At 34.5% G+C, this 57671-nt stretch carries 62 protein-coding genes and 4 pseudogenes (1 of these 66 running past the window's edge); 27 read left to right on the top strand and 39 right to left on the bottom strand.

Annotated elements, in window-relative coordinates; all coding sequences use genetic code 11:
- From KUA55_RS16445 to KUA55_RS16425, 5 genes are all read left to right on the top strand, one after another.
- A protein-coding gene (locus tag KUA55_RS16445) for a leucine-rich repeat domain-containing protein (RefSeq protein WP_218327487.1) crosses the window boundary here: on the top strand, nt 1–2007 show its 3' portion. It extends 7497 nt beyond the left edge of the window; only the last 2007 of its 9504 coding nucleotides appear in the window; the start codon falls outside the window, past its left edge; it ends in the stop codon at nt 2005–2007.
- A gap of 13 nt (nt 2008–2020) precedes the next feature.
- The gene (locus KUA55_RS16440; RefSeq protein ID WP_218327486.1) at nt 2021–2248 is read left to right on the top strand and encodes a hypothetical protein; all 228 of its coding nucleotides are present in this window, start codon (nt 2021–2023) and stop codon (nt 2246–2248) included.
- Nucleotides 2249–2313: 65 nt separating this feature from the next.
- Nucleotides 2314–2955 (top strand): winged helix-turn-helix domain-containing protein, encoded by a 642-nt coding sequence (locus KUA55_RS16435; protein WP_218327485.1) that lies wholly within the window; start codon nt 2314–2316, stop codon nt 2953–2955.
- A gap of 368 nt (nt 2956–3323) precedes the next feature.
- Nucleotides 3324–7304, top strand: a complete 3981-nt coding sequence (locus tag KUA55_RS16430; protein ID WP_218327484.1) for a hypothetical protein — start codon at nt 3324–3326, stop codon at nt 7302–7304.
- Between the two features lie 528 nt (nt 7305–7832).
- Nucleotides 7833–10352, top strand: coding sequence for an FIVAR domain-containing protein (locus KUA55_RS16425; RefSeq protein WP_218327483.1), 2520 nt, complete (start codon nt 7833–7835; stop codon nt 10350–10352).
- Between the two features lie 621 nt (nt 10353–10973).
- On the opposite strand, the gene KUA55_RS18420 is transcribed toward KUA55_RS16425, so the two are convergent.
- The 4 genes from KUA55_RS18420 to KUA55_RS16405 all read right to left on the bottom strand — a co-directional run bounded on the left by KUA55_RS18420 (nt 10974) and on the right by KUA55_RS16405 (nt 13195).
- Nucleotides 10974–11048 (bottom strand): type I toxin-antitoxin system Fst family toxin, encoded by a 75-nt coding sequence (locus tag KUA55_RS18420; RefSeq protein ID WP_343214737.1) that lies wholly within the window; start codon nt 11046–11048, stop codon nt 10974–10976.
- 302 nt (nt 11049–11350) lie between these two features.
- Nucleotides 11351–11446, bottom strand: a complete 96-nt coding sequence (locus KUA55_RS16415) for a type I toxin-antitoxin system Fst family toxin (RefSeq protein WP_218327482.1) — start codon at nt 11444–11446, stop codon at nt 11351–11353.
- Between the two features lie 282 nt (nt 11447–11728).
- Nucleotides 11729–11824: a type I toxin-antitoxin system Fst family toxin gene (locus KUA55_RS16410; RefSeq protein ID WP_218327481.1), complete on the bottom strand. Its 96-nt coding sequence runs from the start codon at nt 11822–11824 to the stop codon at nt 11729–11731.
- A gap of 363 nt (nt 11825–12187) precedes the next feature.
- Entirely contained in the window at nt 12188–13195 is a 1008-nt protein-coding gene (locus tag KUA55_RS16405) for a LacI family DNA-binding transcriptional regulator (RefSeq protein ID WP_218327480.1), read from the bottom strand.
- A gap of 210 nt (nt 13196–13405) precedes the next feature.
- Between KUA55_RS16405 and rpe the strand changes: the two genes are divergently transcribed.
- The 6 genes from rpe to KUA55_RS16375 all read left to right on the top strand — a co-directional run bounded on the left by rpe (nt 13406) and on the right by KUA55_RS16375 (nt 18224).
- Complete coding sequence (gene rpe, locus KUA55_RS16400) at nt 13406–14056, top strand: ribulose-phosphate 3-epimerase (RefSeq protein ID WP_218327479.1); 651 nt, start codon at nt 13406–13408, stop codon at nt 14054–14056.
- A gap of 15 nt (nt 14057–14071) precedes the next feature.
- Nucleotides 14072–14503 carry a ribose 5-phosphate isomerase B gene (gene rpiB, locus KUA55_RS16395; RefSeq protein WP_218327478.1) on the top strand — a complete coding sequence of 144 codons (432 nt, stop codon included), beginning with the start codon at nt 14072–14074 and terminating at the stop codon, nt 14501–14503.
- A 95-nt stretch (nt 14504–14598) separates the two neighbouring features.
- On the top strand, nt 14599–15525 hold the full coding sequence (locus KUA55_RS16390; RefSeq protein ID WP_218327477.1) for a sugar phosphate isomerase/epimerase family protein: 927 nt from the start codon (nt 14599–14601) through the stop codon (nt 15523–15525).
- A gap of 21 nt (nt 15526–15546) precedes the next feature.
- Nucleotides 15547–16920, top strand: a complete 1374-nt coding sequence (locus tag KUA55_RS16385; protein ID WP_218327476.1) for a PTS transporter subunit EIIC — start codon at nt 15547–15549, stop codon at nt 16918–16920.
- 83 nt (nt 16921–17003) lie between these two features.
- The gene (locus KUA55_RS16380; protein WP_218327475.1) at nt 17004–17741 is read left to right on the top strand and encodes a DeoR/GlpR family DNA-binding transcription regulator; all 738 of its coding nucleotides are present in this window, start codon (nt 17004–17006) and stop codon (nt 17739–17741) included.
- 15 nt (nt 17742–17756) lie between these two features.
- Nucleotides 17757–18224, top strand: coding sequence for a PTS sugar transporter subunit IIA (locus tag KUA55_RS16375; protein WP_218327474.1), 468 nt, complete (start codon nt 17757–17759; stop codon nt 18222–18224).
- 57 nt (nt 18225–18281) lie between these two features.
- Here KUA55_RS16375 and KUA55_RS16370 read toward each other — a convergent pair whose 3' ends face one another.
- From KUA55_RS16370 to KUA55_RS18785, 6 genes and pseudogenes are all read right to left on the bottom strand, one after another.
- A complete protein-coding gene (locus KUA55_RS16370; protein WP_218327473.1) occupies nt 18282–20585 on the bottom strand; it encodes an HAD-IC family P-type ATPase in 2304 nt (767 codons plus the stop codon).
- A gap of 14 nt (nt 20586–20599) precedes the next feature.
- Nucleotides 20600–21193 carry a TVP38/TMEM64 family protein gene (locus KUA55_RS16365; protein ID WP_218327472.1) on the bottom strand — a complete coding sequence of 198 codons (594 nt, stop codon included), beginning with the start codon at nt 21191–21193 and terminating at the stop codon, nt 20600–20602.
- A 344-nt stretch (nt 21194–21537) separates the two neighbouring features.
- Nucleotides 21538–22116: an urea carboxylase-associated family protein gene (locus KUA55_RS16360; protein ID WP_218327471.1), complete on the bottom strand. Its 579-nt coding sequence runs from the start codon at nt 22114–22116 to the stop codon at nt 21538–21540.
- Nucleotides 22117–22157: 41 nt separating this feature from the next.
- Nucleotides 22158–22781: a LysE family translocator gene (locus KUA55_RS16355; RefSeq protein ID WP_218327470.1), complete on the bottom strand. Its 624-nt coding sequence runs from the start codon at nt 22779–22781 to the stop codon at nt 22158–22160.
- A complete protein-coding gene (locus KUA55_RS16350; RefSeq protein ID WP_218327469.1) occupies nt 22778–23218 on the bottom strand; it encodes an Lrp/AsnC family transcriptional regulator in 441 nt (146 codons plus the stop codon). Before KUA55_RS16350 ends, KUA55_RS16355 begins: the two co-directional genes overlap by 4 nt.
- Before the next feature lie 213 nt (nt 23219–23431).
- Nucleotides 23432–23533, bottom strand: a pseudogene (locus KUA55_RS18785) (aldo/keto reductase); the annotation flags it as partial.
- Between the two features lie 446 nt (nt 23534–23979).
- On the opposite strand from KUA55_RS18785, the gene KUA55_RS16345 reads away from it, so the two are divergent.
- Genes KUA55_RS16345 through KUA55_RS16330 form a run of 4 tightly spaced genes read left to right on the top strand, consistent with a single transcriptional unit; the run spans nt 23980 to nt 27599 of the window.
- Nucleotides 23980–26136, top strand: coding sequence for a hypothetical protein (locus KUA55_RS16345; RefSeq protein ID WP_218327468.1), 2157 nt, complete (start codon nt 23980–23982; stop codon nt 26134–26136).
- A 9-nt stretch (nt 26137–26145) separates the two neighbouring features.
- On the top strand, nt 26146–26691 hold the full coding sequence (locus tag KUA55_RS16340) for a hypothetical protein (protein WP_218327467.1): 546 nt from the start codon (nt 26146–26148) through the stop codon (nt 26689–26691).
- Nucleotides 26692–26719: 28 nt separating this feature from the next.
- Nucleotides 26720–27340, top strand: coding sequence for a hypothetical protein (locus KUA55_RS16335; protein ID WP_218327466.1), 621 nt, complete (start codon nt 26720–26722; stop codon nt 27338–27340).
- A gap of 28 nt (nt 27341–27368) precedes the next feature.
- Entirely contained in the window at nt 27369–27599 is a 231-nt protein-coding gene (locus KUA55_RS16330) for a hypothetical protein (RefSeq protein ID WP_218327465.1), read from the top strand.
- 392 nt (nt 27600–27991) lie between these two features.
- Here KUA55_RS16330 and KUA55_RS16325 read toward each other — a convergent pair whose 3' ends face one another.
- Nucleotides 27992–28174 (bottom strand): hypothetical protein, encoded by a 183-nt coding sequence (locus KUA55_RS16325; protein WP_218327464.1) that lies wholly within the window; start codon nt 28172–28174, stop codon nt 27992–27994.
- 295 nt (nt 28175–28469) lie between these two features.
- Here KUA55_RS16325 and KUA55_RS16320 point away from each other — a divergent pair, with 295 nt between their 5' ends.
- The gene (locus KUA55_RS16320) at nt 28470–28703 is read left to right on the top strand and encodes a hypothetical protein (RefSeq protein ID WP_218327463.1); all 234 of its coding nucleotides are present in this window, start codon (nt 28470–28472) and stop codon (nt 28701–28703) included.
- A 120-nt stretch (nt 28704–28823) separates the two neighbouring features.
- On the opposite strand, the gene KUA55_RS16315 is transcribed toward KUA55_RS16320, so the two are convergent.
- Entirely contained in the window at nt 28824–29717 is an 894-nt protein-coding gene (locus tag KUA55_RS16315; RefSeq protein ID WP_218327462.1) for a hypothetical protein, read from the bottom strand.
- A 152-nt stretch (nt 29718–29869) separates the two neighbouring features.
- Nucleotides 29870–30313 carry an AraC family transcriptional regulator gene (locus KUA55_RS16310; protein ID WP_218327461.1) on the bottom strand — a complete coding sequence of 148 codons (444 nt, stop codon included), beginning with the start codon at nt 30311–30313 and terminating at the stop codon, nt 29870–29872.
- A 231-nt stretch (nt 30314–30544) separates the two neighbouring features.
- Here KUA55_RS16310 and KUA55_RS16305 point away from each other — a divergent pair, with 231 nt between their 5' ends.
- Complete coding sequence (locus KUA55_RS16305) at nt 30545–32545, top strand: HelD family protein (RefSeq protein WP_343214735.1); 2001 nt, start codon at nt 30545–30547, stop codon at nt 32543–32545.
- Nucleotides 32532–33356 carry a helix-turn-helix transcriptional regulator gene (locus KUA55_RS16300; RefSeq protein WP_218327459.1) on the top strand — a complete coding sequence of 275 codons (825 nt, stop codon included), beginning with the start codon at nt 32532–32534 and terminating at the stop codon, nt 33354–33356. Before KUA55_RS16305 ends, KUA55_RS16300 begins: the two co-directional genes overlap by 14 nt.
- 389 nt (nt 33357–33745) lie before the next feature.
- Here the strand turns inward: KUA55_RS16300 and KUA55_RS16295 are convergent, their stop codons facing one another.
- From KUA55_RS16295 to KUA55_RS16265, 7 genes are all read right to left on the bottom strand, one after another.
- The gene (locus tag KUA55_RS16295; RefSeq protein WP_218327458.1) at nt 33746–34054 is read right to left on the bottom strand and encodes a carboxymuconolactone decarboxylase family protein; all 309 of its coding nucleotides are present in this window, start codon (nt 34052–34054) and stop codon (nt 33746–33748) included.
- A 591-nt stretch (nt 34055–34645) separates the two neighbouring features.
- A complete protein-coding gene (locus tag KUA55_RS16290) occupies nt 34646–34912 on the bottom strand; it encodes a hypothetical protein (protein ID WP_218327457.1) in 267 nt (88 codons plus the stop codon).
- A gap of 112 nt (nt 34913–35024) precedes the next feature.
- The gene (locus KUA55_RS16285; protein WP_218327456.1) at nt 35025–35393 is read right to left on the bottom strand and encodes a rhodanese-like domain-containing protein; all 369 of its coding nucleotides are present in this window, start codon (nt 35391–35393) and stop codon (nt 35025–35027) included.
- Nucleotides 35380–35922, bottom strand: a complete 543-nt coding sequence (locus KUA55_RS16280; protein WP_218327455.1) for a MarR family winged helix-turn-helix transcriptional regulator — start codon at nt 35920–35922, stop codon at nt 35380–35382. Before KUA55_RS16280 ends, KUA55_RS16285 begins: the two co-directional genes overlap by 14 nt.
- Nucleotides 35923–36143: 221 nt before the next feature.
- Nucleotides 36144–36467: a tRNA-binding protein gene (locus KUA55_RS16275; protein WP_218327454.1), complete on the bottom strand. Its 324-nt coding sequence runs from the start codon at nt 36465–36467 to the stop codon at nt 36144–36146.
- 157 nt (nt 36468–36624) lie between these two features.
- On the bottom strand, nt 36625–37050 hold the full coding sequence (locus KUA55_RS16270; RefSeq protein WP_218327453.1) for a hypothetical protein: 426 nt from the start codon (nt 37048–37050) through the stop codon (nt 36625–36627).
- A gap of 113 nt (nt 37051–37163) precedes the next feature.
- Nucleotides 37164–37442, bottom strand: coding sequence for a DUF3784 domain-containing protein (locus tag KUA55_RS16265; protein WP_246601577.1), 279 nt, complete (start codon nt 37440–37442; stop codon nt 37164–37166).
- Nucleotides 37443–38107: 665 nt separating this feature from the next.
- Here KUA55_RS16265 and KUA55_RS18780 point away from each other — a divergent pair.
- Together KUA55_RS18780 and KUA55_RS16260 are read left to right on the top strand one after the other, a co-directional pair.
- Nucleotides 38108–38185, top strand: a pseudogene (locus KUA55_RS18780) (DUF1642 domain-containing protein); the annotation flags it as partial.
- Nucleotides 38186–38416, top strand: a complete 231-nt coding sequence (locus KUA55_RS16260) for a hypothetical protein (RefSeq protein ID WP_218327451.1) — start codon at nt 38186–38188, stop codon at nt 38414–38416. It begins immediately after the preceding pseudogene.
- A 210-nt stretch (nt 38417–38626) separates the two neighbouring features.
- Here the strand turns inward: KUA55_RS16260 and KUA55_RS16255 are convergent, their stop codons facing one another.
- From KUA55_RS16255 to KUA55_RS16200, 12 genes are all read right to left on the bottom strand, one after another.
- The gene (locus KUA55_RS16255; RefSeq protein ID WP_218327450.1) at nt 38627–39172 is read right to left on the bottom strand and encodes a DUF6609 family protein; all 546 of its coding nucleotides are present in this window, start codon (nt 39170–39172) and stop codon (nt 38627–38629) included.
- Nucleotides 39173–39267: 95 nt separating this feature from the next.
- Nucleotides 39268–39747, bottom strand: a complete 480-nt coding sequence (locus tag KUA55_RS16250) for a MepB family protein (RefSeq protein ID WP_246601575.1) — start codon at nt 39745–39747, stop codon at nt 39268–39270.
- Between the two features lie 122 nt (nt 39748–39869).
- Nucleotides 39870–40523 (bottom strand): hypothetical protein, encoded by a 654-nt coding sequence (locus KUA55_RS16245; protein WP_218327448.1) that lies wholly within the window; start codon nt 40521–40523, stop codon nt 39870–39872.
- A gap of 142 nt (nt 40524–40665) precedes the next feature.
- Nucleotides 40666–41115, bottom strand: coding sequence for a GNAT family N-acetyltransferase (locus tag KUA55_RS16240; protein WP_218327447.1), 450 nt, complete (start codon nt 41113–41115; stop codon nt 40666–40668).
- 421 nt (nt 41116–41536) lie between these two features.
- Nucleotides 41537–41839, bottom strand: a complete 303-nt coding sequence (locus KUA55_RS16235; protein ID WP_218327504.1) for a transposase — start codon at nt 41837–41839, stop codon at nt 41537–41539.
- 557 nt (nt 41840–42396) lie between these two features.
- The gene (locus tag KUA55_RS16230) at nt 42397–42705 is read right to left on the bottom strand and encodes a YciI family protein (RefSeq protein WP_218327446.1); all 309 of its coding nucleotides are present in this window, start codon (nt 42703–42705) and stop codon (nt 42397–42399) included.
- A 224-nt stretch (nt 42706–42929) separates the two neighbouring features.
- Nucleotides 42930–43256, bottom strand: coding sequence for a hypothetical protein (locus KUA55_RS16225; protein ID WP_218327445.1), 327 nt, complete (start codon nt 43254–43256; stop codon nt 42930–42932).
- A gap of 492 nt (nt 43257–43748) precedes the next feature.
- A complete protein-coding gene (locus KUA55_RS16220) occupies nt 43749–44114 on the bottom strand; it encodes an ACT domain-containing protein (RefSeq protein WP_218327444.1) in 366 nt (121 codons plus the stop codon).
- A 324-nt stretch (nt 44115–44438) separates the two neighbouring features.
- Nucleotides 44439–44627 carry a hypothetical protein gene (locus tag KUA55_RS16215; RefSeq protein ID WP_218327443.1) on the bottom strand — a complete coding sequence of 63 codons (189 nt, stop codon included), beginning with the start codon at nt 44625–44627 and terminating at the stop codon, nt 44439–44441.
- A 130-nt stretch (nt 44628–44757) separates the two neighbouring features.
- On the bottom strand, nt 44758–44901 hold the full coding sequence (locus tag KUA55_RS16210; protein ID WP_218327442.1) for a hypothetical protein: 144 nt from the start codon (nt 44899–44901) through the stop codon (nt 44758–44760).
- A 162-nt stretch (nt 44902–45063) separates the two neighbouring features.
- Nucleotides 45064–45423: a DUF1304 domain-containing protein gene (locus KUA55_RS16205; protein WP_218327441.1), complete on the bottom strand. Its 360-nt coding sequence runs from the start codon at nt 45421–45423 to the stop codon at nt 45064–45066.
- 100 nt (nt 45424–45523) lie between these two features.
- A complete protein-coding gene (locus tag KUA55_RS16200; RefSeq protein WP_218327440.1) occupies nt 45524–46429 on the bottom strand; it encodes a LysR family transcriptional regulator in 906 nt (301 codons plus the stop codon).
- A gap of 118 nt (nt 46430–46547) precedes the next feature.
- Between KUA55_RS16200 and KUA55_RS16195 the strand changes: the two genes are divergently transcribed.
- From KUA55_RS16195 to KUA55_RS16185, 3 genes are read left to right on the top strand one after another with little or no spacing between them, the layout of a single operon-like run.
- Nucleotides 46548–47402, top strand: a complete 855-nt coding sequence (locus KUA55_RS16195; protein ID WP_343214736.1) for an aldo/keto reductase — start codon at nt 46548–46550, stop codon at nt 47400–47402.
- Between the two features lie 31 nt (nt 47403–47433).
- Nucleotides 47434–48441: an aldo/keto reductase gene (locus KUA55_RS16190; RefSeq protein WP_218327438.1), complete on the top strand. Its 1008-nt coding sequence runs from the start codon at nt 47434–47436 to the stop codon at nt 48439–48441.
- A 39-nt stretch (nt 48442–48480) separates the two neighbouring features.
- Nucleotides 48481–49404, top strand: coding sequence for an alpha/beta hydrolase (locus KUA55_RS16185; protein ID WP_218327437.1), 924 nt, complete (start codon nt 48481–48483; stop codon nt 49402–49404).
- 326 nt (nt 49405–49730) lie between these two features.
- Here the strand turns inward: KUA55_RS16185 and KUA55_RS16180 are convergent, their stop codons facing one another.
- From KUA55_RS16180 to KUA55_RS16170, 3 genes and pseudogenes are all read right to left on the bottom strand, one after another.
- Nucleotides 49731–50300, bottom strand: a complete 570-nt coding sequence (locus tag KUA55_RS16180; protein ID WP_218327436.1) for an NAD(P)H-dependent oxidoreductase — start codon at nt 50298–50300, stop codon at nt 49731–49733.
- Between the two features lie 150 nt (nt 50301–50450).
- A complete protein-coding gene (locus tag KUA55_RS16175) occupies nt 50451–50969 on the bottom strand; it encodes an HdeD family acid-resistance protein (RefSeq protein ID WP_218327435.1) in 519 nt (172 codons plus the stop codon).
- A gap of 89 nt (nt 50970–51058) precedes the next feature.
- Nucleotides 51059–51325, bottom strand: a pseudogene (locus tag KUA55_RS16170) (type II toxin-antitoxin system RelE family toxin).
- Between the two features lie 325 nt (nt 51326–51650).
- Between KUA55_RS16170 and KUA55_RS18415 the strand changes: the two are divergent.
- Genes KUA55_RS18415 through KUA55_RS16160 form a run of 3 tightly spaced genes read left to right on the top strand, consistent with a single transcriptional unit; the run spans nt 51651 to nt 52932 of the window.
- Nucleotides 51651–52199, top strand: coding sequence for a helix-turn-helix domain-containing protein (locus KUA55_RS18415; RefSeq protein WP_246601573.1), 549 nt, complete (start codon nt 51651–51653; stop codon nt 52197–52199).
- Nucleotides 52200–52213: 14 nt separating this feature from the next.
- Complete coding sequence (locus KUA55_RS18410) at nt 52214–52525, top strand: GyrI-like domain-containing protein (protein WP_246601576.1); 312 nt, start codon at nt 52214–52216, stop codon at nt 52523–52525.
- Nucleotides 52519–52932: a DUF3788 family protein gene (locus KUA55_RS16160; protein WP_218327434.1), complete on the top strand. Its 414-nt coding sequence runs from the start codon at nt 52519–52521 to the stop codon at nt 52930–52932. Before KUA55_RS18410 ends, KUA55_RS16160 begins: the two co-directional genes overlap by 7 nt.
- Before the next feature lie 314 nt (nt 52933–53246).
- Here KUA55_RS16160 and KUA55_RS16155 read toward each other — a convergent pair whose 3' ends face one another.
- Complete coding sequence (locus KUA55_RS16155) at nt 53247–53402, bottom strand: IS110 family transposase (RefSeq protein WP_218327433.1); 156 nt, start codon at nt 53400–53402, stop codon at nt 53247–53249.
- 387 nt (nt 53403–53789) lie between these two features.
- Here KUA55_RS16155 and KUA55_RS16150 point away from each other — a divergent pair, with 387 nt between their 5' ends.
- A complete protein-coding gene (locus tag KUA55_RS16150; RefSeq protein ID WP_218327432.1) occupies nt 53790–54257 on the top strand; it encodes a VOC family protein in 468 nt (155 codons plus the stop codon).
- Between the two features lie 433 nt (nt 54258–54690).
- On the opposite strand, the gene KUA55_RS16145 is transcribed toward KUA55_RS16150, so the two are convergent.
- The 3 genes and pseudogenes from KUA55_RS16145 to KUA55_RS16135 all read right to left on the bottom strand — a co-directional run.
- Complete coding sequence (locus KUA55_RS16145) at nt 54691–55440, bottom strand: alpha/beta fold hydrolase (protein WP_218327431.1); 750 nt, start codon at nt 55438–55440, stop codon at nt 54691–54693.
- Between the two features lie 743 nt (nt 55441–56183).
- Nucleotides 56184–56435 carry a hypothetical protein gene (locus KUA55_RS16140; protein ID WP_218327430.1) on the bottom strand — a complete coding sequence of 84 codons (252 nt, stop codon included), beginning with the start codon at nt 56433–56435 and terminating at the stop codon, nt 56184–56186.
- Between the two features lie 1050 nt (nt 56436–57485).
- A pseudogene (locus KUA55_RS16135) lies at nt 57486–57671 on the bottom strand (tRNA-binding protein); the annotation flags it as partial.

Raw genomic sequence — 57671 nt, 5'->3', positions numbered from 1 at the left:
GATGAGTATGCTGGGACAGCGCTTAGAGAGGGTCCGACAGACCTATATCCTACTGATTATGATCTTGATACCAATTTAGGTGACTTACTAAGTAAAGAGAAGAATCCTTGGAATAAAGCCAATGTGACGAATCTGGGAAATGCTTGGAGTGGTCTAAAAAAAGGTAAACACGAAATAACGGATCTGGATATGGAACAATTGACTTTGATTAATGGTGCTGGAGTTAGTTCAAACTATGGAAACCTTACTTCTTTGAAAGGCATTAACTACGCCATAAATTTGAAAAAATTGAATGTGGATCGTAATCAACTTACAGATGTAGATGTTACGAAAAACCTTGTGCTAGATGAAATTACTTTAATTTACAATCGATTAGAAACAATTGATGTGACTCAGAATAAAGCATTGTCGACGCTTTTGATGAGTGATAACAAAATCCAAGGGACGATTGATACTAGTCAAAATGAGAATTTAACCATCCTAAATGTCTATAATCAAACAGATGAAAAACTAGAAGACAAGAATAATCTGACATCACTTGATTTAGATAATAATAAGAAGTTGAAAGAACTGAATGTCGGGAATAACCCTAATCTCAAAAAGGTTACTTTAAATAATAAAGATAATTTTGATCATCTAGTCATCTATAACACAGGTCTGACCGAGTTAGATTTAAGTAATACGCCTAACTTGAAATATTTAAATGCAAGCAACAACCAAATTAGTGATATTAGTGGCTTCATTAATTTAACGAAATTAGCAACAATGAACGTCAGTAATCAAAAACTGACTACTTCTATTCCATTAATTGATGGGACCAAAAAAGCAGAAGTCGATCTGTTAAAAACAACTGCTGGAAGTATTTTGACTACCTCTAGAAATAGCACTAACTTGATTACGCCAGAAGCAGAATATGGTTCTGTTGGTGATAAAGCAGTGCTATCAAATGTAACAAGAAGTAGTCTAAGCGGAAAATCTTATAATTTTAGTTACAGCAATCTGCAAGAAGGTGCTACATCAGGTACGAAATCATTTAATGGTACAGTCACTTTTGATAAGGCCAGTGATACCAATCAAACTTTAGAAGCAGATAAGACGAAAGCTGAGATTGGAGAAACGGTCGGTTTTTCTTGGAATGTTTATAGTATCGGTGACATAGATATGAAGGATGTTCAAGCTAAACTGGATTTACCAGAAGGATTAGCAGTGGATGCAGAGAGTATTAAAGTCACAAATGGTACTGCTATTACGCCTCCGGCAGACTTTAATAATGAAATAAGTATCGGCGATATTGTTAAGGGAGCTTCGGCGACAATTACCTTTAACGCTACTGTCCAAGATACCGAAGTCTTAAAATGGTTAACGACGACTGGAACAGTGACATGGGCGGATACAACGGGTGATGCAACAAGATTCACTAGTACCGCCACTACAAAAGTCCAAGTCAAAGACGACCAACAAAGTTATACACCAAGTAATGAAGGTTTAGCGATTACTTCGGTGCCAGCTGGTTTCAATTTTGGTTATCGCTCAAGATCGGATAAAGAAGCTTTATATCCTTTGAGAGAATCTGATTATCAGTACAATACGAAAGTACCGCAAAATGGTTTCTATGTGCGGGTGCAAAATAATCAGTCAACGAACAGCGGCTGGTCATTATCAGCAAGTCTTTCAAACTTTAGTAATCAACAAGGGATCATGCCATTTGGTAATGGTACAAGTTTGAACTTTAGCAGTATGTCAATCAAAAATGTACTTCAGCCAGATACAGAAGACGAGATATTTAATGACTCTCCGACTGGTATACCTACTACTGTAGGTACAACTGAATTAGCTTCTGGAGGTTCGCCTCAGAGACTGACCTCGGCAGATCAGGCACAAGGAGCTGGTACTTGGCAACTTCAAATCCCATTTAATGGTGTTGAATTACAATTACCATCAAATGCCGGAAAGACTGGAGAAAAATACAATGCAACGGTGAGCTGGTCCTTGGACAATACGCCGTAGAAAGGATGAGAGTATGACAATCTCGATATGGATCGCAATCTTTGGTGGACTGGGAATGGTCAGTCTCATCAGTTTCATGTTTTTCTTTATTAAAGATAGTCGCTTGAGAGTGGAACAACAAAAAAATCCTCTCGCACTGTTAGTTGACGGTGGACTATTATGTGTAGCGTTGCTGGCAGTGATCGCGGCAGTCTTGTTGTATCTCAACTGGCAAGAACAATTAAATCAATTTATTAGTTAAAAAAAGGGCTGTGGGTCATCTACTCACAGCCCGTTACATAAAAAATGACAAGCGGGTGATTAGGAATGTGTAGGGTATTATTTTTAACTAAAAGTATCTCAGTAGAAATCGAATTAGAAGAAAAAATCAGACATCTGGGTCATGAAGTTTTATGCAGCACGACTCTTTTAAATACAATCAAAAAACATGCTTTACCAAAAAGTTTCCTCGAAACTTTCCAAATAGTAGTCCTGAGTGAAACGTTGACCAATCAAGAAACTAAGGTGATTTTGGAAGATATTGGCTTAAGCTCTTTAGGCATCATCCAATTAAAAGATGGCCCGTTAACAGAAGATGATCATCAAGAAAAAAAAGTGACCTATATGTCCCCAAGAGTTTCCTTAACCGAATTGAGAGAAGCCCTTAGTCACTATGATTCACCAGAAAAAATGGGACGTTATGCGGAAACTTTAGAAGATGTCGTAGATCGTCTAGGTTTAAGTAAAAGAGAAAGAACCCTATTGAACATATTAGCAGATACGCCGGGCACTCCTTTTTCACGGGCAGACTTATGTCAGAAAATCTGGAATAAAGAACTCAGCCTGTCTACCAAATGCCAACTATCTAATCTGGTAAAAAGGATCAAGGATAAACTAGAAGAAAATGAGCTGGATCATCTCAAGATTATGACAGTTCGGAATGTCGGGTATATGTTGAAAGTGGCTTAAAGGTAAGAATAAATAGGGGAATACTTTGACGTGACGACTAAATTACACCAATATTTTGAATTTTTGAAAGAATATGAGACAAAAATGTCAAAGAAAAATATTCCAGCGAGGTTGATATCGACTCTTTGGAATATTTTTTGTTATTTATATTGAAATTAAAGATAACATAAACTGTTTGTTCGTAAAAAATAAAATTTGATAAAAGTTTCCTTTTTATTATATGTATAAGCGCGTTAACTAATTGTTTATTATAATAAAAAACAAAAACATGATTTTTTTGTAAAAAAATTAGTTATTTTTTTGTAATTTTATGATATTATTATTGTGTAACGAAGCAACTAGAAAAATTCTGGGAGGAGAATAAAAAAATGAATAAAGAAAATGGGCAGCGGTATCGAAAAATCAAGTGGAACAAGCAATTAGTCAGTGTCGCAACTGGGGTCATCTTATTGACGTCGTTTGGTTTAGGATCAGTGGAATCTTTTGCAGCTGAAAACACCACCAAAGCGACTATCGGAGAAACATTGTTGAACTACCAGTCATTGGTGGTGGGAGCGGCGATTAAAGTAGACGAAAATGAATATACAGTGACCGAAGGAAGCGAAATACAAGAGGTAATTGATGATTACACAACCGTAGGTGCTACGACGCCTACGACTATTACGTTAAAGAATAATGTAACGATTTCTTCACAGATTAACATTGCAGGTAAAAATATTATTATTCAGTCTGAAGAGGGCGAAGATTATGAGATTAGTCTTGGTTTTATTGGAGGGAAAGTGATTAATCTTACCGACTCCAGAAACAATAATACTCAAGGGAAACTTAGTTTAAAAAATGTAACAATAGATGGAGAAAAAGAAACATATACTTCAAGCCAATCATTAATTACGGTCTCTAATTCAACTTTAAATTTAGAAGAGAATAGTACAGTGAAGGACGGAAATGGTGGAGTAAATGGACAGGCAATAGCCGCATCTAACAAGTCAATTGTAAATGTGAATGAAGAAAGTACTATTAGTGGGAATAAGACTACAGCTCATGGTGGTGCCATCTATGCGACCTCTGGTTCAAAAATTTCAGTAGCTGGAACTATTGAGAATAATGAAGCGGCTAGAGGTGGCGGGATATATAGTACCGGATCAGGGGCTAATAATTCATCTGTTATAGTGGGAAGTACGGGAGTTATAAAAAATAATGAAACGACAAATACTACTACCGGATATGGAGGTGGTGGTATCTATGCAGCAAGCGGCTCAGATGTTGTAATAGATGGTGGTGATATGAACGGAAATGAGTCCGCACTACATGGAGGTGCAATCTATGCTTCGGGAACAGACACAAATCCTACGACCCTTAGCATTAAAGGCTCAAATACACATATAGCTTCCAACAATGCAAAGGAGGGTACCGGAAACGGAGGTGCTATTTATGCTTCAGGTTATACAGACGTTTCAATGGAAGAGGGGACAATCGAGCAGAATAGTGCAGTTAATGGAGGCGCTATCTATGCAGCTAATGGTGCAGATATCAATATTGTTGGTGGAACCATTGAAGGAAACACCGTGACTGGGAACGGAGGAGCCATCTATTCTGTAGGAACAGCTGGAAACAATGCAACGACCTCCATTGATGAGCCAAACGATAATACCACGCTTATTGATAATAACCAGGCAAATAGTGCAAACGGTACTGGTGGTGCTTTTTATGTTGGCAACAATTCAACAGTGACGTTAACGGCAGGGACTGTCAGCAATAACCAAGCAGAGAATACTAGTACTGATGGTACTGGTGGCGCTGTGCGTGTTGGTCATACTGGAGGCACCTTCAATATGGATGGAGGCGTATTACTTAATAATACGTCAGATGCTGGGAATGCGGTGAGTGCCATAAGCGGCGGTACTCTTGGTATTCGTTCAGGTGTGATTTACGGAGAGCGTGATGGAGCATTAGATGTTAACTACTTAAATGACGGCGGAAATTTTTCCGGTAATGCGATCCTAATTGCTAAAAATTGTAATGATACCCTCTTTAACAAAGATACAGATGAGGCATTATTACGACAAGGTGCAAATCAACTGATTACTCCATCTATCTCATGGGATCGACAAGATGATATTTCAGGAATTGCATACACTAATGGTGATAACCAAGGTTTCTTTCCTATTAAAGGTGTAGACGTTAGAATTCCTATTGAATCGGCACTATTATCATTGGATTCGACTGGCATGGGCGACTTGATTTATGATGGAGAGGGACATGAGGTTACATCAACTAATATTACAGGCTATAACGATGAAGAATTTGGAGAGATTGTAGATAATGGAATCACCTATGCACCAGTAGCTGAGCAAAAGGATCCAGAGGCATTTAGTTCTACAGAGCCTATTGATGTCGGTGAATACGCGGTAAAAATCAAGACTGATGATACAGGAAGTAAGTATCAAGCATTTGAAGAGATTATAGGAACCTTTATAATTTCTAGTCAAAAAGTTACACCAACAATTAGTAGCCCTATAGTTGATGTAGATGAATCTGTGAATCCAACGATCACTTATACAGGTGAAAAAAATGGCTCTATTTTAGCATCTGCTATTTATCAATCAGAACCAACCTTACAGTACAAGGATGTTTCTGCGGGTGTTAGTCCTAGTTATACAGCAGGTGAAAAAGATATCACTGTTTTAGAAAAAGGGACATATCATAATAATAACTATGTTGTTGACTTTACAGACGTTAAAGGGGAACTAACTGTCAATAAAATCGATCTAAGTTCTGCAACAGGTGAGCTAAGTTATCCATATGCTAAAAATGTTGAATATAATGGGGTTGAACAAGGAATTTCTGCGCCAACAATTACAGGAGATGACGGAAATCTAGCCGACTATGGAACAATATCAGTCGAATATACAAATGTACCAAGTTCAGCAGAAAAGGGACCTTATGATTATGAGGATACTTTGCCAAAAGATGCTGGCAAATACAAAATAAAAATTACTGTCGGTGAAGAGGGTAGAAAATATAAAGGAGCATCTACAAAAGATTTAGATTACGCCATCACTCAAAAAGCCGTACAAGCAACTATTGGTGATATAAGTGTTCCTGTGGGGACAGATCTGAGCACGGTTCAACAACCAGCAATTACTTACAAAGACTTTGTAGAAGGTGAAACTGAGCAGTCAGTCTTTGCTGAGATTGGTAAGCCAACAGTGAGCTATGTTACTGGAGCAACAAATAAAAAAGGTACCTCAAGTATCTCGATCAATCAAGCAAATACTGGAAAACCGAAAAATTATGATATTAACTACACATCTGGCACATTAACTGTTACCGCCTTGAACTTCCCAACAAGTGCTTTGACGTATAATATCCCAGAAAATGCGGAATACAATGGCACAGCTCAAGGAATTGAGAATGTCAGTATTGCCGATTATAGTGAAGCAGAGTTTGGCGCAATCACAGTAACGTATGCTGCCGAAGGTTCAGAAAGTTATACGACAGAAGCACCGATCCAGGCGGGCGCATACAAGGCGAAAATTTCTGTAGCAGGTGGAGACAAATATCCGACCTACGAAGCAAATGAGACTTATACCATTGCCAAAAAAGCGGTGGAAGTAAGAGCCGCCGATGTAGTGGTCGATCAAAATGGGCATTTACCAGCAGAGATTGATATAAACTATTCTGGTTTTATTGACGGGCAAAGTGCTGATACAGCCTTCGTTGGTGGAGAAAAACCAAGAGCTACTTATGGTTCAAATAGTGGAACAGCTGGTGAGTTCCCAATCACCATTACACCAGGGAATCTTACTGTCGAAGCAGATACCAATTACACTATTAACTATGTAGATGGAAAATTAACTGTCAATGCAGTTGAACAACCAATACCAGATCCAGACCCAGAACCAACACCTGATCCAGAACCAACACCATCAGAAGAACGAGTGCCGGTTTACCGTCTGTATAATAGAAATAATGGTGAGCATATCTTCACTAGCTCAAGAGCAGAGGCAGATTGGTTAAGGGATCAAGGCTTACAAGATGAAGGCACTAGCTGGCATGGTAGCGACGCAGCAACTGGCGTACCAGTCTACCGTCTGTATAATGCTAACTCAGGTGAACATTTCTACACAGTTGACCGAGGGGAATATGACTTTGTCGGAAATTCTGGTTGGACGAAAGAGGGCGTATCCTTCTATGCATCAGAAGAAGAAAATGTACCAGTTTATCGTCTATATAATCCAAATGCGACAGATGCAGGGTCACATCACTTCACAGTCGAAAGAAGTGAAAATGATCATTTAGTAAGTGTCGGCTGGATCTCAGAAGCAATCGGATTTTACGGAAAATAAAGATAAAAGGAACTCCTGATTATTTTACGATGATCAGGAGTTTTTTTGTTTAGAAAAAAAGATGCTATTTGCTCATTTGGGTTGAAAAGTTCGGAGTGTTTATTTTTTGGAGTTCATTAAAAAATCTGTGGAGTATAAAAAGTAATTGGAGAGAATATTGGAGATAAGATAAATAGATTTTCGAGAAAACCGAGACGTATTATCGATTATGAAAAGTAAAAGAATATTTTCTTATATTAATCATCAATTATTTTGAATTTTTTTTACGAGTCTATGGAGAGGGTCGTTTTTTTTGTTATTTAGGAATTTCCAATTCCCCAAAAAAACGTACAAAAATAACTAAAAATAGAAAATTTTTTGTTAATAAAAACCGGTTGATAACAACCGTTCGTTAGTTATCTGTTAATTATAATAAAACGTAAAAAATTTATGAAATGTGACAAATTTGCTTTGTTTTTGTTTTTTAATATGTTATTCTTATTATTGTAACGAAGCAACTATTCATTTTTTTTTAGGAGGAGAAGTTTTATGAAGAAGACTGTATTACTTAGTCTTGGAGCAGTAATAGGTTTGGGTCTAGCAATTTACGGAGGGACTAATGCTGATGCAGCTAATCTTGAATTATTCCGTCTGTATAACCCAAAAACTGGTGAACATTTTTATACAGAGAGTGCAGATGAAAGAGATTGGTTAGATGATCAAGGTTGGATTCCCGAAGATGGTGGTTGGGCTACACCTACAGAAGGTGATATTGTTTATCGTCTGTATAATCCGAATGCGAGTGATCATCACTACACTACGGATGAAGGTGAATATGCAAACTTAAAAGCAGAAGGCTGGACACAAGAAGGAAAAGCTTTCTTTAGCTCAACTGATAAATCAGTACCTGTATATCGTAGCTACAATCCTAACGCAGTATCAGGTGCACATATGTTTACTACATCATCTATTGAGCATGATTGGTTAACAACTGATCAAGGTTGGACAAATGAAGCAGTTTCATTCTACGCAGCACCAGCAATTGATAAAGCAGCGTTAAACACTGCGTTAACAGATGCACGAGCTTTAAATGCTGCAGATTACGATGAAACAACATTCGCAGCTTTACAAGAAGCGATCACAGCGGCAGCAGCAGTGGCTGACAATGCTGACGCAACACAATTACAAGTAAATGCACAAGTAACAGCATTAAATGAAGCTGTTGCCGCATTGGTACCAAACTTAACTGACTTAAATGCAGCAATCGAAGCAGCTGGCAATTATGATGAAGCTGATATCACTGCTGATAGCTATGCTGATTTAGAAGAAGCTGTCAAAGCAGCAGAAGACTTTGTAAAAGATGCAGCTGGTAAAACACCTGCTGAAGCACAAGAAGTTTTAGTTGACTTAAATGCAGCATTAGCTGGTTTAGCAGCAAATACTTCTGCTTTAAACGAAGTAATTACAGAAGCTGATGAAGTATCAACAGATGGCTACTCTGAAGAATCTATTGCAACATTCAATGAAGCTTTAGCAACTGCTAATGCCATCACTGCTGATTCTTCTGTTGAAGAAGTTACTGCAGCAAGAACTGGTTTACGTGCAGCAATCGACGGTTTATCTGTTGACATGACTGCTTTATCAGCAGCAATCGAAGTAGCAACAGCATTCGATGCAGATGATATTACAGAAGCTAGCTATGCAGCAATGGCTACAGCATTAGAAACTGCTAATGGTTATGTAAACGAACCAGCAGGCGTGACACCAACACAAGTTGCAGAAGCAATTACTGCTTTAGAAGAAGCAGCTACTGGATTGGTGAAAGATACTACTGCTTTAGATGCGCAAGTAGAAGCTTATAAGGAGTTAGCTCCTGACGCAGATGATTACTCAATTTACAGTTATAGTGTAGCCGACACTGCAAATACTGCCGCTGCTGCTCTTGATACAGATGCTGCTACAATCGCTGAAATTACAGCAGCAAGAGTTGCATTACGTGATGCTATGGCTAACCTAGTAAGTACTGAAGATTTGAATGCTGCAATTACCGCAGGGAAAGCAATTGCTAATACTAATGATATGTATACGCCAGAATCTTATAATAAGTTACAATTAGCTATTTCTGAAGGAGAATCATTCAAATATAGAACAAACAACTATACAAACGAAGAAGTAGCTGCTGCAACACAAGTTATTACTGATGCTATTGATAATTTAGCAACTAACAAAGCAGCGTTAAATACAGCAATTGCTACTGCTCAAGGTTTAAATGCAACTGATTATACATCAACGACAGCATTTACAGATGCACTTTCACTAGCAGTTACTGTTGCAGGTAGTGCTGATAGTACACCTGCGTCTGTTACTACAGCATTGACAGGATTAAATACTGCAATGGAGGCTTTAGTATTAAATAAAGCTGCATTAGGTGAATTGATGACTCCTGCTGATACAATTAATACTGGTGTAACAGCTTCAGCATATGTAGCTGATTCTGTTGCTAATTACGCTACAATCTATGCTGCAGCGCAAACTGCTAATACTGATACTAATACAGGAGCACCAGCGATTAATAGTTTAACAACAGCAAGAATGAACTTAGAAGCTGCGATGGCTCAAGTAGTACCAGTTACGACTGCGTTAGAAACTCGCATCACTTTTGCAGGAACACTTGCTGGAAGCACTGCCGATATTACTACCGCTTCGAATGCAACTTTAACTGAAGCTGTGAATGCTGGAAATGATCTTGTAAATGCACCATTAGGAAAACTTCATACGGAAGTAACTGATGCAGTTGATTCTATTAATGCAGCGATTGTAGGTTTGCAAGTAAACACACTTCCTACTGTTACAGCTATTGCAAATTACAGTGTTGCAAATGAAGGTGGTCAAGGAAGTTATACAAATGATTCTTGGAATGCGATGCAATCAGCACATACTCGCACAACTAATGCAAGAGATGCCATGACTAATGCCACAGCAGCAGATGCTAGAGTAGCCGCTTTTATCGAATTAACAGCTGCAAGAACAGAATTACAAGCTACAATTGATGGTTTAACAACTGCTTAGTAAAAGAAGTAACAACAGTATTTAAACTAAACATCCCCCATTTCCATAAATTTTTGCCCTGAAAAGGCACATTTCCAGAAAGGACAATAATAAACTCTCCCTTGTCCCTATTCCTGTCCTTCTGGGGTGTGCCTGAAAAAGAGACGCTACGGCGTTTCTTTTTTTTTCGAAAAATATGTCTTCCGAAAGATATCTACTCGTCCTAAAAATTGGTGAGTAAGATTCTGATACGCAAACTGGCTGGATAAAAGAAGGTGTGGCTTTTTAAATAGCAAGGCATATCAATTTTTAGGATGCTTAATCTGAATTCACAAGAAACCGGCTTTGATCATTATCGGTTGAATAGTGCAGATAACTCTTGGTGGGTTGCACAGGGTTGGAGAGACAATGACCATTAATAATTCATATATCTGGGTTCTTATTTTGAATGAACGAATGAGTTTAAAAGACTGAAACGCCGGCGTTTTACGAAGGTTTCAGTATTACAAATGATGAAAAATATGTTAATATAATCATGCAAATGAGATTGCATCATTCATACACAAAACCCCAGCCTAATGGGATAGGCTGGGGTTTATTTTTCACTTAAACTAAGCGTGTGGGTTGAGAAACGGCAGCTGATTATTGGTCATCTGAATCACTCAACCAGTGATTAACTAATTGTAAAACTAGTCCCACAAAAAGTGGCGCGATGATTAACGAGATTAATTTCTCCTTGATTTCACCTCCTGATGAGGCGGGTTGCCGTAAATAATATACGTAGTTTGAAGCTTATAATTTTTGTCTGGCGAGATGAATACATGAATGGTTAAAGAGGCTATAGACGTTGAAACGCCGGCGTTTTACGAAGGTTTCAGTTTTACAATTGATAAAAAATATGTTAATATAATTGTGCAAATGAGATTGCATCATTCATACACAAAACCCCAGCCTATCCTACTAGGCTGGGGTTTATTTTTCACTTAAACTAAGCGTGTGGGTTGAGAAAAGGCAGCTGACTATTGGTCATCTGAATCACTCAACCAGTGATTAACTAATTGTAAAACTAGTCCCACAAAAAGTGGCGCGATGATTAATGAGATTAACTCATTCATACTTTCACCTCCTACTGAGGCAAGCTGCCATATATAATATACGCAGTTTGAAGCTTATAATTTTTGTCTGGCGAGATGAAAAAGCCCAGTGACCTAAGGGGCTATAAACGTTGAAACGCCAACGTTTTACGAAGATAAAACATTTACAAATGATGAAAAATATGTTAATGTATCTGTACAAACGAGATTAAGTTTTCCATACACAAAACCCCAGCCTAGTGTGATAGGCTGGGGTTTATTTTTCGCTTAAATTAAGCGTGTGGGTTGAAGAATGGCAACCGGTTATTTTTCATCGTGATCATTCAACCAATGATCAGCTAGTCGAAGTACTAGACCCACAAAAAGTGGCGCGATGATTAACGAGATTAATTTCTCCATGATTTCACCTCCTGATGAGGCGGGTTGCCATAAATAATATATGCAGTTTGTAGCTTATAATTTTTGTCTGGCGAGATGAATACATGAATGATCAAAGGTGCTATAAACGTTGAAACGCCGGCGTTTTATAGAGATTTCAGTTTTACAAATATCGAAAAATATGTTAATATAATTGTACAAATGAGATTACATCATTCATACAAAACTTAAGCGTGTGGGTTGAAGAAGGCAGCTGATTATTGGTCATCTGAATCACTCAACCAGTGATTAACCATTAGTAAGATGAACCCTACAAAAAAGTAGTACGGATGAACAATCTCACTAAAAAAACTTCGTTAGCCGATTTTAGCTAACGAAGTTTTTTTATATTCGGGAACTGGATTCTCGTACAATTAATTCTACGGGGATTAGGATAGTTTCACCTAACGTGGTGGAAGAATCCATTAATTTTAGTAAGCTTTCAACAGTTTTCTGAGCCAGCTGTTGTGTATTTTGTCGAACAGATGAAAGAGTTGGACTAGAATATTCTCCATAAGGCGTATCATCAAAACCGATCATTTTTATATCTTGAGGGACGTTTTTACCAATTTTTTTAAGCCGACTATTTAACTTCATAGCCAATGTATCATTGGTGGAAAAGAAACCATCAACAGTCGGATTATTTTTTAAAAAGTTATCTAGTTCTTGATTGATAGTGTCGTCGGAACTGATGCGAAGACTATTTTTTTCAGCATCGAAACCAAGCTGATGTTTTTTTAATGTTTCTTCAAATCCTGATAGACGGCTTCGTGAGGCAGAAGACATCCGGTTATATAAGGCAATGGCTAGATTTTTGGCGCCTGAAGCAATCAAACTTTCGGTAGCAGCTTCGGCACCTTGGTAGTGATTTGATGAGATGAAAATTGTTTTGCTTTTGTCTTGTGGTTCTCGGTCAATGCAAATATAGGGAATCTTTTTTTCAGATGAAGCGGCATTCATAGAAAAAGCCTCAACGCCTGAAATGATAATTAAGCCATCAACTCCTTTGGCTTGTAGGATTTGTAAATAGGCCTGTTCTTTTTCAGCATTGCGAGCGGTATTACAAATAATCGTGGTGTAGCCTTGTTCAAATAGGATTTCCTCAATTTTTTGAACCAAGTCTGAGAAAAAATAGTTTTTAATATCAGGAACTAAGATTCCGATGGTAAAGGATTTATTCATTCGTAAGCTTTTAGCACTGTAGTTGATTTTATAATTGGTTTCTTCAATCACGCTTAAAACTTTTTTACGGGTTTCTTCGGAAAATCGTCCGTTATTATTGATGACTCTAGAGACGGTGGCCACTGATACACCGCTCAGTCTAGCGATATCTTTGATGGAATATTTCTTCATAATAATGAACTCCTTGTATAGTTGTCTATGAACAGTTTAACATAATTAATAAAAAAAATTCTTTGACAGCGACGAGTAATCGTGGTAATTTATAGACATTAAGAGTAAACGTTTACCCAAACAATACATTTACAGATATAGTTTGTATTGTTTATTTTTAGCTCCGTTGAGTAAACGATTACTCAAAGAAAATTTATGAAGGAGGATTTTATGATGGAGAAAATAATGTGTCCGTCAATGATGTGTGCAAATTTTGCTGCTTTAGAAAAAGAAGTTGTGGCACTAGATCAAGCTGGGACTGATATTTTTCATTTGGATTTTATGGATGGTCAATTTGTGCCAAATTTTGCGATGGGGATACAAGATTTAGAAACCATTCGAAAAAGTACCAATAAACTGGTGGATGTTCATTTGATGATTGAGAATCCTGGTCGATATGTTGAGAAATTTGCGGAAATGGGCGTGGATATTATTTATGTGCATCCTGAGTCAGATCCGCAAATTACTAGAACTCTTGATTTAATTAAAAATCAGCAGAAAAAAGTTGGAATTGCTATCAATCCAGGAACATCGGTTGCGACAATTCATGAATTATTACCGTTAGTGGATTATGTGATGGTGATGACGGTTAACCCGGGTTTTTCTGGTCAGAAGTATTTGCCATTTGTAGATAAAAAAATCTTAGAATTAACCGCTCTGAAGGCTGACTATGCTTTTAAAGTAATGGTAGACGGTGCGATTTCACCGGAAAAAATAGAACAATTAAGTAAAATCGGTGTGGATGGATTTGTTTTAGGAACTTCAGCATTGTTCAACAAAGACCAATCGTATGAAGCAATATTAACGGAATTAAAAAAATAAATCGGAGGTTTTTTTATGAAATTAGCTATTGGTAGTGATCATGTGGGACTAGAATTAAAGCCCACAATTATTGATTATTTAAAAGAATTAGGACATCAGGTAGAAGATTTTGGACCAACTACAAACCAACGAACGGATTATCCTAAATATGGTAAAAAAGTTGCGGAAGCTGTGGCAGCCGGTGACTATGACGGCGGTATTTTGATTTGCGGGACAGGAGTTGGGATTTCGATTTCAGCTAATAAAGTGAAAGGGATTCGTGCGGTTGTTTGTAGCGAACCTTATTCTGCAAAACTTTCTAAAGAACATAATAATACCAATATTTTAGCTTTTGGTTCACGCGTTATCGGCAGTGAGTTGGCTAAAATGATCGTGAAAGAATGGCTAGAGGCCAGCTTTGAAGGTGGTCGACATGCCAACCGAATCAAAATGATTGACCAAATCTAATTTGAAAAATTTTAAAATAATTTGAAAAAATATGGAATAATATGAAAACATATGCTATGATGATTTCAGTAAAAGATTTAAGGAGGAATCATCATATGAAATTGGCAACTAGAATTAATTCGTTTTTACCGAAATTTGACCATGACCTAGAAAAAGTATTTGGAGAGTTTAAAAATCTAGGTCTAAGTCATGTTGATTTAAATTATCCGGAGCATGTAGTGAATCACACACCAGCTGATATGAAAGAGCTTTTAGCAAAGAATGATTTGAAACCAAATGGTGTCGCTTTAAGATTTAGAGAAGAGTTTATCAATGGTGAAATTGGAAACGCTAACTTAACGATTTCAGCTGAGGCATTAAAACTATGTAAAGAAGCTGCAGATTATTGTCGCGAGCTAGGTGGCGACATCGTAACTATTTGGTTAGGTTTTGACGGCTTTGATTATTCTTTCCAAATCAACTATGAAAAAGTTTGGAACCAAATTCGTGATTGTTTTATTGAAATAGCTGATTATGCGCCAGATGTGAAATTTAGTATTGAATATAAACCATTTCAGCCGCGAGCTTATGCTTTTATTGATTCATTTGGATTAGCATTGGCGATGATGAATGAAGTCAAGCGTGATAACTTGGGAATCACTTTAGATTTTTGTCACATGTTAATGAAGCATGAAAATCCAGCTTATGGTGCCAGTATTTTGGGGAGTCGCCAGAAATTATATGGCGTACATTTGAATGACGGTTATGGTTTAAATGATGATGGTTTGATGATTGGGACCAGTAATTTAGTTAAAACAATCGAGTTTCTCTATTATGCGAAGTTGCATGATTATGACTATGCTTTTTATTTTGATACTTTCCCAGTGATTGAAGATCCGGTGGAAGAATGCCAACGAAATATTAAAATGATTAAAAAGCTAGATGAACTGATTGATAGAGTGGGAATGGCAGAGATTCAAGCGGTAATTAATGAAAATAGTGCAGTAAAAGCGAGTGATTTAATTCTTGCCTTTTTAGGATAAAATTTTGGAGGAGTGTACAAAATGACAGATTATAAAGCTTTAGCTAAAAACATTCTAGACGAAGTTGGTGGACCAGAGAATATTTCCAACATGACTCATTGTGCCACACGTTTGCGTTTGACGTTAAAAGATCCATCAAAAGCAAACGATGACAAGATTAGAGACATGGACGGCGTAGCAAACGTCGTCAACAAAGCTGGTCAATACCAAGTCTTGATTGGAACCGAAGTACCAAAGGTTTATGATGAATTCGAAGAGTTAGTCAATAATAATGGTCAAGCACAAGTAGCTACGAGTAATGAAAAAAGCGGCAGTATCATTACCAATATTTTTTCAGCGATTTCAGCAATTTTTGCGCCATTACTGCCAGCTTTAGCCGGTTCAGGTATCCTGAGAGGGCTGACTATTTTAGCCGTTCAATTAGGCTGGTTAAGTGAAAGTAGTGGAACTTATGCAATCTTAAATGCAGCAGCAATGAGTGTCTTTTATTTCTTACCAGTGTTATTAGCCTTCACTTCTGGGCGACGATTTGGTGCGAGTCCATATCTTTCAGCTTTAATCGGGGCTGCTTTGTTGCATCCGGATTTTATCGCGCTATTAGGTAATCAAGGTAACGGTGCGACTACAAGCTTCATGGGAATTCCGGTAGTCTTAATGAATTACAATTCTACTGTGGTACCGATTATTTTATCGATTTGGGCCTTTTCTTACTTATATAAATTCTTAGATAAACATATTCCAGAAACGTTGAAATTGGTTATTATTCCTTTGATTTCATTAGTTGTAATGATTCCTTTAACTGTGATTGTGATTGGACCGATCGGTGTTTATGGTGGTGAAGGTATTGCCAATATCGTCAATTGGTTAATTGAACGCAGTAGTGTTTTAACTGGTGTAGTTGTCGGTGGTGGCTGGAGTGTCTTGGTAAGTTTTGGAATTCATTGGGCAGTTAATCCAATCATGATTAATAATGTTTCAACTTACGGTTTTGACTATATTGTACCTTTCACTTTTGCTTGTAACTTTGCGGTTATTGGTACGACGATTGGTGTTATTTTCAAGGCACGTAATAAAAAGTTAAAAGGGTTTGCTTTGACTGGATTAATTACGGTTGCGCTTTCAGCAATTATTGAACCGACATTGTTTGGTTTATTAGTAAAAAACAAGAAGCTATTTTTAGCACAAATTATCGGTGGTGCAGTCGGTGGCGCGTATCTTGGTTTGATGAAAGTGGTAACCAATGCTTTCGTATTTGGTAGTGTGACGACATTCCCAGCCTTTGTGACAGAAAATAGTTCTAACTTTATTCAAGCAATGATTGGTTTGTTGATCTCATTAGTTGTTTCTGCGATTTTAGGCTATATCTTTACGAATAAAGACGACCAATTGGCTTAGGAAATCCGCAATCGATCCTCGTGACATGGCTGATTTGTGTTATTATTATTGTTAACACATGAAGATGAAATGAGGATTGAAAAATGATTCCTTACGAACGAAAAGAAAAAATATTAGACATTCTCAGTCAAGAAGAGCTGATTCGGATTGAAGAGTTTCAAAATTATATTCCCGGTGTTTCTACCTCGACTTTAAGACGTGATTTAAAAGAGTTGGAAAAAAATAATAAAGTCCATCTATTGGCGGGTGGCGGGGTAAAATTAATTACTAGCACAACGGAAATTCCGATCTCTGATAAAGCCAATCTACAAACCAAAGAAAAACAATACATTGCTAAATTAGCAGCCAAGCAAATCAATGATGGTGACACGCTTTATTTGGATTCTGGTTCCACCTGCTTTGCTTTGCTCAAAGAAATTTTAAACAAAAAAGTCCACATTATTACCACTAACACGGACGCACTTTCGTTAGTAGGAGATTTCTCTTGTGAAATCACTTTGTTGGGAGGCACTTTTAACCCAATTATTTCTTCGATTTCGGGACCATTAACGGAAGAAAATATCAAACAATATATCTTTGACAAAGCATTTTTAGGTGCCAACGGCGTCGACGTGAAGTATGGTGTCACCACACCCGATTATGTGGAAGCTTCTAAAAAACGAGTGATAATCAATCAAGCTAGAAATTCGTTTTTATTATGTGACAGCACCAAATTCCACAAAGCGGCAACTGTTCGGGCGTTTGATTTAGCTGAGGTGACTTTGATTTCTGACCAGACTGATAAAAAATTAGCAAAAGAAATGAAAATTATTTCAAAATAAAGGAGCAAATTTTAAATGGGACTATTTAGTAGAAATAAAGCTGTGACACTATTCAATCCAGTGGCTGGCGAAGTCGTTGCTTTAGCAGACGTCCATGATGAAATGTTTGCCAGTAAAGTGATGGGAGATGGCTTTGGCATATTTCCTACTAATGGAGATATTTACAGTCCAATAAAAGCGAAAGTTACTGCTATTTTCCCAACTAAACATGCGATTTCATTAGTAACTAAAGGTGGTGTCGAAGTATTGATTCATATCGGTATTGACACGGTAGAATTAAATGGTGAAGGCTTTGATATTTCTGTCGAAGTTGACGATCAAGTGGATGAAAATACTTTATTAGCCAATGTAGACTTGGCGTATCTACAAGCACAAGAAAAACCAACGGACGTGATGGTCATTTTCACTAATTTAGCTAAGGAAAAGTTAAAGCTAGATTTAGGGAAATATGAAGCTAAAGAACAAATTGGTGAATTAGAATAGGTTTATTACTAAATTAAAAATCCCTTCAGTTAAGTATCAATAACTGAAGGGATTTTTTTATGCCCGAACTAAACGAGCGCCTAAATGTAAAACTTTACGATAGATTGGTTCCCAAGCAAGTCCACTTATTAGCATCACGATTAAGAAAATGGCTAAAGTTGGTAGGTTCATCAAGCTAACTACCAATAATTTATGGAACAATAAGACGGCCACAAAGGTTCCCACAATGGAAGTCACTGCTAAAAAGACTCTCAACGGATTAAATGGTTGCAAGGATTTAACCACACCGATAGAACTAATGCCAATCAATAAGAAATACATCAATGAATGACTTTGCGCTAATGAAATGAAGCCCATAGCATGAATCAACCAGCTGACCATAATCCCAAATAAAACGAGAAGTGCGCTTGGTAACGCCCGTTTGATGGAAGTATTTAAGAAAGTTCCAGTGATTTTTTTATCATTGGCTTCAAATGAGGCAAAGAAAGCTGGATAACCTTCAATCGCCAAATCAATCAAGGTAATTTGCAACGGAATAAAAGGAAAAGCCGTCGCTGTCAAAATACAAAAGATTGAAAGTAAGAAGGAGTAGATAGTTTTAATAAAGAAAACGCCAGAACTTTGAGTAATATTATTAATGACCCGCCGTCCTTCTGAAATAATTTCGGGTAAAGTTGCGAAATCGGAATTCAATAGTACCACATCTGCAATTTGTCGGGTGGCACCATCGCCTTCAGCCATAGCAATCGAAATATCGGCTTCCCGCAAAGCCAAAATATCATTGACACCATCACCAGTCATACCAACAGTGCTACCAGAAGTTTTCAGTTCGTTGATTAACAATTTTTTTTGTTGAGGTGTCACACGACCAAAAATTGTATATTGATGGGCAACTTCTCGGACGGTTTTTTCATCTGTGCAAGTAGACAAATCAATATAATTTTCGGGATTATCTAAACCAGCATTGGCAGCGATGGCAGAAACGGTGATGGGATTGTCACCAGAGATAATTTTTAATGCTACTCCTTGTTCTTTGAAAAAGCCCAAGGTTTCTTTGACGTTCGGCCGAATCGGATCACTTAAAATAATTAAAGCTAGGGCCGTCAAATTAGCTTGATCATTTTCTGCTAAAGCAATCAATAAAATTCGTTTGCCATCGTTTTGCGCTTCACGAGCAATCGATGGTAGCGAATAATCCGGCATTAAGTTTTCTGGCGAGCCGAGATAAACCGTTCCGACAGCTTCTAAAGTGACTGCGCCGTATTTTCTTTCTGAAGAAAAAGCTGTGACTGATGACGCAGAATAGACTGCTTTAGAGTCGAAATAATTGTTTAAAGCTTGGGCAGTCAGGTTACTATCGTTTGAAGCGGCAAGATAACTGCTAATAAAATCCGGTGTTTCTTTGCGATAATTGTCGTTCAAAAGATACAATTCTTCCACTGACATTTTTCCTTCAGTCAAGGTGCCAGTTTTGTCTAAAGCTAAAATATCCATGTGAGCTAACATTTCAATCGCATATTTATTTTGTACCAAGACATTTTTCTTAGCCAACTTCAAAACACCAGTCGTCAAAGCCAAACCAATCAGCAAGACTAAACCTTTTGGTAACATCCCAATCAGCGCCGCAACTGTAGAAACAACAGCCGTAGTGGTTGAAGTAGATTGGAAAAATAGCGCTTCTGCAAATAAAATTAAACCTAATGGAATAATTACCCAACTAGTAAATTTCGAAATTTTGCCAATGGAGCGAACCAATTCAGATTCGTAACCCTTATCACCTTGGGCTTCGCTGACAATTTTGGTGGCATAATTATCAGCTCCCACATGTTCGATTTGACCCACGATTTGCCCGCTAGTTAGATAGCTGCCGGATAAAACGTGGCTGTCAATCGATTTTGCGATAGCATCAGATTCACCGGTTAATAATGATTCGTTGACTTCCGCTGAGCCTTCCAAAACCACTAAATCACTAGGCACTTGATCACCGCTCTTTAGTAGGACAATATCATCTAAAACCAATTCACTAGGAGAAATGTCTTGGGTTTCACCTGCGCGTCGGACTTTAATTTTCTTTTCAGAAATCAGACTAAGATTTTCCACCATTTTTTTTGCCCGTAATTCTTGGACAATTCCTAACACAATGTTGAAAATAATAATGCTGATGAAAAAAACATTTGAATAGGAGCCGACAATAATCAATGCTGCCGCCAATGCAAAGTTTAAAAAATTAAATAAAGTCATGGTATTTTGCAAAATAATTGTTTTGGTGGACTTGGTCATATTCGGTCGGTAATCATTGGTTTGACCTTTTTTAATCCGTTGTGTTACTGCTGCTTGTGATAAACCTTTATCGATAGTCATGGTTGTTCCTCCAATTAGATATGTTGTAATAAAAATGTTAGTCCGTAACCATAAGCGAAAATCGAAAATGGTTTAGCTAGGATAATAATCAAGGTAAAAGTTTTTAATTTCATTTTGCTTAAACCGGCCACCATACATAGTAAGTCATCTGGTGCAACTGGAAATAAAATAGCTAAAGCAAAAAATCTGGTGAAACGCTGCTTATTATCTAAATAATGCATGATTTTTTGGTAATTCTTTTCTGAAACCAACTGCTGAATCAGCGGTTTACCAAATTTGCGAATCAATAAAAATGAAATAATAGAACCCATCACAATGCCTAAATAGTTATAAATAAATCCCCAGGTACTGCCAAAAGCCAATACCCCAAGGCTCAAACTCAAACCTCCAGGTAAAATTGGAATCACTACTTGAATGATTTGAAATAAGATAAAGAACATCGGACCAAAAATTCCAGCCTTCAAAATAAAAGCATACAAATGATGTTGGAATGGTGCCACACCATTATGAAAGATGATATATATTAACACCAGTGCGGCAATAATCCCCAAATATTTCAAAAGGGTAATCAATTTTTTAGGAAGCGCAGGATACGCATCTGTTTTCATACTTTTCACTTACCTCTCTAACACATGCTTAGTCTAACGGTTAATTACAAATAAAATGGTAAGAAAAGTTAAACAGTTTATAAACAAATGTAAAAAAGAAGTGAAAAAAGTAAGTTGGGCTGGTTTTTTGAAGGTAAATTTTTAGAGGTGATAGGTGGAGTGGAAGATGCATTTTGGTTTTGCTAGAAATACTTCAGTAAAAAAGGAGGGAAATTAAATCCAGTGTTTGCTTTATCTATATATAGCTGAGGAAGATAAGCAATCGGACTAACTAAAATCAGGATACCGAGAATTGTCAGAATCATAATTAGCGCTCCTTTTTGTGATATTGAAGTGGTTTTAAATTAGTTAACAGTTATTTTTAGCGGAGAGTTTTTTCGACCGTTAGTGTCAGCTTCTGAAACGCTACAGGCAGCTACGGCAATTTTCATATCCATTTTGGCTTCTAAAATAATTTTACTGCCAGCTTTGGAAAGTGGTTTGTGGATAGTTATTTTTCCTTTGTCGTCGATGGTTGTATACATGAATAAATTAAGTGGCTGAATAATCAGTCGGTTTTCACCTAAGCTTTTGTTGATATTGTCGAAACAATTAGGATGATTGGCGCCATTTTGATAAAAAAAGTCATACATTTCTGGGCGACAGCAAGGAAACAATAAATCGTGTTGACCTACTTCATCATAAATAACGGTGAACATTGGCGTATAGAGGTTTGAATAAATCGTATCATTTATATTTAAACGAATGGATTCATTACAATCAATTGTGACTGCAGTCGATAAAAATTCATTTTGGTCAGCAGTGTTTTCGGCAAAGAAATCAGCAACTTGACCTCCTTCAACATCAATAATTGTTATTTGTTGTCCTTTTTTTATATCGATCGCTTGTCCGGTGCAAGCAGCAATTAAGTATTCTTTTTCCATAGTAGTCTCCTTTTTAATAGTTACTAAAGTTTATCACGAAATTAATCACGTAGAAGCTTTATTCCCAAGAATATCAATAGAACACCGATAAAAATATTTAACAGCTTCAATATTTTTTCAGGAAGAAAATTATTCAACAGTGTTCCCAGAATTGCAACAAAGGTTAAAAAAACAATAGTTGCTAAAACACAACCGGCAGCAAATAGACAAAGTTGCCGTTTAGTGTAGTTATTTTCAATGATTTGTTTTGATAAGATACTACCCCAAAAAATAATCGTCAACGGATTAGAAGCCGTCAAAAGAAGTCCGTTAACAAAAGGACTAGTCGCTGTTAATTCAGAAAAAAGCGAAATGTTAGGTATCAGTGAAATTTGAAAAAAACTTAAGACAAGATTCATTCCAAAAAGACTTAAAATGATACTGCTACTTATTTTGAAGAGGATTTTTATTTTAGGTCGTTCAATCACTGCTGAAATACCTAAAAAAGATAGTAAGATAAATAAGCTATCAACTAATGCGGCAGCGATCATAATTTGTAATCCCGCTAGGAAACCTTTTGAGGCTGAGGTATTTAAGATCATAAAAGCCACCGGACCAATCGCTAATTGTAAGATCATGCCAAAACGCAAACCGGTTAGAAGGGCAGGGTTTATCCGAGGGGTCATGTATTTAGTTCCTCTTTTAGAGTTTTCAGTACAATGATGGTATTTGAACTAACGACGCCCGTTATCGAACCTAGTGAATTGCCTAAAAAATCATCTAGAGCATCGGTGTCTTTCAAAACAATTTTTAAAATAAAATCAGAGGAACCAGCAATATGATGGCATTCTAAAACGGCTGGATGGGCACTAATCAGCTTTTTGAAGTTTTCGGTTTTTTTATTTCGATCCAAATTTACTAAGATAAAGGCCATCAAATTCTCGTCATTTTTCTTACGATTGATTTTGATAGTGTACTTTTCGATAACACCGCTAGCTTCTAACTTTTTAATTCTTTCAGATACAGAAGGGACAGACATGTGTATTTTTTTGCTAATTTGTGAGGCAGATTGACGGCTGTTTTCCTTCAATTCGGCAATAATAAGTAAATCAATTGCATCCATAATATTTCTCCGTTCTTTTTTAAATATTCTAGTGTTTTACTTATAAAATGTAAATACAAGAACTAAATATCCGTAAATTTTTAGCTCTATTAATCAAATTCCTTAAAAAAGTAAAAAGCAAGAAATAATCATGTATGTTTTCTTTACGAAACGAAAGATAAAAAAATCCTCCCTCAAAAATTTCTGAAGGAGGATGAATCAGGTTTACTCCACTTTATTTCGATAAGCACTGGCTGTATCAATTAAGCGATATCCTGTTTTACAGGCAGCTAAAACAGCTTGCCCACATTCTGCCAAATCCTCTAGTTGAAACACACCACAACCTAATCAATTCATCTACAATCCGTTATTTAATACAATCTTCACCATCATAATCTCGTCCTCTCTTTTTGGAATTCTTCTAAGTCTAGCATTTAAAATCGACATTAAGTTAAATGGGAAAATAGTAAGAGATTCACTGGGATTGAGCCAATCGATTGCATAAATGTGCACACACTTAAATGATTGTAAACCGTCAGCTATTTTCAAAGAATCTATTAAAGGGGAGAAATTATATATCTATAACTTGTTACGGTTATCAAGCACTTTTATAAAGGATATCTTCTAAATATAACGCACGTTTTATATCAAATACATTAATTTATATTGATTTACATTAAAATTAATAATATAATTCTTATGAAAAGATAATGTTTGGGGTTAACAACATTGTCTTAATACTTTGATAAAAAGTATTTTTTGAATAGGGGGGATGAAAGATTGTGAGGAAAATACTTTATTTAACTCTCTTGCTTTTTTCTTTTGTAGGGGTATCAAACGTACTTGCTGTTGAGAATAAAGTAGATGATTTGGAGACATTACGGACCACTGAAGAAATAAATAATCCAGCAGAAACGAATCAGTCAGAAACAAGTCAGTGGGTGGAGGCTGTTATCGAAGAAGAGACCCAGTCTAGTTCTTCAGATGAAGAAAATAAAGATAACATAACTACAGATAGTATTGACCCGCAAGCAATGGGAGGGGATGGATCAGAGAATAATCCTTTTACAGTCTCTAGTTATAGTGAACTGAAAAGCGCAATTAAGAGTGGCAACGTGGATTCTGTGACCAACATTAAATATATTCAATTACTAGCAGATATTCTTGTCAATGAAAGTAATTCAGCAGATTTAGCTTTCAATAGAAACACTGAAATAAATGGTATAAAAGATCCTTCGCAACCTAGCACACCTGAAAATTATTGGTATTTAAATTATTCGGCTGTAGCTAATGGCACAATGTTTAAAACTGGTACAAGTGGTCTAACCATTACGCTTAAAAATTTAAATCTAGGATCAGATAGCTACTCTCAAAATACTTATTACGGATTTGTCAGAGTTCTTAGCGCAAGTACAACGCTGAATGTTGAAAATATTAACTATAACATTCAAAGGGGTTCTCAGCCTTTCTTTGCTGCAGCTGGCTATTGTACGTTAAATATCAGTGGGACAAGTAGCTACAACAGTCCTAATACTAGTCCAGCCTATGGTGGGGAATTTGTGGAAGGTTTTCGTTATGTGAATTTCAAGCAAGGCAGTCAAACCAATATTTCAAATTATACTTACGAAAATCACGCATTCTTTTATATGTATGGCGCAGGGGATTTAACCGTAACTGTTGAAAAGAATGCTGTCTTGGATATGAATTCTTCTAGAGTTTATATGTTTTATTATGGAGCAGCAACGGTGAATCAAAAACTTATTTTAGAAGATAATGCAAAGTTTATCTATAAAGTGCGTGATCGTGCGGGCGCCCAATCCAATGTATTAGTGGCTTCTGCTGCACTTGATATGAGACTTGCTGAAGGCTCTAGCTTTGAATATCTGACTAAAAGCAGAGCAATTAATATGAAAAAGTTAAATGTATCTGCGACTGATCCTGCCAGTTTTTATGTTGGTAAAACAGAAGACGCGAACAATTTCAGCAGTCCGATTAGTGCCGGGAGCATCACTATCACTAATACAGGCACCAGTCTTTATCAAGCAATTACTAATAATAGTGTGGTACAGTCGGCAGTTTCGCCAAACAATCGTGTCACTTTTGATAGTACCAATTATCAAAATAAAAGCTGGATAAAATATGATCCCGCTATGTCGATTTATGGTGTTTCGGCTAGCTCTACTGTTGGGAATAGATTAAGCCAAGTATTAAGCGATGTACAAGATTTTCAGACTAACTTAGTGAATGGTTGGACATTTAGAACGGAATTTATTTTGTCAAAAACACCATATTCCGACAGTGATGGTCGCTTGGATCAAACGACTTTAACTAATGATTTTAATAATCAAACCAAACCTGATGGCGTCTATACCTTTACTGGAGAGGATTTTTCTAGTAGCGATTCAGCTACGAGAGGAACTTTAGATGATGTACTGGCACAAAATTATTATATTTATGGTCGCGTATCTGGTACCAGTAACGGTGGATCAGGTTCAACCTTGTGGAAAGAAAATGTGGTGGAAGTACCAAAACATATCTCAACTGTTTTTCCGATGGCTCTGTCTTTTCTAAGTGATGATGGACCTTTAATTACTAAAAAAAATGACTATTTTTTAGAAAGTTATAGCAATGTGCCAACCTATATCACTATGACTAAAGTAACGACTGGAGCAAACAGTGATTCTACGATTCGTTTGGTGGAAACATTATCTGGTGATGAAGGTTTATTACAATTGGATATTTTAGCTGCGTTAAGTAATACCAATACCACTTGGTCAATGGCTAATGATGGCGCTGGTCAGACTTTAGAGTTGAGTCCTTATTTTGAAACTAATTCAAAAGCCAATTTAAGTTTTTTAGGCGGTTATACAGGCTCGTTTTATATAGAAAAACAAGTCAATTATCAAGTCAATTTTAAAATTAGTCATACCAATCCTTAGGAGGAAAACATGGAACATACCAATCAACAAACTGAGAAGCAAGATGACGCTAAGAAAAAAAAATACTTGCTTTTATTATTATTACTATTGTTGTTAGCTGCAGGTTACGTAGTTTATGATCATTTTTTCAAAACTCAGGAAGTCCCAGCAAATATTATCGCAGGGGATTTTTTGCCAGATGGTAAGGATGCTTCTAGGATGACAGAAAAAGAAATTGCGGAATTTGCTCAATCAAATATAGATAAAAGTCAATTTAACATGCGAATTGTTTCAGAAGCCACGATTGATAGCACTAATATGACAGGGAATTTAGCGATTCAAAATCCACCTAGCAACGCCCAACCAGTTAGTGTGGTTGTCACAATCGATGAGACTAATGAAGTAGTTTATAATTCTGGAGCCATTCAGCCAGGCGAAGAAATCCAAACAGCCAAGCTAGAAAAGGAACTGCAGCCAGGAGATTATCCAGCTACAGCAACCTTCAAGGTGTATGATCCAGATTCAAAAAAGAAACAAGGGGAAGTTCAATCAGTGTTGACCTTAATGGTTCAATAATATAATGACAAAAAAGGAGCGTTTTACAATGAAGAAATTTTTAACAGGTGTTGTATTGTTTTCAGGAGTGCTAGGATTTACGGCGGGGGTATCAGCAACTGAAACCACCGATGATCCTAGCACAGGTCTAAAAACGGTCATTGATCAAAATGATACGACAGTTGAAGTAGAGGGTACTTTGGGAATAGACAATACGGATCCTACAGCACCGATTGACGAAGGAGACAAAAAATGGGTCAATGTCACCGTCCCAATGAAAACAATTTTCTATAGTGTTGGTTCATCAGGTAGTGTATCTTCTCCAACCTATACTGTAAAAAATAATTCTGGTCGACCAGTAACCGTTTCTGCAGAAAGATTTACTACAAAATCCGCTGGAGGGATTACTGCTACTGATTTAGATTTAGACTTGAAAACATCCACAGCAGTAACAGTACCAGTAATTACGGATGGAAATTCTGGAGTATTAACAACAACTTCTTTAGGAGAATTGGCAAATAGCGAAGGTCGATTAGTTAATGCTGGACCAACTGGACAGTCTCAAGAATTAACATTTAACTATGATGGTAATTTTACAGCAGGATCATCACAAGCAACCATCACTGAAACGTATGATCTTAGTTTGAAATTTGTTCCAATTAAATGGTAATTAGCATTTTTTAAGAGGGGGCAACAGGATGGACAGCCAAATTGAGGTTCGTGGCACATTAGGTGTTGCACCAACTGATGCAGGTTTGCCAGAATCGAATGTGAGAAAATCAACGCAAACATTTCGCGAGGTAAAAGTTTATCAAGGTTCGCTACCAAAAACCAATCAACCGTTAGAAAACAGTTTAATGTTATTAGGAATAATTTTTTGTCTGATAGCGATTGTACTGAGAAAACTAAAAAGATTTAGCAAAGCTTAACTGAAAAAAATCTTAAAAGATATATAACAATGTGAATAATTATCAGGTACTAGTTAAATCGAAAGTCCTCTTATATGAAAGTGAAGAGGCAATAAATTCAAATGACATGAAAGAAGATATCCCAAAGCTTTTTCTTTTATAGATAATATTACAGTTCCTAATAATCATCAGGACATGAGTGTTGACAAAATAGGAGATACTTTAAAACAAATCTAATGGATTTTAAAAAGTAGGCTAACATAAATTGTTGCCTACTTTTTTATTCGATTTCAGTCATAGATTCTTCTTAATAGTGTTTTCAACAAACCTATTTTATATGGGTTACAGTTATGAGTCATTTTTATGTTGCATTTTGTCAATTTAAGATACAAAAAAACAGCCCATAAGAGCTGTTAATGAGCCAAAAATCCTTGGATAGTCCCTAAAATCATTGGTGCTAAGCCACCAATTGAAATGAGAATAAGTGAAGCTTTTTGTAATACTGTGAGTCTTTTATAGTCTTTAAAGAATGTAATAATCATTAATATAATGCCAAATGTACAAATAAAACTAAATAGGACATAGAAATTCTGCATAGGATTCCCCTTTTTAGGATATTTTACCAGTTTTTAGTTCTAGTAATGAAATAAATCATGAAAAGTTTCTAGGATTCATAAGTATGGATCAAAGCGTAAATTAAGCGTTAGTAATTATATCAAGAAAAAGAGAAAAAAGAACAAGCAGGATAGCGATAAAATGATTATTAACATATAGACACCTATCAGGAGGGTTTTAAGTAGTAAGGTATCTAACCGCTTAGAGAAGAAAATTCCAACGATTGCAAGGATTGAAATAGATATACATAGAATAATCAATAAAGTAGTAACTGCAATGGGAGCAAGATACCCGAGAGAAAAAGGTAATAACATAACGAGTCCTGCTAAAAAAAGAATAGCTGAGAAGATACCAAAAAAAGGTTTTGCTGTTTTATTTTTTAAAAATAGCGTTGTGGTTCCAGTTACTATTCCACTGATAGAAAGAAAGATTCCAAAAAATATCAGGGCTAGTACCACAAAAAACATTGATATGATAAAGATTGAGATAGTAATCATGGTAGTCTCCTAACTTTTTGAAATATTATATCATATGAAAAATTGTATAAGTGAGCGGCTAACGAGATAGATGGATAAGGAGCAACTAATTTTAAAAAAGATGCACTTATGTCTAATAGCCATTCTCCTCAACTTAACTTAAAATCCAATTAATTTCATCAGTAATCCAATTTCCTTTTCTCTTCATCGCATCAAAAGGAATCCAAGAACTTTTCATAAAAATTTTTTCTGCCTGCCAACCGCCATTAACAAGCTCTTTATTTTTAATAAAGGCAATTGCATCCTGACATTGTGGGTCCTTCAAAAGATTTTCTTTTTTGAGCAGGCTTAAGACTTCAATGATATTCGTTCTATAGGGATAAGGATAAAACAGCGTGATCAAATCATCATATAAATAATCGTCGGAGTCCTGATGGAAAATCACTCTGTGCTTCATAATATAATTTAAGCCTTGAGTAAGTTTTTCAGCTAAGATAGGATCGGATGGAAATTTTTGACGATATTCAGACAATGCCTTGACTGATTTTACTAGTCCATCATAACAAGGCGTATTACCAACACAGCCAAAACGCTCAAATAAATCGGTTTCTTGCCAGGTCGTTGCTTCATTTTTTGCAAAAGGCAAGTAGTTAATTATCCAATCAATCCCTTTTTTAGCCCAGGCTTGCTCGTTTGCTCGAATAAAGATCAACGTACAAATTGCTTGATGGCATGCCAAAATGCCTTTTGACTGTCCTGTTAAAGAGTATCCATCTGCTGTAGCGGTGTATTCGTAGAGAGTTTTCAGAAGTACTTGTACCTCTGGTAATTTTTCAAAATAAGGAATTTCTGAAAGTTCAGCTAATAAAAATTCAATTTTTCGTAAGCCTGTAAAGGTGTCTGTTCTGTGTTTGTCTGACAAGATTTCTTGAATCAAGGTTGATTCGGTTAACAGCTTCAAAATTTCTTTTTCATCTAGCTCTGCGGCACGAAGACTACGATATTTTTGTTTTAATATGAGTGCCGAATCAAGAGGTGTATTTTCCAAGCAATCAGCTCCATTCCTAAGACTTTGAATCTTTAGTTTTATTATAGCAAAAAGTAGTTGTGTAGGAGGAGACTTGAAAAAAAGTGTCTGAGTTGAGTAATGAAACATAATGTGGAGACAGAATCCAAAAATGGATTCTGTCAAGAAAAGATTTAGTAAATAGGTACAAGTATTTCACATAAACTATTAGATACTAAAGATTGTTTATACCGTTCTAGTATTGGTCTGGAATTATCAAATTCTAGTGAGCTCTCTGAAAGATGATCTGAGAATGTATTCCAAAAAGATTGAACTGCTTCGGTAGTGTGATCAATTAGAAATGTCGCATACTTTCCGGAAGGCAATTCTCTTTTACTAATTTCATTGCTTGAGATTTCAGTATTAGTAGCTACATCATATCGACAGTTTTGTGGTGAAGTAATGTTTGGGTTGTCTAAGGCTATTCCATAGATAATAGTATCGTTATTAAAAACATTTTTGTCCTTCATAAGTGTTTTTAAAGTATCCATTAGAATAAAGTTTTCAGGACCGTATGTTCCAATACGTCGTTTATAAAATATTGTTTCAGAATCCATATTTTCTATTGATAGTTCCATTTAAAATCCTCCAAAAAAATATTTGGAAGATTGGCCAATCTTTCCATAAGTTGATGATATCAGCATTTAAAATGCTTTCCAACAAAATTTTTAAAAAATATATATTGGAAAATACAAAAAAGAACGAAAGGTTGTGTCGAATTCTTTTAGCAAGATTGGTGCAACTTTTTTTACGAGCTTCTGATAAAATTTATTATTCGAAAATAGATTATCAGGGGGAGGATGAGTGCTGTGGATCAGATTACTCTGGAAGAAAAAAAGAATTGGTTGGAAATATTACAAGAAATTAGAAAAAGTGAATCGGTGATTATTCAACAACACACCACGACTAAGGAAGAAGTTAAACAGTTTCAACAATATTTAGTAGATTATAAAGGGGAGATCGATCCACATGAAATGTTTACCAATCAAAGAATTCTAAATCAACAGCAGATTTCTGAAAAAATCAACTTCGCACAATTAGATAAACTACAAAAAATTATACAAAATCCTTACTTTTCCAGAGTGGATTTTATTTTTTCAGGAGAGCAGCAGGCTGAAATCATCTATATTGGGGCACAATCTTTTATGAATATGCAAAATGAAATCGTAATCTATGATTGGCGAGCACCGATTGCTAGCATTTTTTATGATTTTGACTTAGGAAAGGCATCGTTTAAAACACCGAACGGTTTATCTGAAGGCTATATTAATAAAAAACGGCAGATCAAATTTTTTAAAGGATGTCTCGAATATGCGGTAGAAGTTGAGATGACTATTTTCGATCAAGCGTTGCAAAATGAACTAGCTAATCAAACTGGTGGAAAAATGTCTACTATTATTGGAACTATTCAAAAAGAGCAGAGTCTAATTATTAGAGATCAAAAAATTCAAAGCCAAGTCATTCAAGGAGCTGCTGGTTCAGGAAAAACTTCCATTGCCCTTCATAAGATTGCGTTTTTGCTTTATCATTTTCGAGAAAGATTAGGTCCAGAAAATATTCTGATTCTTTCCCCCAATCACGTGTACAGTAATTTTATCTCTCAAGTGTTACCGGAGCTAGGAGAAAGTCCGGTTAAAGAATTAACAATAGATGAATTTATCCAAAAGGAAACGAAGATACAAAGTTTTGAAACAAGAATATCAGAGGCTGAATCTTTGATGAATACTAGTAATTTACGGCTCAGTTACTTAAATAGTAAAAAAGTTGTGCAGGATATCCAAATATACCTCGACTCTCTTGAACAATCAATATTATCTCCTAAAGATATAATAATTGATGAGTACCATTACGATAAAAGTTTTATTTTAACCCGTTTTCATGGCTATAGAAAACAGTCAATTTTGGAACGAATTCGTTTGATTGCAGATGATATTCTTGAAGACCTACGGAAGCGTCCGTTTCAACCCTCAAAAAGACCAACAGCTGGGAAACTGAGAAAACTATTAAAAGATATGTTGATTGTGAAATCTCCAGAGTGTCTTTATCAGAATTTTTTGGAAAGCAAAGGCTTTAAAAAGGTGAGAACACGTAGTTTTTCTGATTTGTTTGCTCTGGGATATTTTCAATATTTTTATCAAGGAATGTCAAATTATACTGAGATTAAATATTTAATTATTGATGAAATGCAAGATTACTCGTGGCTACAGCTCTCATTTATTCGTCAGGTAATTGCTTGTCCTATTTTATTAGTCGGCGATCAAAATCAAATTTTAACACCAACTGCAGAACTAACTTTGGAAAATCTGAGTAATTTACTTGGAGGGGCTCCAATTGTTCAATTAAATAGAAGCTACCGTTCCACTTTTGAAATTATGTCTTACGCCAAGAATTTGATTGGAGATCAAAAGATTGAGCCAGTCTTGAGACATGGTCAACAGCCTGTTGAAATTGAGGTTGCAACGATGCAAGATGAGTTAACAGTTATTTTGGAATTGATTAAAAAAAAATCAAAAAATGTGTTGATCACAAAAACTAAACAGGAAGCCTATCTTTTGCAAGAGAACTTAAAACGTAAAAATGTGGATGTTCCGGTTTTAGCCGAAGATACAAAAGATTTTACAGAAGAAAAAACGATTATTTGCCCAATGGTTCTCGCAAAGGGTCTAGAATTTGATAGAGTGATTGTTATAAATGCTGGTGATGAAAATTATTCTGGAAAGCTGGGGAAACACCAATTATTTGTCATTGCGACCAGAGCACTGCATGAGCTGTATCTTATAAGGAGGAAAGCGTTATATGAACAAAAATAAGGCATTTTTAGCTACCGTCTCTTTTATTGAAGCGAATCTTCTTGAAGAATTATCCTTGGAACAGATTGGTAGAGAGATTGGCTATTCGAAATATTACTTAGCACATGAATTTAAGGAATTGACCTGTTTTACCACTTACGACTATGTGAAAAAGAGGCGGTTAAACGAGGCTGCGAAACATCTGATTTCCACAGAGGATAAAATTATTGATATATCTCTTAATTATGGGTATCAAGAACAACGAACCTTTACTAAGGCCTTCACTGAAATATTTAAAATTACACCAAAAAAGTTTAGAGAGAACCAACAGTCTTTTGAAATTTTAGATTCGTTTCAAATGATTGATTTTACGTCTTATAAAACTTCAGACTTGTTACCTAAAATACCTCAGGAAAAACACTTAGAATCGATTCTTAATCTGATGAAACAGATTAAAGATGGCTTTCCTTATCTATCGTTGGAGCAATTAAAAAAAGTAATTTTAAGAAAAATGGCAACTGGAGAAATTGTTGTTGCATTCCTTGGAAATACTGTGGTGGGCTTGATGATAGTCGATTTGAAAGCTAGTTCAATTGAGTTATTAGATAGTTTACCCACACTTTGGGGATGGGATATTGAGAGATTACTTTTAGATTTTGCTAGAGAAAATTTTCTTTTTGCAAGTAATTTCCTTAGTACAACCAGTTTTCGTGAAAAGGACAAGTTAGATATTGGACGGAGAGAAAGGTTGTTGAGGCTAAATTTTATTCCCACTAAGAAATCTATCAATTTTTCTTATCCAACCGAAGACTTTTTGCTTAAACTGCCATGAGGATATTTTAAATTAAAAGAATATGCTAGGCACTGACTCGATGGATTACTTTTTGAAAAGACAATCTACTTTTAAAAATAATTTAAGGGGAGGTAACTTTTTGTTAATAATCTAGTTTATTCAGAACTGAATTTTGGAACTTATAGCTTACATTTCTTTATGAGTTAATGATAGATAAAGATGCTTTTTTTTAGAAATTTTTGGATGAATAAGTGGATGAAACATGTATTTTAAAGCAGATTTGAACTATTGCGATAGTAGTATTCAATATTTCCTACAATAAACATCAAATCAACTGAATATACTTTCCAAATTGTTAAGTGGGAGATATTGCGAAAAAAACGCTTAACTCAAGATCACAAGTTAAGCGTTTTCTAAAGACTAAAGATTTAATTGTTGTCATATGCCTCTACAACAATTGGTAATGCACTAATCACTTCATTTCCAATAGCTGGAAGACCAACAAGAACAGCACTAATTACTTCTTCCTTACTAGCGCCAGCTTTCTTGGCTAACATGACGTGAAAAGCTATTCCACTTGTTTTTCCCGTTGCTGCAAGAACCGCGAGATACGCTAAGTGGTTTGTTTTCTCTTCTAAAGAGCTGATATTACCCCATGTTTCGACTAATTGTGCAAAAGCTTGTTGATATTGAGGAGCTTCTTTAGCAAAGGTTTCAAATGAGTTACTTAATTTCATAGATAACCCTCCGTTTAATATAATATTTAGTTTAATTTTACCAGAAAGGGGATTTTTTTGCTTAGAGAAATCAGTTAAAGAAACATTTCAGCGAAAAAAAAAGCCAGATAGGCTGTCTGGCTTAGTAAGTATAGAATACTTTTCAAAGAAAAAAAGCTGTTTAAGCTTAGGTAAAATATAAGGCAAAACATTAAATACCGCTATATATGTGTTTTACAAATTAGCAAAAAAAGCTTAAAATCATTGATTTAATCATATTTTCAAAATTTTATAAATATAGAAATTTTTGATTTTATTCTATAAATGACGGAGATTACTGAATTAAAAAAGTCAGTCTAGTGACTGACTCACGCTGTAGACAATTTATATTTATCAGTTTTAAAATATCCACCCTATCTTATTAAACAATACAATCCCTAAAATTGCTCCAATAGATAAACATAACAAATACCATCCTACCTTGGATTTTTTTCTGATTTCTTTTTCCATAACAATTATCCCCTTTCACAGTAAATTCCGATTTACTTAATTATATCAGAGAAAAATAAATGACAGATATAAATGAGTCAGTAAACTGAAGCTATTGCGAACTTACTGATGAAATAAGAAAGATAAAATCAAAATGAAGACAAAACCAAGAAAAATGGGAGGGAAGATTTTAAAAACAATAGCTACGAATTTTTTTCCAAATTCTCGTTCTAGCTCGTATTGAGGGTTATTACTATCCTTCAAGAATTGCTTTGGTAATCGTGAAAAAAATAATCCATTTGTTCTATTGATAGAAAGTGCAAGTAGAAAAAAGAAAGTCGTAATTATTATTCCGAATAAAGCGAATAAAGAAATCTCATTAATATTCATTCTTAACAACTCCAATTTCTTTTTTCTTTAAATATATCAACAATATCAATAGGAGTCTATTAACGAAATATTTAGCAAAAAAACTACTTGAAAAAAGTAGTTTAAATCTAAACTATTCGTTTAAAGTTTCTATTGGCAGCTTCATACCTTTCCAACCCTCGAGTGCGCCACCAAGTTCGTAAGCTTTGAATCCTGCTTTTAAAAGAATTAACAAGGCTTGTTTTCCTAAAATAGTACCCGAAGTCCAGTCATAAGCTACGTATGTTTTTTCTTTATTTAATTCATTTACTTTAGAAGGTAGGTCTTTAGCAGGGATGGCTAGAGCACCTTTAATTTGATCCTTTTTAACTGCGCTGGGTGCGTTTCTTACGTCAAGAATCACGTATGGAGAGTCTTTCGTATCCATATGATTTAGGACTTCAAAATGATTGATATATAGACTTAAATAAGTTTCAAGTAGGTCAATTTTAGCTGTTTGCATGTTTTGTATCCTCCAATTTTTTTAATTTACTTTTATTATTTGCTAGCTTTTCAAGTAAATAAGAAAGCTGATTTCTTTCTTCTGCTGAAAATCCATCAAATAGACTGTCAACCGCTTGATAGTTATAGGGTAAGAATGTTTGAAGTAAATTTTTACCTTCTAAGGTTATCTTTATAAAGCTCGTTCTTTTATCCGTTGAAGATTGTTGAATAGTTATTAACCCTTTACTGTTCATACCTTTTATTAACTTACTAGCAGTTGGTCTTGTAACATTAAGTTTATCCGCAATTTCTGAAGGCAACAGCTTTTCATTTTCTGCAATGGATAAAAACATTAAAATACTGAATCTGGACTCACTTAATTTGTATTTTTCTAGTAATTGATTGTATTCTTTTTCAATTTCTCTGTAGGTTTGTTGAAATTGTAAATATAGATGTACAGAATCTGGATTACTAGATAAGTTGAATTTATTTGCTATAGCAGCAATTCTTTCAATATTAGGTCGATCTGAAAAGTTTGAATATCCCAAAAAAAACTTCCTTTCCGAAAAGTAGTTAGCCGGCTAATCAAATATTACATCATTATTAAAATAAGTCAAGCTATCTTATTCTTTAAAATATATATATCAAAAAATTGATTTCCGTTAACGAGGGAGATAACTGAGTCTATACATGGAAACTATTGTAGAAAAAAAACTGCCTGTCAGAAGACAAGCAGTAATTTAAAAATATTTTTTTAAAATTGTTGAGGTTAAAATATCTTACTACCATTTTTTACTTTACTTAATGATGTTAGTAAAATGCAGCCAGAATCTGTATCACTGCCTAGTATTCTAATCTCGCTTTTAACGTCACCAATTCTGATTGGTGCAAAACTGCAGACGCAGACTACTTGTTTACCAATAAGTTCTTCTGCCTCATAATTAGTTAGTTGTGCAGAACTATTTTTACTACCGTATTCCCCTAAATCAACTGTAACTTTATACGCAGGCTTTCGTGCTCTTTTATTCAAAGAAATATTTGTAATTGTACCGACTCTCATTTCTACTTCGTCAAATTGTTCCATTGAAATCATTAATTTTCCTCCAATATCGTTTTCTATTTTTTAAAATCGCTAGAAATCTTTTTGAAGAATTATTCTGGGTGAAAGTATTCATTATCAATAAATTTTAGATATTTTTGGATGAAGATTTTTGAAATTTCTCTATATCCTTCTACTTTACTCAATTTTTTTATTTGTTTAAAGAAGGAAATACTAATTGACGTTTTCTGATGGAATAGACACTGCAAAATGTTTGCAGGAACCCCAATAGGAAAAAAATAGCCTGAATCGGCAGTAACATTTGTAGCAGCAGGCACTGTATCACAATCCAAATCATTAAGATTACTCCCATAAAAAATGAGAAGAAATAAGCAACAACCTGACGTGTAAAGTAACAGATACCGTTAAGAATATTGAGACCGCCTAAGATAAATAATAAAAATAAACCTGGAATTAGAAATGTTTTAAAAGGAGTATCTTGCAACATGGCCGTTGATAAGCCCATACTTTCATGAAATGCTGGAATAAACGCCATTAAACTTCCTACAAATGCTCCAATACCAATAAAAAAATTTAAAAAGGAACTCAGTTTTACAATCAGTTTTTCATTTTTCATTATAACCAACTCTTTTCTAAATCGTATATATAATTGATTATATGGGAAAACAATCTGAGTGAAAACCAATTTATGAATATGCGGGACATTCTATTAAAGAAAGAGATAACTAGCTAAACTTTACCTTTCGTAGAAATGGTACTGAGTAACAAAATAAAAATAGTTGATATAACAATTATAATAAGTTGGAAATTTAGAGGGAGGACTTTAGAGAAAAGACATACTAAAGAAACAACAAGCAAGTATGAACCTACAAGTTTACCCAAAGTGTCACCATTGTAGTGTTTCTTTTCGTTTTCTGTCATCGTATTATATCCGGCAATAAGAAATAGCCATTTTCCACGAATTAGTTGGATTCCAGAGATATTCAGAATTAAGCTTAGTAGGCCCATGAATGGATTAACAAAATTTGACATCAAAAAATCTCCTTTTTGATAGGTATGACATGTCAGCTACCCACCAAGACTAAAGAAGCAACGGATATAAATGAATCAATAAACGGAAGGCATCATTTCTTTTTAAACTGTAAAAGCAAAAATATAAAGATAAAGAAAAATAAAGATTCCCATAGTGTTGTCGTCCAACTGAAAGTTTCACTAACTCCGAAGAACAGATTTCCAAGGTTGGATACAAGAAGATACACTAATGTTACGCAAACTGATGTTAATAATCTTTTTAACATAAAATCACTCCTTTAAATGAGGTTACATGGATTAGGAAAAAATGTCCAGTAATGATGAATTTGGCAGAAAAGGAGAAATGTATGAATAAGCAAGAAGCAATCGAAAAATAAAATAAAAGAGTAAATATACTAGTAATTACTCAAGTGAAATGGTTCGTATTTTATATGCCCTTAAGATAATTAAAGGAATACAAACACCAGGAAAAGTAATAATCCCACAATTTATCGTAGACTATATAGAAGAATGAAAAAATAGGTCATATCTTTTTTAGGAAAAGTATTAAACACGACTTGGAACAGAAGTTTTAAAATAACTAGTTGGCTGCAAATTTTTGATGACTTTGACGACGTTAATGAAGAAAAAGCAACAAAAATCAAGAATTATTCGTTAAAGAATGGATAGATGGATATAAGGTAGAAAAAGAATCTAAGTGGATTGTAAAAGTAAATAATATGTATTTTTTGAATTGGGGTGAAGATGGAACTTGCCAGGTATTCTTAATTAATGACCATCTGAATAGCGAAACTCACGCAGAACATTTCTTAATAAAAGAAGATGCAGATAGTGTAGTAGATTTGATTGGCGGGATAGCTGTACCGGTACAGCACGTTAATGACAGAGATGACGCAATGGAATTTACATTAAATAATCCATATCACGATGTGACCCATACAACTGACTAATTGACTGGGGAAGACTGGTTGGAGTTTTTAGAAAAAAATAATGCTGGGAAAATAGATTGTTTAACAGTTAGAGAAAACAAACACAATAAACTGATTACAATTAATCCTAAAATCTTTCTTGCATAGTCTCACCGGATTGACTTGAAAGACAGATATAATAAAAGGCCACTAAAAAAATTGTGACTTCTTAGAAAAGTCTATAAATGGTTTTCAAAAATTGATAGGAGATACCTTAACGTAAATGATCCCAATTATTATCTTTATTGAACCATCAATTAAAAAAAGATAATTCAGTGATAAAGAAAGTTGCCAATTGATCAAAACATTCACAATAGTAAGAATTGAAAGAATCAGCATCAATTTTCCATGAACCGGAGTGAAGGCTAAAAAGTGGATACTCACTGATAGAAAAATTAATCTCCAAATAGTTACAACATGAGGAGCCGAGAGATTTGTCTGACCGATTGAAGGAATAATCGAAAGTGCAACTAAACCTAACAATAAAATCAATGCAAAGTTGGCCCAACGATTTTGTTGTTTTGTTCCTTGATGAATACTAAATTTTGCCCTAGTTTTTTTATTTAATTGCCAAAACAATCCAAGAGAATAGACAATGATGAAAAAAATAGGGTTAGGAAGAAAAACGGGTGTTGTTTGAACCGGGATGAGTAGTAAAAGGGTTGCTATCCCAGCCGTAATTAACCAGACACCATTAATAAACTGACGGGGATATTTAAATTCTTTTGCTTTCGACATAAAAAGACTTCTTTCTATTTTTAATGATTATAATATAACACAAAAAAATTAGAATGAATCGAGTCAGCTAACCACCAAGATTGCGAAATTTGATTTCATTCATAATAAAGAGTATTCAATTTTTCTGAATCTATAATCGATGAAGTGTCGATAAAATATTTTGATTGCCAATTTTGTGTTTTAGTAGCACTCGTATTTAAGTCAGTTTCCCAATCTGGATAGACTCGCATAGCCATTTTCCCTTTTGAGCCGGGACTTTTTAAAATATTTTTCTTTAATAGTATTTCCTTAGGAAAAACGAATTGCCCAGATAAGCTGTCATCGATGATTACTACAATCAATTTATTAGGGTAGTTTTGAAATGAAAAAGCTTGATTATTTCCTACAGAATCTTTTTCCCAAAAAGCAACGAAATAACCTTTCTTTTTTGGTGTTAATTTGCCTAAACGACAACGAAAAGTAAAGTTTCTGATAGAAAAAGTAGATCCTTCATAATCTTTATTTTGATGTTCGAATTTAATATTTTGCAGAGTTCTACTTGTTAATTGACTAATATAGCACAGTGAGTTATTCAAATTTCCAACCTCTCTCATAATAGAAAAATAGACACATTAGATTCGTGAAAATATTGTAGCACACTAAAATACTGATCCACAGACTCAGCCTTTAGCAAAATGTTAAATTTTATTCAGATCAGTTATTTAAGTGAAAGCTCAACGACCTGATATACGACAACTTGATAAGAATCTGCATTTGCAGGCGTAAAGGCTAGTGCAATATTCCCATTGTCCATGTAATATGCATATATTTTTGTATCATTTCCGTTAAATGGAGTGAAAAAGTCTATACTTGCAGCATGTTCTACGTCACTTAACTTCAATTCTGTATTTACATGGACATTTTTTTGGGTTTCATATTCTCGAACAGCAATTGTTTGTGTGGAAACTGTAGTAGGGGTAAGTGAAGCAACTTGACCTGTGCGTTCTCCGTAGCTATCACTATCTGTTGTATTATACGCAACAGTAATAGACTGATTACTCTTATAGGTGGTTACTGAGAAACCAAATTCGTTATATTGACCTACTAAAATTTTATCAGAGGGAAATGAGACTTCATATGGAAATTCATTTGTAGTATGAGAACTGTCATTATTTGAGCTTTGCTGTAATTTATTTGTTGAGTTCCTTATAGATGAGTTTGTTGAATAACTTGTTATTTGTTGATTTGAAGAAGGTTTATAAGAAAATAGAAAAATAAATGCGACTAAGACAATAGTAATCAAAGTAAATATAGAAAATATCAAAAATAGTTTGTTATCTTTTTTGATTAATTGATTTTGACGTCTTTTCATTATGTCATCTCCTTAATTACCAATATAGATAAATTATATACTTGGTCGGAAAAAATGAATAGTTCGTTACCGTCGTCTATAGCTGAGTCAGTAAGTGGAAGAGTTAACTGACTAAAGAAATATTTTCCGGAATATAAAAAGACTATATAGTTTTTTCATAAACAAAGCCAATCATCTCGCTTCTAGGGTCTTTGATTTCACCTGTTTTTTTATAACCCAGAGATTCATAGAAATGATGCAAGTGAAAGTTTTCGCTCGGAGTATCTAATTTCCATCGTTTTACTTTTGGATATTGCTTCTCAATTGCCAGCATAATTTGTCTGCCGTAACCTTTTTTTTGGTGGTCAGGATCAATAAAAATAGCGCCGATTTCCCCCTTTTTTCTTAAAGGAACAACAAAAGCACCACCAATTTCTTTATCGTCAGCTAGGATAACTTTGCCAAAAATAAGTGGTGGCAAAAACCTTTTTTTTTCAGTTTTTAGTAGTGGTGGATAGACGCCATATTTTTCGTAGTCAGGTTGAAACGCTCGTAATGCTATGTCGTATAGTACGGGGACATCTTGTTTTTTCATCTTTCTAAAAGTAATCATAAAAAACCTGCTTTCTGTTTTTATGCAAAGAGTGATAAGGGAATAAAAAATAAAAGGTTAAATGTGGATGAGTTCAATTTAAATATGTCGTCGAGACACATTGAGGACGTACTAAAGAAAAATATAAAGTGAGTTGACTAGCAAATAAAGTATAAATAAGTCGACTATTACAAATGGAATGAATGAAATTCTTCTAACAGATTTATTAACGATAGTGATATTTTAAAGCTAAATAATCCCACAGTTATTTATTTTATTGTATCAAAAAAGTAGTAAATAGTTAACTCTGCTAACGAAACATTCCTACTACGTGTCAAGTAAAAATAAATAAATTATCTATGTAAAATACGACATCACAAAGAAACTGCAGTCGTTTATTTTTTTAAAACTGTAGGTACTAAATTATCTAATTGTAGCGAGGTTACTGTTGGCTGACTGAAGCAAGGTGATAATCATAGATCGAGCCTTTAATAACCATGGCATACAAACATTTAATTAATTTATTGATGCAGGCAATAGTGGCTACATTGTGTTTCTTAGAGTAAGGTGGTTCCTTTAATTTATAGTAATAATCTACTATATGGTTAGGCCCCCAGCGTTGTTGTTTAAGCATATTAGTAACCACAAAATAGAAGACTCTCCTGGCATTTGGATTACCTCGTTTGTTTATCCGGTCAGTACACATAAAGGTGCCAGATTGGTGCCGTCGAATGTCAATGCCAATATAGGCATTAACCTTTTAACGGATTTAAAATTTTGAGGTGAAAACAATATGGTGAAAATAGAATTAAATTCGGAAGAAATAAATTGGCTTTTATACTCAATTTCAAAAATGAAGGAAAACAAACAAGTGATTCCAATCGAATTAAAAGAACTTGAACAAAAATTGAATATCGCTGAATTGAAAATAAAGAATAGAACCAGGTTGTAGAAAATAAATTACTTGGACCCAATTGCTAATTTAAATCAATTGAGCAAGTTGGACCATAGTGACGGAAGTCCGTTAACGACGGAAATAATGGAAAAAGTAGAGTTTAAGATTATCTTTTTAGGACTTTTTATTTGAAGCTAATGCACAAAAAATGGCAATCCCAATACAGAATATTAGTATTAGTTTCATAGTTGAGAGCTCCTTTACGTTGTTTAAGATAATTATATTTCTATGATCGCAGAAAGCAAGTGTTCTCAGAAGATACTTGTAGAAATTGAATAAGAAATAGAATTTTCCGCTAACCACCAAGATAGTGGAATTGGTTCTAAATGAAAAAGCGACGAAATAAGTCAGTCGCTTTCAAATAAACTGTTAAAAGTAAATTCATTATTAAATTTGGTTGGAACAAATTCAATAATAGAATAAGTAGCAATACCATGAATTAAAAATGGATCTTCTTTGATAATAGATTCTGCATCTTCTTTGGAGGACAACCTTGCTAATATGATTCCGCCTGTTCTAGGATTTTTACGCCCAGAGCAAATAAAATGGTCTAAATCGTAGTTTTTTTGTAGATATTGATTATGAAGCTCAAGAAACTTTTCCACTTGGCTCAAATCTTTTTGATAAGTTAATTCTAAAATAAATAAATTTTTCATTTGAAAATCCTCCTCTTATTTCAATCATACTACGCTTGTGTATTTTAGTTTTCAAGTCCACGCAACACCAATTCAATGTACTGAGAGGAGAAGGGAAATGAGGAAAAATTACATTTTGTTTGTCACTGCAACAAATAATTCATAAACAATAAGTCAGCTAACTCAGTCTTTTACGGAAACAATAAGTAAATAGAAAAGAGATAGTACTATTTAAGTGCTATCTCTTAGAAATTATTTTTAGTTTTTTGCCAACTTATTTCAAGCATAATTCTCATCACTAATAAAAAGGTAATATAGCTAATTATAATCAATTGAAAGTGAATGTCGATTTTTATTACAAAAGAAATCAAAAGGATAACTAATGAGCTACATCCAATAGCTAGCCATGTTTTTCCTAAAAATTTATTGGAGTATTGGAGATATTCCGTCTTCTTTTCTTTACGAAAGAAGACTGTAAAATCACGCCAAGGCACATTAGGGGTAAACAGCGAGAGACTACCAAAAAAACCGATAACACAAAAACCAACAAGAAGAAATTGTAATTGATTCATTATAAGCTACCTCGATTTCTTTTTAATAATAATATCATTATTTATTAAAAAGAAAAAGGATTGCAATATTTTGAGATTAATAAATTCCGCTAACGTCGGCTATAGCTGAGTCAGTAAGTGGAAGAAATAGTGGAATGAGGTGGGATGATGATAGTGAAGAAAAAATATGTTTTTTATGCCTGTAATGAAAGTTTAAGCGGGTTTTATTGTGAATATTGGACACAGTATTAGGGGATGGAACAGTATCCAGTATTGATCGACTCGTTAGAAGATAACTCCATTTATAAATCAAAGAAACTTAAAACATATTCTTCCTATGGACGTGCTTTGAACGGTGTTAAAGCTTGTAGCAGCATCCAAAATAGACTTTGCCGTATCGCCTATTATCGACTCGATCACTTACTGGTAAATTTGGTAAATTCCATTAAGCTTAACTAACAGTTGAAACACAAAATAGAAAAGAGGATACAGTAACAGCAAATATGTAAATCACTAAACTATTTTGTACCCTGTGTTCTCTAATATTTTGATAGATTTATCGAAGTGAGTCGCTTTTACTAAAATATAATCTGTATTATAAGTAGATATAGCAAATATGCTAATATTCGCGTCAGCTAAAAGAGAAGATATTTTGGACAATATTCCAACTAAGCTAAAGTCTAAAACACCTTCAATTTTGAATCCCTTCCAATCATCTTCACGAGATAGTGTCATTGAAGGTACATTTTGGGTAGGTAATACAACAGATAATTCGTCCTCTGTTTTTCCTATAAATAATGGCGATACTGATAAATCAATATCAGTAATAGCTGCTACTTGTATAACTGATAATGGAACATTTATTTTATTTATTTTCATGGACAATCTCCTTTTTTAATAACTATAACTTAATAAAGAGATAGCGTAAAATATTTAGTGCAAACAAAGGAATTCCATTCTGTTAAATTAAAGTTACGACAATAGAAATAATACATTGCTACAAGCGGAATTAACTGAATTACTCGACTATGAAAAATTGATAAATCAGGAATTTAATTCAGGTAAATCTTAAGTCAAGAATGAATTAGCTGAGTGAACAAAAATTTATAAAAATACAAAACTGCAAGTGACGGATATAGCTGAGTCAGTAAACGAAACAGATTGTGGCAAATAAAAAAGCTATCTTTTAATGATAGCCATTAACTATTTATTCTTTTTAGGAAAAAATGCAATAACAAAGAATAATACAGGAAAAAATAACGTTCCCAATAACCCACCAGTATTATAAGCAGCAGGCATGTTAGGATCAGCAACTGACCCAGTAAATAGTTTATAAATCGCGAATAAAGAAAAAATAACTGCAACTACAAAAGCCCATTTTCGTTTAATCATACTTTCACCTCCATGTTGAAAGTATAACAAAGCGAAAATAAAAAGTCTGTAAGCGACGGAGATAGCTGAGTCAATAAATGGAAGCTATTGAAAAAAAGCCCTAAGGCTACAGTCATAAATAGTAGATTAACTAATTGCTTTTGAATGCCCAAAACCCTTTTATTCCAACAAGAAAGCCTATAAATGATACAGCAATGTTTGTATTTGCGCCAATCAGGATTAAAAGCAAGCTAAGTGTGAGGTATTGTTTTCTTTTATCAAAATTAAAATTCATGGGACAACTCCGTTTTATTCATATTTTATTGATGAGTATAGCTTACTTGATTATTTTAGACAATTTACCAATTTTTTTAGAGGATTAGGCAATTTAGAGAATATATTATGTTTCAGATTAACCAAAGTCCGTGTACGAAATAGTTAGGGGATTAAGTGACACTCAAAATAAAGTGGTAATTAATGTGATAATAGCTAATCCGCCTTGCGTGAAAATGATTTTTTTATCACTAGATACGCTGCCATATATCGCAACACAAATAATATAAATTAAAATGATGCGACTAATTTCTAAAGATGCAGTTGGAGAAAATATGCTATATATCAATCCAACTCCCAACAACCCATTATAGATACCTTGATTTTTAAATAGGGTGTTTAAGTATGAAGAATGTAATTCTTTTTGAGGAATATTGAATACCCTACTTGTAGATTTTGATGTTGTCGCAAATGTTTCAAGATACATGATATAGAAAAACTCCAATGCAACTAATACGGTTAATAGTTTTGTTAAAAAAGACATGTTTTTCCTCCTTGTACAATGTAAATACTCATAGAAGTATATTTAACCAGTATAAAACAGTCAATCTTTTGGAATACATATATTTTTGATTTCTATCACTTTATTCAGTTGGGTTCTCTTTTTGTACAAGTGAGACATATTCTAAAAATTTTGTTACTTCTCTTTTTGGTTTTAATGGGTAGAGTAGACCAAAAATATTTTGATACGGCCAATTGACTGGCAATGTTACGAAATTCGGCTGAACATATTGCCACTGTGGTAAAGAAAGCAGTAATTTATTGGACTGATCATACTTGTTAAAAACATTCATATCGTAAAATTCTGAAGTGATTTCCTGTTTGATTTCGGGATATTTTTCCGCTAAGTCGGCTTGTAGGATACCAACCGGACGATTCGGTGAACTTTTTCCTGAGACAAGGGTTTCTCCAAATAAATCTTCTATTTCTAAATTGTCTTTTTGTGATAACGGATGGTTTAGAGGAACGGCAATGGTAAAAGTTACCGGATAAAGTTCATGATAACCGGCTAACTTTGCGGTAATATCGGCAGTGTAAGATCCTGCGATAATATCGTAAGTCGTTCCTAATTGATGAAGGACAGAAATAATCGTATCGCGATTATCGTCAAAAGGCACAATTTCAAAAGAGAAACGATTATTTTTTTTACGGATAGCGGCTAATAAACTGGAAATTTGCTGACTAGGATTTAACAATGAGCTCCCGATTTTAATTTTCCAAGGATGGTCTTTCATTAGATTATCGGCACGAGTCATCGCTTCTTCCGAAAAGGCGATGATTTTTTTGCTGTCTTCATAAATAGATTGACCAACTTCAGTTAAGGTAATTCCTTGGTGACTTCTTTCGATTAGCTGTAAATCTAATTGTTCTTCTAATAAATTCATCTGTTTCATGACAGCCGGCGCAGATATAAATAAAGACTCTGATGCTTTAGCAAAACTTCCCATATCGACAACGGTAATAAAAGTATCTAAAAGGTGGTTATACATAAATTTCCCCTCCATTAACTATTGGTTAATACGATATTAACATTTTACAAATTCTCAAACAATTCGTCGGGTGATAATCTATGTTCATACCAAGTATACAAACCGAAAGGAAGTCATCATTATGGACTATGTAACATTAAACAATGGCGTAAAAATGCCAAAATTAGGATTCGGCGTTTTTCAAATTCCAGATTTGGTAGAAAGTGAAAAAATTGTCACAGAAGCATTGAAAGCAGGCTATCGTCTGATTGATACAGCGCCAGGTTATTTGAATGAAGAAGCAGTCGGGAAATCAATCGCTAAAAGTGGTATTCCTCGTGAAGAAATTTTTGTCACAACGAAACTTTGGCTACAAGATGCCGGATATGAAGCAACTAAAAAAGCTTTCCAACGCCAGTTAGATAAATTAGGCTTAGATTATTTAGATTTGTATTTGATTCATGTACCTTTTAATGATTATTATGGCTCATGGCGGGCGATGGAAGAATTATATAAAGAAGGCAAAATTCGTGCGATTGGTGTGAGTAATTTCAGTGAAGATCGTTTGGTGGATTTGATTGTGAACAACGAAATCAAACCAGCAATTAACCAAATCGAAATTCACCCGCTGCGTCAACAACGTCGCGCATTAGAAGTGATGGAAGAATATGGCGTTCAACCAGAAGCGTGGGCACCTTTTGCAGAAGGAAACGGCAATATTTTTCAAAATGAAATATTAAAAGAAATTGCCGAAAAATATGGCAAATCTCCTGCGCAAGTAATTTTACGCTGGCAATTACAACGAGATACGGTGGTGATTCCAAAATCAGCTAATGTTGATCGCATGAAACAAAATATTGATGTGTTTGACTTTGAATTAAGTCAAGAAGATATGGATGAAATCAAATTATTAGAAACAGGCTTCAAAATTATTGATCATTTAACCGCTGATATTGCCAAATCATTTAATGAAGTCAGATATCCAGAGAAATAGGATTAATCATATAGAAAAGTGAGGAATTGAGATGGAATTAAGAAAAATCGGTAGTTTAACAGTTTCGCCAATCGGAATGGGCTGCATGGGATTTTCTCATGGTTATGGAGAGGTCCCGGAAGAATCTTATAGCATTGCTGCAATTCAAAAAGCCTATGCGTTTGGTTGTAACTTTTTTGACACTGCCGAAGCTTATGGTCGAGAATTATTTTTCCCCGGTCACAATGAGGAACTATTAGGAAAAGCTGTCGAAGGCTTCAGAGATCAAGTTGTTTTAGCAACAAAATTGCATATTGATGAAAATGAGATTACTGATGAAATGGACTTATCTATGGTTATTCATAGTCATCTGAAAAAATCTTTAGAAAATTTGCGAACAGATTATGTGGATTTATATTATTTGCACCGTGTGAATGAATTAATTCCAGTGGAAGCTGTTGCTGAGGTAATGGGTGAACTGATTGAGGAAGGTCTAATTCAAGAATGGGGGCTTTCGCAAGTGGGCGTGGATATTTTAGCAAAAGCTCATGCAGTTACGCCGGTTGCTGCGGTCCAAAATTTGTATTCAATGATGGAATGTGATGCAGAAAAAGATATTTTTCCTTATTGTTTGGCAAATGGGATAACTGTTGTGCCATTTTCTCCGATTGCTAGTGGTTTTTTATCAGGGAATGTTACCGTTGAAACAAGTTTTGAAGGCGATGATGTGCGAAAATTCGTGCCACAACTTTCGAAAGAAAACATGGTAGCGAATCAACCGATTTTAGCAATTTTAGCTGAATATGCAAAAGAAAAAAAAGCCACTAATGCCCAGATTTCTCTTGCTTGGATGCTACACAAATATCCTAATGTGGTGCCAATTCCCGGTTCAAAAAATCAAGCAAGAATTTTAGAAAATTTAGGTGCGTGGAATGTCAGATTGACAGATGATGAGTTTGCGCGATTAGAAGTAGAGCTCGATAGAATTACGATTCACGGACATCGTGGACATATCGAAACACAACAGGCAACTTTTGGACATCAATGGGAAAATAAATAAAAACTATGACTGAAGTTTCAATACAAAGGAGCAAAAAACATGAATAAAAAATCTGTAACAATTAAAAATTTAGACTGGAATATGGCTGGTGATTTGTACTTTCCAGATCATTTTGACGAAACAAAAAAATATCCAGCAATCGTCAGCGCCCATCCAATCGGTAGTAGTAAAGAACAAACAGCTGGAAATATCTATGGACAAGCGTTAGCACAAGCAGGATTTTTGGTTTTAGCTTTTGACGCTTCCTTCCAAGGAGAAAGTGGTGGGAAGTTACGCCATCTGGAAAACCCCGGTATGAGAACGGAAGATTTTAGTTATGCAGTAGATTATTTAGTAACATTAGATTACGTTGATGAAGAAAAAATTGGTGTTTTAGGTATTTGTGGTGGCGGTGCTTACACAATTGACGCTGCAAAAATGGAACGTCGCTTCAAAGCTATTGGTACAGTTACGGCTGCTTCAATTGGTCGTCTCTGGAGAGAAACGGAATTTAATCCGATTAAACAATTGGAAGAAATGGCAAAACAACGAACTGCAGAAGCTCGAGGTGCTGAAATTCGTGTGGATAATGCGCTACCTGATACTGTAGAAGTAGCCAAAAAAATGGGGATTGACGATATTGATCCACTTGAAGCTATCGAATATTATCGCACCCCACGTGGGCAAAAGCCAAATGGCACTAACTTATCAGTCTACTCACATAGTACAGCGTTAGTAAATTACGATCCATATCATTTAATCGAAACACTTTTGACGCAACCACTGTTGGTTATTGTTGGTGATAAACCTGGTGCATTTGGTGCTTATCGTGATGGTTTTGAAATTATTCGCCGTGCAGGTTCCAAAGAAAAAGAATTGTTTGTCTTAAAAGGCTGGTCACATTATGATTTATACGATCAACCAGAACCAACGCGATTAGCTTTGGAAAAATTAGTACCGTTTTATAAAAAATATTTAGGATAGTTTCTATTCATATCTGAAATAATGTACCCACTAAAAAAGATAATTAGGTCTATTTAGTAAAATACGGATATTAGCAAGCAAAAAACAATCCATCAAATTATTTTGAAGGATTGTTTTTTTCTTTAATAAAATTGAATGATGTACTTATTTTAAAGGATAAACGACTTGCGCTGTGTTCAGTTAAACAAGTTGGTGTGATATTGTCATAGTCCATTAATGGAAGAGATAGCAGAAAAAGCTATTTTTCTGCTATCAGCATGATAATAGTAAGTTTCTGAATTATTGAAGTGGTATTCAAACATTACTAATTATATTATGAAAGAAATTTAAAGATTGTTTGCGTAAGCAGAAATCTTAGACAAAAAAGTATTTCTTTTTTGTTGATTAGAATTACGTGTAAAAGGAAAGACGATAAAAGTATTAGTCTTAATGCCACACATTTTTAAGACTTGTTTTTTCAAAACTTTACCATAATCTTGCTGGAAAAAATTGGCATAAAATCCTGGAGTATCATGGGTTGTTATAATTGCTGCAGTCTTCCCAGGAAGTAGTCCTACGGGTAATGTGCCTTTGTATTCGTAAGCGAATCCTTTTGCAAAAACTCTATCAATATAACCCTTAAGTATCGCAGGCATTCCTCCCCACCAAATTGGAAAAATAAAAATTAAGTGATCAGCCCATGTCAACTGGGAACGAAGTTCTAGAGTGGCAGGGTCGTCTTTTAAATCTCTTCTTTTGTTTTCTTTATCGAAACGTAGAACGGGATCAAAATTTTCTTTATTTAAATCAAGAATTTTGGTGTTGTTTTGTGATGAAATACTATTTTTTAATGTATTAAGTATTGTGTAGTTAAAACTTTCAGCATTGGGATGAGCGTAAATTATAAGAATGTTCAAATTAATCTATCTTCTTTCATTTTTATATAAATATAAACTATTCAAGAAAAATAGATATAGTACTTAGGTCGTAGTTAGTTATATAGGAAGGAATAGTCAGCAAAAGAAACATATTGCGAAAAAAAATAGAGGCTAAAAAGCCTCTATCAATTAAAATGCGTAAACTATAAGTGTAATACCCATCATCATGAAGTAAAAACCAACTAGAAATGCAAGTGTTAATGCAGAAGATATAGGATTAAATATCAACATTATTCCTAAAATAATTCCGATGATATTAACAATAACGTTAAACCAATAATAACCAGTACTTGCAACTTTATAGATACCTGATGTAGCTAATGCGACAATAGAATCAACGATAAACCAAATTGCAAACACAAAAGGTAGTGCAATTAAGCCCGCTGAAATGTTGAATAAAAGAAATACTCCGATTATTATATCAAATATTCCTAATACGATTAGCAATGTTGAGTGTTGTCCAGCAGATTCGTTCAAACTACGTCTAAAGAATAGTTCAAAGACACCTTTAAAAATTGCAGAGAAAGCAAACACATAAACAATTGCTAACAAACTACTTTCTGGGTCACGAAATGTAACTAAGGAAACGAAAATAAAGATAATTCCCAAAAGAAATGGTGCCCAAATAAAACCTGATCTTTTTTCCATAATACTCACCTCCGGAAAATATTATACATTTTAATGAGAATTATTGGAAATAAAAACTAAAAAGTCTGTAAACGACTGACTTAAAGGACTCAAACATAAATATTTCTTCTGTGACCAACCTGAATTGCTGTAATCACTATGGGATCATCTTCAATTTCAACGATTGCAGGATAATTTCCAATATGATATCGCCAATAAGAACCTAAGTTACCAGTTAATGCTTTCCCTTGTTGTCTTGGGTCAGTTATGCCATCGACATTCTTGTATAACTATCGAACGATTAAAATGGCTTGATGTTTATCCATTTTTCGAAGTTGTTTTTGCACGTCTTTACTAAATTCTAAATGGTAAACCATCACATGTTACCAAATTCTTTTAGTATTTCGTTCATAGGAAGGGTTGGTTTATTATCTTCTAGCCATAATAATCAACTCGCTTTCTTGTATTTCATTGTAATAAAAATGGAAAGTAAAATTTCAAATTTTTATCTAACCTTTATTCAATTAAGTGAAGGTCATCAGTCAAGCTGCTAACTCAGGATGTACGCCATTGCTGAAAACTATTTCCCGATTTAGGATAGGTGTTTATTTACATACTCTCTAAATATTGTGTAAAAAGAGAGGAAGAGACCGTCTTTTTATTTTAAAATAAAGTATCTAAACTATATTGGAGATGGTAAAAATGGATTGGATAGAAAAAATGAATGCTGCTATTATCTACATTGAAGAACACATTACAGATGCATTGAATATTGAAAATATTGCTAAAGTAGCAGACTGCTCGACGTATCATTTTCAAAGAATGTTCATTTATATGACAGGAATTCCTTTATCAGAATATATTCGACGTAGAAGAATGTCTTTAGCAGTTGCGGATTTAAAAAAGAGTGATATGAAAATCATAGATGTTGCATTAAAATACGGTTATCACTCGCCGACTGCTTTTAATCGAGCGTTTCAAAGTGTTCATGGGCTATCACCTTCAAGTGCTAAACTAGATGGTGCATTGATAAAATCCTACTCACCTATCAGTTTTAAAATGGAGATAAAAGGGGCAGAGAGTCTCGATTTTAGAATTGAGACAAAGGAATCTTTTCGAGTGATAGGCGTCTCTATATCACTTTATGGAGATTTTGAAGGAATGGTTGAGCCAGTTGAAAAAATCTGGGAAGCAGCTGAGAACAATGGAACAATCCATCAACTAAAAAAATGGCAGGCAACGACCAATTAGGATTGTTCGAAGTGATGATTCCTGATGAAAATGTTGAACGTTGGCGCTATTTAATTTCAGTTCCAACAGAGGAACCTTTAATGGAATCTTTAGAGGAGTATGTAGTGGATGCATATACTTGGGCAATTTTTTCATACGCTGGAAAGACAATTGAAGAAACACAAAATTTGGGGAAACGAGTGATTTCAGAATGGTTGCCAACAAGCGGATATGAATATGATTGCGGTCCAGATATTTCAGTACATGCTGAAGATGGCGCGATGGGAAAGATTCTTGAATACTGGGTGCCTATAAAAAATAAGAATGAAGGAGGCAGATTATGGTAGATTTTAAAAAGGACAAAAATATAAAGCCAATTGATGAAAATCTAAGTGTTGTTTTGGGCGATAGTTTTTCAGCGTATAAGCTACTCATAGAAAAACTACCAGCTTTTGAAATTAACCTAGAATGGCGTTTTTATAAAGATGGTGGTTGGCTTGCAAAGGCCACTCGAAAAAGAAAAACAATATTCTGGGGGCAACCTGAGGTGGGCTTTTTCACGATCGCTGCTCATTTTAATGAAAAAAATAAACAAGGAGTTTTTGATCTCAACATATCAGACGAATTAAAAGAGGCATTTTCCAATGCTTCAATCAGTGGCAATCAGTTTACGACACTTAAAATCGATATTTATAATGAAAATGATTTGCTAGATGTCTATCAATTGATTGAATATAAAAAGAATGCTAAATAGTCCAAGTGAAAATTTTTTTGTTCAATCCACCGAAACCATTACTCAAACTAATAAAAATTCTTTGACTACCAACTTATTGAATCTGTTGGTAGTTTTTTATTTGTTATAAATAAAAAAGTGGTAGATTAACTCAGCCCTTTACAAAAAAACTAGTAAAGATATAGCTCTTTGAAAACTGATATTAGTTAGCAAAAATTTTTATGATATACTTTTAATTAAATAATCGATAAAGAGGATTTTGAGATGGGAAATATCATTGATTAAAAATCTGATAAAAATTATTTGAAAGCCTATATGACGATTCGATTAAAACCCTAGGTTTCATGGTATTCAATAATCTTTTGTTTGATTTCACTAGCACCGATTAAATCATTACTGAGGGATCTTTCAAACAGGATTTCTTTTGAATCCAGCAGAAAACAAGTATCTAATTTTTGAGAACTAACATCTAAACCGACAAATAATTTCATGGAGGGCCTCCTTTCATATTTATTTGGAATACTTAGCTATTGAAGTTTGTCCCTGAAACCTATTGGATAACCGCAGTCTCGCTTAATAGTACTCTGCAGTTCATTTTTTAAAAGCCACGCTATTTCCTACTAGAAATATTAAAAAAAATAAACGGTACAGCTAATGGGTTTGGGGCATGATAACCAACTGGTCGGGATGCAGGCTTCCAGTTGTAGTCAAACTACAGAAGTAGATAGCAGTGTTCCGATAGACCATTCCATAAGTCTATTATTCAGGAATAAAGGCCAATACCTAAGCACTAAAAGTTATTTAATAAGGAATGACCCATAAGGGGAATTGAAACGATGAAAGTCGTTTCAAAATATATATTACGAGGAGTGTGTACTATGAAATACAGAGGAACAATGCTTGTTGTAAAGGATATTGAGAGAACCAAGGAGTTTTATACAGCTATTTTAGGTGTACGGGTTATCTCTGACCTTGGCGAAAACGTCACATTCACCGGTGGGATTTCGGCACAGACCGAAAGCTCATGGATGCAATTCACCAAATGCGATGCAAGTTTTTTTAATTATCAGGGAAACGTTGTGGAGTTGTATTTTGAAGAAGAAGATTTTGATGGCTTCATGAAAAAGTTGAATGCAATGAATGTATCTATCATTGGCGAAGCATCTACCATGCCCTGGGGCCAAAATGTGATCCGTTTTTATGATCCAGACAAGCACATAATTGAAGTGGGCGAAGATTTGGCTGTAATGATGAAACGCCTACACGCAGAGGGATTAACCGTAGATCAACTTGCAGAAAAAACCTTTATGAAAAAAGGGAGAATAGAGCGAATGCTCAAGAAATAAGATGGTGACAGCAGAGCAATCGCACGAAATAAAAAGTGTTGCTTTATACAATGGTAAAAGTCATTATGAAAAAAGATTCGAATCAGTAGTTGAAACAAGAGAGTATAGAAAATACTCAGAAAAATATATAGACAAAAACCGCTAACTAAAATAAGTTGGCGGTTTTTCTGTTAACGTCGGCTATAAAGAAAACTATCGAATACAAGATGACAAACTTACAGTATTAAAAAAGTTCTAATTGTTTATTATGATTCATAAATTCAATTGATTCTATTTTGATTTTTGTAAGGTTGTCCGCTATCTCAGAGTTTAGTGGACTATTATATTTTTTTGAAGATCAAATTAAAGTAGGTATACTATTGGGTCAAAAAAAGAGGGTAATCTTCAAGAATAGAAGTTACCCTCTTTTTAAACTTTAATTTGTAGGACGGTCTTATGACTCTATGAAACAAGTAATCACTTTTGCTGCTGCTTGTGCATTTGTACCTATCGCAGGATGACCACCGTGTTCAAATAGGTGGCAGATCGAATTTTTGCAGGCTTTAGTGATTGCTTGATATTCTGTTTCTAAATCTTTACGCAACAGCGGATCCTCTTTAGAGCCAAGTAATAGTAATGGAACTTCGAGGGTTTCCAAAGGTTTTGAAAAAAGTTCGCTTCTAGCATCAATTAAGCGCAGTAGCGAGTCAGTATCACGCGCAACAACTTGCTCCCAATCCTTACCAATACACCATTCATAAAAAATCCTTGTCTCAGGATTCGCTGTAACCATAGTTCGTTCAGTGACCAAGCTTTCACGAAAGCCTGAGTGTAACGTACGACCATCGAAACTATCTGCAACTACTTTGGCAACTAAATCACTGCGAGTTAAGGCAACATTTAAAGCCACCCAAGCACCGCCACTCGTACCGAGTAAGTTCACTGGAGGGAGTTGACAGAAGTCTAACAAACTGATTACTTGCTGCGCTTCATCTTTCCATAATTCAGTTGGAAAACTTTCGACACGATCCGATTGACCATAACCTAAAAAATCGATAAGAATTACCTGATTACCTTTATACAGAGGAAGCAGTGGCTCAAATAATTTTGACGAAGAAGTATTGCCATGCAAAAATACTAGCGGTTCACCTTCACCGATAATTGTGTAATAAATCTTTTTGCCTTGATAATTAAAGAAACTCATTTTTTTACCCTCCTATTCTTAAACTAGCGAATAGTCGGTACAATCCATGTTCCCATAACAATTCCTCCTTCATAAAAAGAAGATTTTCCTACCTTTATTATATCATGGAGATAGAGTGATTGAAGACTGGATTGTGGGAATTCTGAGCGCTTCAATATGAAAAATGGTAATGATGAACAACTTGTCCGCTAATTAACGGCAAATTTCATAGACTTAAAAGAAGAAACGAGCTTTACCATACTAAATGGCGAGAGTTATTTTTTTAGCCTAAGATTGAGAGAACTAATCAGTCTGCTAAATCAGAGTTTAATAGACTCATTTTTGGTGAATAAAACCTAACTAAACCTAACGTTGTATTTACTATGTATTTACTTGTTTTACATCCAGAAAATCACAGATACTCTTAAGTAAAGATATGTTGAAAGGCTGGCTGTTTATATATAGAATTGGCAGTGATCTGAGTGATGGCTAGTTACTTCAGGGAGGCATGAGATATTTTCAGAGATAGGAAAAATATATAGAAGAGCGCCTCATACTTGGGACAAGAGATTATTCCTACAGGTGGGAAGTTTTTTTTATTTTCTAACCTACTAACATGAAAATAAAAGTGTCGTTAAGTAGAAATTATTGTAGAAAAGAAAAAAGCACCTACTATTTGAATTAGTATAGATGCTTTCATTTTGAATGATTTAAATGTATCAAATGGATTTCCTCTCGAATTAATTTAAATTCTATAAAATTTGTTAAAAATTTTTGTGTGAAATTTTTCGTGTTGTATAAACATCTGTTTTAACTACAGAATCAGATGTGTCAATTGTACTCATGTGATCAATCACTTTATCTGTTGGAAAGAAGGCACAAAAAAGTATAAGCGAAGCCCCAGCAGTTACAAGAGAAATTTTATAGTATTTGCCATCTCTCTCACTAAAGTACCAAGTCCCCAAAAAGCCAACTAAAAAGCTGATTACTAAAAAACTTAAAAAAATTAATTTCATGATCTATCCCCACCTTTCATTAGAATTTAAACATGTGTACCATTTTAACAAGTAAAATTGTTGCTAATAACATAATATCATCTCCTTTTTGGTTTAGAGATACTATAAAATGCTGGTTAATATAATACTAGTAATGTTGTTATAAGATAAGTTAAAAGTCGATATAAAGCCTGATAATAAAGGAATTCAAAAATTCATTGCACTAGAAATAAAATGAATTAGACTCTACTAATGAAACATATTGTAGACGTTAGAAAGATGTTGAAAAAATTAAAAAGGTGATGGCTCAGTAAATAAAAAATTACTTGAATGTATGAATTAGAATACTATGTGGATTCCTTATGTATTGAATCATTTGCTCCCTTTTTGCAGCAGAATTTTCAAAGAAAGACAAGGAGCTTCGTATATGTGTGATTGGTAAAAAGTATAAAAATAGGACAAGAAAAGCAAATGAAAAGAATAGAGATACTTTTTGATATTTTGCAGGATAGCTGTCATAGGTTGTAAATGCTAAAAAACTTGTGGTAAATAAAACTAAGAATATTAAAAACATTTTATTTCTCCTTTCTGATAACAAAGATAGTATTTCGCTTAGTTAGATTTGATGTGGAGGGTAGGAATCGAACCTACATTTTAAAACGTGACAAGTATCTACTTATAGCCATATTCAATAATTAAAATACCAATTTCAACCACAATAATAAATTGTTTATCTATCGTAAAAAGTGAAGATAGATAAAGAAAAACTAATATCAAACTAGCTTAAATAGAGGTGTAATGATTATTCATTAAAAAAAATTATTAAGCTAGTCTAAGTATAAAAAAAATAGCAAAAAAATCGAGTAGTTTAATATTTTTTTTCGGAATAATCAGCTATAAATGAAGATATAACAATGATTTCAAAAAATATAAAAAAACAAAATTCTTGGTTTTAATCCGTAAACGATGCAGATAACTGAGTGGATGGATGGAATAGATTAACGAAGAAAAAAAAAACTGCCTGTCAGAAGACAAGCAGTAATCTAGTAATATTATTTTAAATTGTTGAGGTTAAAAAATCTTACTACCATTCTTTACTTTACTTAGTGAAGTTAATAAAATACAGCCAGAATCTGTATCACTACCTAGTATTCTAATCTCACTTTTAACGTCCCCAATTCTGATTGGTGCAAAACTGCAGACGCAGACTACTTGTTTACCAATAAGTTCTTCTGCCTCATAATTAGTTAGTTGTGC

Origin of the sequence: Enterococcus alishanensis, from assembly GCF_019218635.1 — a bacterium.
GTDB lineage: Bacteria > Bacillota > Bacilli > Lactobacillales > Enterococcaceae > Enterococcus_A > Enterococcus_A alishanensis.
Note: the sequence above shows the minus strand (reverse complement) of the source record. Positions and strands in the feature narration are given on the sequence as shown.

What these genes read in the sequence shown, in the direction of transcription:
- KUA55_RS16440 (WP_218327486.1), top strand. Translation starts at nt 2,021, where the DNA reads ATGACAATCTCGATATGGATCGCAATCTTTGGTGGACTGGGAATGGTC.
- KUA55_RS16435 (WP_218327485.1), top strand. Translation starts at nt 2,314, where the DNA reads ATGTGTAGGGTATTATTTTTAACTAAAAGTATCTCAGTAGAAATCGAA.
- KUA55_RS16430 (WP_218327484.1), top strand. Translation starts at nt 3,324, where the DNA reads ATGAATAAAGAAAATGGGCAGCGGTATCGAAAAATCAAGTGGAACAAG.
- KUA55_RS16425 (WP_218327483.1), top strand. Translation starts at nt 7,833, where the DNA reads ATGAAGAAGACTGTATTACTTAGTCTTGGAGCAGTAATAGGTTTGGGT.
- KUA55_RS16415 (WP_218327482.1), bottom strand. Translation starts at nt 11,446, where the DNA reads ATGAATGAGTTAATCTCATTAATCATCGCGCCACTTTTTGTGGGACTA.
- KUA55_RS16410 (WP_218327481.1), bottom strand. Translation starts at nt 11,824, where the DNA reads ATGGAGAAATTAATCTCGTTAATCATCGCGCCACTTTTTGTGGGTCTA.
- KUA55_RS16405 (WP_218327480.1), bottom strand. Translation starts at nt 13,195, where the DNA reads ATGAAGAAATATTCCATCAAAGATATCGCTAGACTGAGCGGTGTATCA.
- rpe (WP_218327479.1), top strand. Translation starts at nt 13,406, where the DNA reads ATGATGGAGAAAATAATGTGTCCGTCAATGATGTGTGCAAATTTTGCT.
- rpiB (WP_218327478.1), top strand. Translation starts at nt 14,072, where the DNA reads ATGAAATTAGCTATTGGTAGTGATCATGTGGGACTAGAATTAAAGCCC.
- KUA55_RS16390 (WP_218327477.1), top strand. Translation starts at nt 14,599, where the DNA reads ATGAAATTGGCAACTAGAATTAATTCGTTTTTACCGAAATTTGACCAT.
- KUA55_RS16385 (WP_218327476.1), top strand. Translation starts at nt 15,547, where the DNA reads ATGACAGATTATAAAGCTTTAGCTAAAAACATTCTAGACGAAGTTGGT.
- KUA55_RS16380 (WP_218327475.1), top strand. Translation starts at nt 17,004, where the DNA reads ATGATTCCTTACGAACGAAAAGAAAAAATATTAGACATTCTCAGTCAA.
- KUA55_RS16375 (WP_218327474.1), top strand. Translation starts at nt 17,757, where the DNA reads ATGGGACTATTTAGTAGAAATAAAGCTGTGACACTATTCAATCCAGTG.
- KUA55_RS16370 (WP_218327473.1), bottom strand. Translation starts at nt 20,585, where the DNA reads ATGACTATCGATAAAGGTTTATCACAAGCAGCAGTAACACAACGGATT.
- KUA55_RS16365 (WP_218327472.1), bottom strand. Translation starts at nt 21,193, where the DNA reads ATGAAAACAGATGCGTATCCTGCGCTTCCTAAAAAATTGATTACCCTT.
- KUA55_RS16360 (WP_218327471.1), bottom strand. Translation starts at nt 22,116, where the DNA reads ATGGAAAAAGAATACTTAATTGCTGCTTGCACCGGACAAGCGATCGAT.
- KUA55_RS16355 (WP_218327470.1), bottom strand. Translation starts at nt 22,781, where the DNA reads ATGACCCCTCGGATAAACCCTGCCCTTCTAACCGGTTTGCGTTTTGGC.
- KUA55_RS16350 (WP_218327469.1), bottom strand. Translation starts at nt 23,218, where the DNA reads ATGGATGCAATTGATTTACTTATTATTGCCGAATTGAAGGAAAACAGC.
- KUA55_RS16340 (WP_218327467.1), top strand. Translation starts at nt 26,146, where the DNA reads ATGGAACATACCAATCAACAAACTGAGAAGCAAGATGACGCTAAGAAA.
- KUA55_RS16335 (WP_218327466.1), top strand. Translation starts at nt 26,720, where the DNA reads ATGAAGAAATTTTTAACAGGTGTTGTATTGTTTTCAGGAGTGCTAGGA.
- KUA55_RS16330 (WP_218327465.1), top strand. Translation starts at nt 27,369, where the DNA reads ATGGACAGCCAAATTGAGGTTCGTGGCACATTAGGTGTTGCACCAACT.
- KUA55_RS16325 (WP_218327464.1), bottom strand. Translation starts at nt 28,174, where the DNA reads ATGCAGAATTTCTATGTCCTATTTAGTTTTATTTGTACATTTGGCATT.
- KUA55_RS16320 (WP_218327463.1), top strand. Translation starts at nt 28,470, where the DNA reads ATGGGAGCAAGATACCCGAGAGAAAAAGGTAATAACATAACGAGTCCT.
- KUA55_RS16310 (WP_218327461.1), bottom strand. Translation starts at nt 30,313, where the DNA reads ATGGAACTATCAATAGAAAATATGGATTCTGAAACAATATTTTATAAA.
- KUA55_RS16300 (WP_218327459.1), top strand. Translation starts at nt 32,532, where the DNA reads ATGAACAAAAATAAGGCATTTTTAGCTACCGTCTCTTTTATTGAAGCG.
- KUA55_RS16295 (WP_218327458.1), bottom strand. Translation starts at nt 34,054, where the DNA reads ATGAAATTAAGTAACTCATTTGAAACCTTTGCTAAAGAAGCTCCTCAA.
- KUA55_RS16290 (WP_218327457.1), bottom strand. Translation starts at nt 34,912, where the DNA reads ATGAATATTAATGAGATTTCTTTATTCGCTTTATTCGGAATAATAATT.
- KUA55_RS16285 (WP_218327456.1), bottom strand. Translation starts at nt 35,393, where the DNA reads ATGCAAACAGCTAAAATTGACCTACTTGAAACTTATTTAAGTCTATAT.
- KUA55_RS16275 (WP_218327454.1), bottom strand. Translation starts at nt 36,467, where the DNA reads ATGATTTCAATGGAACAATTTGACGAAGTAGAAATGAGAGTCGGTACA.
- KUA55_RS16270 (WP_218327453.1), bottom strand. Translation starts at nt 37,050, where the DNA reads ATGAAAAATGAAAAACTGATTGTAAAACTGAGTTCCTTTTTAAATTTT.
- KUA55_RS16265 (WP_246601577.1), bottom strand. Translation starts at nt 37,442, where the DNA reads ATGGGCCTACTAAGCTTAATTCTGAATATCTCTGGAATCCAACTAATT.
- KUA55_RS16260 (WP_218327451.1), top strand. Translation starts at nt 38,186, where the DNA reads ATGTATTTTTTGAATTGGGGTGAAGATGGAACTTGCCAGGTATTCTTA.
- KUA55_RS16255 (WP_218327450.1), bottom strand. Translation starts at nt 39,172, where the DNA reads ATGTCGAAAGCAAAAGAATTTAAATATCCCCGTCAGTTTATTAATGGT.
- KUA55_RS16245 (WP_218327448.1), bottom strand. Translation starts at nt 40,523, where the DNA reads ATGAAAAGACGTCAAAATCAATTAATCAAAAAAGATAACAAACTATTT.
- KUA55_RS16240 (WP_218327447.1), bottom strand. Translation starts at nt 41,115, where the DNA reads ATGATTACTTTTAGAAAGATGAAAAAACAAGATGTCCCCGTACTATAC.
- KUA55_RS16230 (WP_218327446.1), bottom strand. Translation starts at nt 42,705, where the DNA reads ATGAAAAATTTATTTATTTTAGAATTAACTTATCAAAAAGATTTGAGC.
- KUA55_RS16225 (WP_218327445.1), bottom strand. Translation starts at nt 43,256, where the DNA reads ATGAATCAATTACAATTTCTTCTTGTTGGTTTTTGTGTTATCGGTTTT.
- KUA55_RS16220 (WP_218327444.1), bottom strand. Translation starts at nt 44,114, where the DNA reads ATGAAAATAAATAAAATAAATGTTCCATTATCAGTTATACAAGTAGCA.
- KUA55_RS16215 (WP_218327443.1), bottom strand. Translation starts at nt 44,627, where the DNA reads ATGATTAAACGAAAATGGGCTTTTGTAGTTGCAGTTATTTTTTCTTTA.
- KUA55_RS16210 (WP_218327442.1), bottom strand. Translation starts at nt 44,901, where the DNA reads ATGAATTTTAATTTTGATAAAAGAAAACAATACCTCACACTTAGCTTG.
- KUA55_RS16205 (WP_218327441.1), bottom strand. Translation starts at nt 45,423, where the DNA reads ATGTCTTTTTTAACAAAACTATTAACCGTATTAGTTGCATTGGAGTTT.
- KUA55_RS16200 (WP_218327440.1), bottom strand. Translation starts at nt 46,429, where the DNA reads ATGTATAACCACCTTTTAGATACTTTTATTACCGTTGTCGATATGGGA.
- KUA55_RS16190 (WP_218327438.1), top strand. Translation starts at nt 47,434, where the DNA reads ATGGAATTAAGAAAAATCGGTAGTTTAACAGTTTCGCCAATCGGAATG.
- KUA55_RS16185 (WP_218327437.1), top strand. Translation starts at nt 48,481, where the DNA reads ATGAATAAAAAATCTGTAACAATTAAAAATTTAGACTGGAATATGGCT.
- KUA55_RS16175 (WP_218327435.1), bottom strand. Translation starts at nt 50,969, where the DNA reads ATGGAAAAAAGATCAGGTTTTATTTGGGCACCATTTCTTTTGGGAATT.
- KUA55_RS18415 (WP_246601573.1), top strand. Translation starts at nt 51,651, where the DNA reads ATGGATTGGATAGAAAAAATGAATGCTGCTATTATCTACATTGAAGAA.
- KUA55_RS18410 (WP_246601576.1), top strand. Translation starts at nt 52,214, where the DNA reads ATGATTCCTGATGAAAATGTTGAACGTTGGCGCTATTTAATTTCAGTT.
- KUA55_RS16160 (WP_218327434.1), top strand. Translation starts at nt 52,519, where the DNA reads ATGGTAGATTTTAAAAAGGACAAAAATATAAAGCCAATTGATGAAAAT.
- KUA55_RS16155 (WP_218327433.1), bottom strand. Translation starts at nt 53,402, where the DNA reads ATGAAATTATTTGTCGGTTTAGATGTTAGTTCTCAAAAATTAGATACT.
- KUA55_RS16150 (WP_218327432.1), top strand. Translation starts at nt 53,790, where the DNA reads ATGAAATACAGAGGAACAATGCTTGTTGTAAAGGATATTGAGAGAACC.
- KUA55_RS16145 (WP_218327431.1), bottom strand. Translation starts at nt 55,440, where the DNA reads ATGAGTTTCTTTAATTATCAAGGCAAAAAGATTTATTACACAATTATC.
- KUA55_RS16140 (WP_218327430.1), bottom strand. Translation starts at nt 56,435, where the DNA reads ATGAAATTAATTTTTTTAAGTTTTTTAGTAATCAGCTTTTTAGTTGGC.